This window comes from Providencia sp. UF-183, from assembly GCF_058246155.1.
In genome coordinates this window covers 173,015-225,089 of the sequence record NZ_JBSICD010000007.1, presented here as the reverse complement: position 1 = coordinate 225,089, position 52,075 = coordinate 173,015, and the positions used below count along the sequence as shown (strand labels likewise).

The 52,075-nt window shown below is 43.3% G+C and carries 48 protein-coding genes and 2 pseudogenes (1 of these 50 only partly in view); 35 read left to right on the top strand and 15 right to left on the bottom strand.

Annotated elements, in window-relative coordinates; genetic code table 11:
• Positions 1-102 precede the first annotated feature (102 nt).
• The 27 genes from AC4IFT_RS09260 (at position 103) to AC4IFT_RS09130 (ending at position 24,276) form a co-directional block, all read left to right on the top strand.
• Positions 103-597, top strand: coding sequence for a TIGR02594 family protein (locus tag AC4IFT_RS09260; protein ID WP_490751171.1), 495 nt, complete (start codon positions 103-105; stop codon positions 595-597).
• Position 598: 1 nt separating this feature from the next.
• Positions 599-976, top strand: a complete 378-nt coding sequence (locus AC4IFT_RS09255) for a hypothetical protein (RefSeq protein WP_490751175.1) — start codon at positions 599-601, stop codon at positions 974-976.
• Positions 861-1,121, top strand: coding sequence for an Rz1-like lysis system protein LysC (gene lysC / locus AC4IFT_RS09250; protein ID WP_490751174.1), 261 nt, complete (start codon positions 861-863; stop codon positions 1,119-1,121). Before AC4IFT_RS09255 ends, lysC begins: the two co-directional genes overlap by 116 nt.
• A gap of 609 nt (positions 1,122-1,730) precedes the next feature.
• On the top strand, positions 1,731-1,901 hold the full coding sequence (locus AC4IFT_RS09245; protein ID WP_490751170.1) for a hypothetical protein: 171 nt from the start codon (positions 1,731-1,733) through the stop codon (positions 1,899-1,901).
• Positions 1,901-2,239: an HNH endonuclease signature motif containing protein gene (locus tag AC4IFT_RS09240; protein WP_490751169.1), complete on the top strand. Its 339-nt coding sequence runs from the start codon at positions 1,901-1,903 to the stop codon at positions 2,237-2,239. Before AC4IFT_RS09245 ends, AC4IFT_RS09240 begins: the two co-directional genes overlap by 1 nt.
• Before the next feature lies 1 nt (position 2,240).
• Complete coding sequence (locus AC4IFT_RS09235) at positions 2,241-2,441, top strand: hypothetical protein (protein ID WP_490751168.1); 201 nt, start codon at positions 2,241-2,243, stop codon at positions 2,439-2,441.
• A 126-nt stretch (positions 2,442-2,567) separates the two neighbouring features.
• Complete coding sequence (locus AC4IFT_RS09230; RefSeq protein ID WP_226693991.1) at positions 2,568-3,035, top strand: phage terminase small subunit P27 family; 468 nt, start codon at positions 2,568-2,570, stop codon at positions 3,033-3,035.
• The gene (locus AC4IFT_RS09225; RefSeq protein WP_490751167.1) at positions 2,989-4,725 is read left to right on the top strand and encodes a terminase large subunit; all 1,737 of its coding nucleotides are present in this window, start codon (positions 2,989-2,991) and stop codon (positions 4,723-4,725) included. Before AC4IFT_RS09230 ends, AC4IFT_RS09225 begins: the two co-directional genes overlap by 47 nt.
• Positions 4,725-5,993, top strand: a complete 1,269-nt coding sequence (locus AC4IFT_RS09220) for a phage portal protein (RefSeq protein WP_490751166.1) — start codon at positions 4,725-4,727, stop codon at positions 5,991-5,993. Before AC4IFT_RS09225 ends, AC4IFT_RS09220 begins: the two co-directional genes overlap by 1 nt.
• A 17-nt stretch (positions 5,994-6,010) precedes the next feature.
• Positions 6,011-6,679 (top strand): HK97 family phage prohead protease, encoded by a 669-nt coding sequence (locus tag AC4IFT_RS09215; protein WP_490751165.1) that lies wholly within the window; start codon positions 6,011-6,013, stop codon positions 6,677-6,679.
• Positions 6,680-6,682: 3 nt separating this feature from the next.
• Entirely contained in the window at positions 6,683-7,855 is a 1,173-nt protein-coding gene (locus AC4IFT_RS09210; RefSeq protein WP_490751164.1) for a phage major capsid protein, read from the top strand.
• 36 nt (positions 7,856-7,891) lie between these two features.
• Positions 7,892-8,194: a head-tail connector protein gene (locus tag AC4IFT_RS09205; protein WP_226693996.1), complete on the top strand. Its 303-nt coding sequence runs from the start codon at positions 7,892-7,894 to the stop codon at positions 8,192-8,194.
• Positions 8,191-8,517, top strand: coding sequence for a phage head closure protein (locus AC4IFT_RS09200; RefSeq protein WP_490751163.1), 327 nt, complete (start codon positions 8,191-8,193; stop codon positions 8,515-8,517). Before AC4IFT_RS09205 ends, AC4IFT_RS09200 begins: the two co-directional genes overlap by 4 nt.
• Positions 8,510-8,959, top strand: a complete 450-nt coding sequence (locus tag AC4IFT_RS09195; protein WP_490751162.1) for an HK97-gp10 family putative phage morphogenesis protein — start codon at positions 8,510-8,512, stop codon at positions 8,957-8,959. Before AC4IFT_RS09200 ends, AC4IFT_RS09195 begins: the two co-directional genes overlap by 8 nt.
• Positions 8,956-9,291, top strand: a complete 336-nt coding sequence (locus AC4IFT_RS09190) for a hypothetical protein (RefSeq protein ID WP_490751161.1) — start codon at positions 8,956-8,958, stop codon at positions 9,289-9,291. The genes AC4IFT_RS09195 and AC4IFT_RS09190 overlap by 4 nt, the downstream gene beginning before the upstream one ends.
• 60 nt (positions 9,292-9,351) lie before the next feature.
• Entirely contained in the window at positions 9,352-9,840 is a 489-nt protein-coding gene (locus AC4IFT_RS09185; protein ID WP_490751160.1) for a phage tail tube protein, read from the top strand.
• Positions 9,840-10,220 carry a phage tail assembly chaperone gene (locus AC4IFT_RS09180; RefSeq protein ID WP_490751159.1) on the top strand — a complete coding sequence of 127 codons (381 nt, stop codon included), beginning with the start codon at positions 9,840-9,842 and terminating at the stop codon, positions 10,218-10,220. The genes AC4IFT_RS09185 and AC4IFT_RS09180 overlap by 1 nt, the downstream gene beginning before the upstream one ends.
• A gap of 23 nt (positions 10,221-10,243) precedes the next feature.
• Positions 10,244-10,531 (top strand): phage tail assembly protein T, encoded by a 288-nt coding sequence (locus tag AC4IFT_RS09175; RefSeq protein ID WP_490751158.1) that lies wholly within the window; start codon positions 10,244-10,246, stop codon positions 10,529-10,531.
• Between the two features lie 40 nt (positions 10,532-10,571).
• Positions 10,572-11,165 (top strand): hypothetical protein, encoded by a 594-nt coding sequence (locus tag AC4IFT_RS09170; protein WP_490751157.1) that lies wholly within the window; start codon positions 10,572-10,574, stop codon positions 11,163-11,165.
• Positions 11,166-11,223: 58 nt separating this feature from the next.
• Positions 11,224-14,544: a phage tail tape measure protein gene (locus AC4IFT_RS09165; RefSeq protein ID WP_490751156.1), complete on the top strand. Its 3,321-nt coding sequence runs from the start codon at positions 11,224-11,226 to the stop codon at positions 14,542-14,544.
• The gene (locus AC4IFT_RS09160) at positions 14,541-14,876 is read left to right on the top strand and encodes a phage tail protein (protein WP_490751154.1); all 336 of its coding nucleotides are present in this window, start codon (positions 14,541-14,543) and stop codon (positions 14,874-14,876) included. Before AC4IFT_RS09165 ends, AC4IFT_RS09160 begins: the two co-directional genes overlap by 4 nt.
• Positions 14,873-15,616 (top strand): phage minor tail protein L, encoded by a 744-nt coding sequence (locus AC4IFT_RS09155; RefSeq protein ID WP_490751153.1) that lies wholly within the window; start codon positions 14,873-14,875, stop codon positions 15,614-15,616. Before AC4IFT_RS09160 ends, AC4IFT_RS09155 begins: the two co-directional genes overlap by 4 nt.
• The gene (locus tag AC4IFT_RS09150; protein WP_490751152.1) at positions 15,613-16,323 is read left to right on the top strand and encodes an NlpC/P60 family protein; all 711 of its coding nucleotides are present in this window, start codon (positions 15,613-15,615) and stop codon (positions 16,321-16,323) included. Before AC4IFT_RS09155 ends, AC4IFT_RS09150 begins: the two co-directional genes overlap by 4 nt.
• On the top strand, positions 16,320-16,928 hold the full coding sequence (locus tag AC4IFT_RS09145; RefSeq protein ID WP_490751151.1) for a tail assembly protein: 609 nt from the start codon (positions 16,320-16,322) through the stop codon (positions 16,926-16,928). Before AC4IFT_RS09150 ends, AC4IFT_RS09145 begins: the two co-directional genes overlap by 4 nt.
• 60 nt (positions 16,929-16,988) lie before the next feature.
• Entirely contained in the window at positions 16,989-21,725 is a 4,737-nt protein-coding gene (locus AC4IFT_RS09140; RefSeq protein ID WP_490751150.1) for a TipJ family phage tail tip protein, read from the top strand.
• The gene (locus tag AC4IFT_RS09135; protein ID WP_490751149.1) at positions 21,715-22,710 is read left to right on the top strand and encodes a DUF6453 family protein; all 996 of its coding nucleotides are present in this window, start codon (positions 21,715-21,717) and stop codon (positions 22,708-22,710) included. Before AC4IFT_RS09140 ends, AC4IFT_RS09135 begins: the two co-directional genes overlap by 11 nt.
• A 78-nt stretch (positions 22,711-22,788) precedes the next feature.
• Positions 22,789-24,276 (top strand): phage tail fiber protein, encoded by a 1,488-nt coding sequence (locus AC4IFT_RS09130; RefSeq protein ID WP_490751148.1) that lies wholly within the window; start codon positions 22,789-22,791, stop codon positions 24,274-24,276.
• An 18-nt stretch (positions 24,277-24,294) separates the two neighbouring features.
• On the opposite strand, the gene AC4IFT_RS09125 is transcribed toward AC4IFT_RS09130, so the two are convergent.
• On the bottom strand, positions 24,295-24,507 hold the full coding sequence (locus AC4IFT_RS09125; protein WP_490751147.1) for a helix-turn-helix domain-containing protein: 213 nt from the start codon (positions 24,505-24,507) through the stop codon (positions 24,295-24,297).
• Positions 24,497-24,769: a hypothetical protein gene (locus tag AC4IFT_RS09120; RefSeq protein ID WP_490751146.1), complete on the bottom strand. Its 273-nt coding sequence runs from the start codon at positions 24,767-24,769 to the stop codon at positions 24,497-24,499. The genes AC4IFT_RS09125 and AC4IFT_RS09120 overlap by 11 nt, the downstream gene beginning before the upstream one ends.
• 269 nt (positions 24,770-25,038) lie before the next feature.
• Here AC4IFT_RS09120 and AC4IFT_RS09115 point away from each other — a divergent pair.
• Both AC4IFT_RS09115 and yddG read left to right on the top strand, forming a co-directional pair.
• Positions 25,039-25,374, top strand: a pseudogene (locus AC4IFT_RS09115) (alanine:cation symporter family protein); the annotation flags it as partial.
• 164 nt (positions 25,375-25,538) lie between these two features.
• Positions 25,539-26,435 (top strand): aromatic amino acid DMT transporter YddG, encoded by an 897-nt coding sequence (yddG, locus tag AC4IFT_RS09110; RefSeq protein WP_490730991.1) that lies wholly within the window; start codon positions 25,539-25,541, stop codon positions 26,433-26,435.
• A 50-nt stretch (positions 26,436-26,485) separates the two neighbouring features.
• On the opposite strand, the gene yidA is transcribed toward yddG, so the two are convergent.
• Complete coding sequence (gene yidA / locus AC4IFT_RS09105) at positions 26,486-27,298, bottom strand: sugar-phosphatase (RefSeq protein ID WP_490751145.1); 813 nt, start codon at positions 27,296-27,298, stop codon at positions 26,486-26,488.
• A 227-nt stretch (positions 27,299-27,525) separates the two neighbouring features.
• Entirely contained in the window at positions 27,526-27,909 is a 384-nt protein-coding gene (locus tag AC4IFT_RS09100; RefSeq protein ID WP_490730987.1) for a helix-turn-helix domain-containing protein, read from the bottom strand.
• A 346-nt stretch (positions 27,910-28,255) separates the two neighbouring features.
• Here AC4IFT_RS09100 and mgrB point away from each other — a divergent pair, with 346 nt between their 5' ends.
• Positions 28,256-28,390, top strand: coding sequence for a PhoP/PhoQ regulatory lipoprotein MgrB (gene mgrB, locus AC4IFT_RS09095; RefSeq protein ID WP_490731485.1), 135 nt, complete (start codon positions 28,256-28,258; stop codon positions 28,388-28,390).
• A 231-nt stretch (positions 28,391-28,621) separates the two neighbouring features.
• Complete coding sequence (locus AC4IFT_RS09090; RefSeq protein ID WP_206086483.1) at positions 28,622-29,995, top strand: amino acid permease; 1,374 nt, start codon at positions 28,622-28,624, stop codon at positions 29,993-29,995.
• A gap of 62 nt (positions 29,996-30,057) precedes the next feature.
• Here AC4IFT_RS09090 and pagP read toward each other — a convergent pair whose 3' ends face one another.
• Positions 30,058-30,633 carry a lipid IV(A) palmitoyltransferase PagP gene (pagP, locus tag AC4IFT_RS09085; RefSeq protein WP_490730985.1) on the bottom strand — a complete coding sequence of 192 codons (576 nt, stop codon included), beginning with the start codon at positions 30,631-30,633 and terminating at the stop codon, positions 30,058-30,060.
• 584 nt (positions 30,634-31,217) lie between these two features.
• Between pagP and AC4IFT_RS09080 the strand changes: the two genes are divergently transcribed.
• From AC4IFT_RS09080 to thiD, 3 genes are all read left to right on the top strand, one after another.
• On the top strand, positions 31,218-32,774 hold the full coding sequence (locus tag AC4IFT_RS09080; RefSeq protein ID WP_490730983.1) for a YjjI family glycine radical enzyme: 1,557 nt from the start codon (positions 31,218-31,220) through the stop codon (positions 32,772-32,774).
• Entirely contained in the window at positions 32,746-33,612 is an 867-nt protein-coding gene (locus AC4IFT_RS09075; protein WP_490751144.1) for a YjjW family glycine radical enzyme activase, read from the top strand. The genes AC4IFT_RS09080 and AC4IFT_RS09075 overlap by 29 nt, the downstream gene beginning before the upstream one ends.
• A 183-nt stretch (positions 33,613-33,795) precedes the next feature.
• Positions 33,796-34,593: a bifunctional hydroxymethylpyrimidine kinase/phosphomethylpyrimidine kinase gene (gene thiD / locus AC4IFT_RS09070; protein ID WP_490730979.1), complete on the top strand. Its 798-nt coding sequence runs from the start codon at positions 33,796-33,798 to the stop codon at positions 34,591-34,593.
• Between the two features lie 418 nt (positions 34,594-35,011).
• Here the strand turns inward: thiD and trhP are convergent, their stop codons facing one another.
• From trhP to AC4IFT_RS09040, 6 genes are all read right to left on the bottom strand, one after another.
• Complete coding sequence (trhP, locus tag AC4IFT_RS09065; protein WP_490751143.1) at positions 35,012-36,397, bottom strand: prephenate-dependent tRNA uridine(34) hydroxylase TrhP; 1,386 nt, start codon at positions 36,395-36,397, stop codon at positions 35,012-35,014.
• Positions 36,398-36,523: 126 nt separating this feature from the next.
• Complete coding sequence (baeR, locus tag AC4IFT_RS09060) at positions 36,524-37,219, bottom strand: envelope stress response regulator BaeR (protein ID WP_490730975.1); 696 nt, start codon at positions 37,217-37,219, stop codon at positions 36,524-36,526.
• 2 nt (positions 37,220-37,221) lie between these two features.
• Positions 37,222-38,610, bottom strand: coding sequence for an envelope stress sensor histidine kinase BaeS (gene baeS / locus AC4IFT_RS09055; protein ID WP_490751142.1), 1,389 nt, complete (start codon positions 38,608-38,610; stop codon positions 37,222-37,224).
• Positions 38,600-41,701, bottom strand: a complete 3,102-nt coding sequence (gene mdtC, locus AC4IFT_RS09050; RefSeq protein ID WP_490751141.1) for a multidrug efflux RND transporter permease subunit MdtC — start codon at positions 41,699-41,701, stop codon at positions 38,600-38,602. Before mdtC ends, baeS begins: the two co-directional genes overlap by 11 nt.
• Positions 41,701-44,823, bottom strand: a complete 3,123-nt coding sequence (locus AC4IFT_RS09045; RefSeq protein WP_490751140.1) for an MdtB/MuxB family multidrug efflux RND transporter permease subunit — start codon at positions 44,821-44,823, stop codon at positions 41,701-41,703. Before AC4IFT_RS09045 ends, mdtC begins: the two co-directional genes overlap by 1 nt.
• Positions 44,823-46,070, bottom strand: coding sequence for an MdtA/MuxA family multidrug efflux RND transporter periplasmic adaptor subunit (locus AC4IFT_RS09040; RefSeq protein WP_490751139.1), 1,248 nt, complete (start codon positions 46,068-46,070; stop codon positions 44,823-44,825). The genes AC4IFT_RS09045 and AC4IFT_RS09040 overlap by 1 nt, the downstream gene beginning before the upstream one ends.
• Before the next feature lie 400 nt (positions 46,071-46,470).
• Here AC4IFT_RS09040 and AC4IFT_RS09035 point away from each other — a divergent pair, with 400 nt between their 5' ends.
• Positions 46,471-46,761: a hypothetical protein gene (locus tag AC4IFT_RS09035; protein ID WP_490751138.1), complete on the top strand. Its 291-nt coding sequence runs from the start codon at positions 46,471-46,473 to the stop codon at positions 46,759-46,761.
• A 73-nt stretch (positions 46,762-46,834) separates the two neighbouring features.
• Here AC4IFT_RS09035 and AC4IFT_RS09030 read toward each other — a convergent pair whose 3' ends face one another.
• The 4 genes and pseudogenes from AC4IFT_RS09030 to ppk1 all read right to left on the bottom strand — a co-directional run.
• Complete coding sequence (locus tag AC4IFT_RS09030; protein WP_490751137.1) at positions 46,835-48,190, bottom strand: MFS transporter; 1,356 nt, start codon at positions 48,188-48,190, stop codon at positions 46,835-46,837.
• Between the two features lie 590 nt (positions 48,191-48,780).
• Positions 48,781-50,061: pseudogene (gene mgtE / locus AC4IFT_RS09025) on the bottom strand (magnesium transporter); the annotation flags it as partial.
• A 365-nt stretch (positions 50,062-50,426) separates the two neighbouring features.
• A complete protein-coding gene (locus tag AC4IFT_RS09020) occupies positions 50,427-51,956 on the bottom strand; it encodes an exopolyphosphatase (protein WP_490751136.1) in 1,530 nt (509 codons plus the stop codon).
• 4 nt (positions 51,957-51,960) lie between these two features.
• Positions 51,961-52,075, bottom strand: the 3' portion of a protein-coding gene (gene ppk1 / locus AC4IFT_RS09015) for a polyphosphate kinase 1 (protein ID WP_490730961.1). It continues 1,955 nt past the right edge of the window; only the last 115 of its 2,070 coding nucleotides appear in the window; its start codon lies beyond the right edge, outside the window — the gene reads right to left on this strand; the stop codon is at positions 51,961-51,963.

Here is a 52,075-nt window from a genome sequence, read left to right as displayed (position 1 = left end):
TGGTGGCAACATCATGTCAATTGTTGTCATTAGTAAGTTAATGTCCCGAATCAAATCAATCTGGCTGCTAATTAAGCAGCCTTTTACTTTTATGGTGAAGAAATGACAGAACCTAAGTGGCTAATTGAAGCCAGAAAAGAAATTGGAGTTGCTAGATTCCCCAGCCCGAACAGCAATCCTAAAATTGTTCAATATTGGAAAGATATGAAATGGTCGGGTATCAAGGAGGACAAAACCTCTTGGTGCGCGGGCTATGTTGGCGCGATGCTTGAACGGGCTGGAATTATCGGTAGTCGCTCGGTCAGCAAGGTTCCTGAAGCGGCAAAATCATATTTAGATTGGGGTACTGCATTAAAAGAGCCTCACTATGGTTGCGTGGTAATTTTTGATAGATCTGGCGGTGGGCACGTTGGTTTTTGTGTTGGGAAAACAGCGGACGGTAAGTTGCTTATTTTAGGCGGCAATCAATCGGATGCGGTTAATATCAAATCATTCCCGCTGACCAGAGTTGTTGGCTATAGATGGCCTAAAGGCGTGGAAGTTGATAACCGACCTCTGCCAATCGGTGACGCCGCATTGTCAGTGAAAGAGTCGTGATATGGGTTCGCTAACTAAAGTATTAATGGCCGCTTGTGCCATTTTGCTATTTTGGCTCTGGTGGGTTGCTGATGACTATGACAAATTGAGTGATAAGTTTGATAAAAAATCAAATGAGCTAGCCGCCAATCAATTCATATTATCCACCGTTTTAGAACTTTCGGTAACGTTTAATGAAATCTCACGAAATAATCTTAGGGAGCGTGATGCGGCGGCAGTGGCTTCTGAAACGGTTAAAACCATTATCAAAACCGTTATTGCGGATGACAAGTGCGCTGCTATTGATGCTCCTCGTGATGCTACTATCGAGTTGCACAACCACGCGAATAGAATACGTTCAAACGCCATCAGTGCCCATCCCAGCCCATCTGCTCAATGACTGCTTGCCTGAGTACATCCCTGAGACATTTCCTTGGGGTGACTCGTTATTAATTAATGAGTCTCTATTAACAGTTATTGAACAATGTAATTTAGATAAGAAAGCCATTCGAGAGATTGAAGCGGTTAGAAATAACCCAAGATAACATTAGAGCGGAGTGTTTGTGTTAATACCAATCAGTAAATGCTCTTGCCAAAAAAATTAAACTTATGAAAGTAAGGGTACTTAATAAGTAGATGGCGAACTTTAAAAAAAGCGCCGTGATATCTGGCTGTTCTTTATCTTTACTAATAATGAATAGGATGCAGATAAGGATAGAGATAGATATGAGTAAGAGCGCAACGGGGTAAGTATACATATATTGACAGCTCTCTTTGAGGTGGGATTCTTATCGAACAGTAAAATATATTCTCAACAAGAAAGCAATACTGAAAATTGAACAGCAACGACAGGTGATGGAATAAAAAAAGCCTACACAGCGGTAGGCTAAAGATGTTGCTTTATACAAATGAATATCAGCGTTAAGCCTAGCAGGTTATTTCAAATGCGCAATTATATTGGTGATTATCAAATGACATAAAAAAAGCCCCTCTATAGAAGGGCATATCTAATGGAAATGTAGCTTTATAGTTATTGTAGTAAGGCCAGTCATCCTTGACCAGCGGCAAGATATTATCACTACTTATTACTTAATCCAAATCGGAGTACAGCCATCAGTTAGCCGCTGGTGGCTTTTTTATTTGAGGAACAAGTTATGACTGATTTAATTAAAAGTGTTCCTGTTATCGTTAAGGTTGGAACTATCAAAACAGAAACCGAGGAGCAAAAGCGAATCAAAGAACTGGAATTGAAAGTCTCAAACATGCAAGCACAGATAGTTCGGTTATCACAAGACGTGCAATCGGCTAAATCGGGATGGCTGTAATGAAACGGCCTAATGTCTATGGGGGCCGATGGGCTAAGGTCAGGCTAAGCTTTCTCAATGAGAATCCTCTATGTGTCATGTGCAAAGAGCAAGGGCGGATTACCGCAGCGACAGTCGTTGACCATATCACCCCGCACAGGCTAAGGGATGCACTAGCATCTGGTGACACTGAATGGATAGCTAAAGCCCAAAAGCTCTTCTGGGATAAAAAGAACTTCCAAAGCTTATGCGATCCCCACCATAACTCAACCAAGCAACGCATGGAGAAGAGTGGTGTTGTTGTCGGCTGCAGTGAAGATGGTATACCGCTAGATCCTAATTCACATTGGAATAAATAACATGGCAGAAACTAAGCAAGTAAAAATTTCTAATTTGTTCAAACATGGTAAACAGATTGGCTACTGCCTCACCGTTGATGGTCAGATGTTGTCTAATCAAAAACAAGTAAGCATCAACACATACCCGCTAGATGCTTCAGTTGATGTTGAATTCGGGTGGCATGAATCAATGGTCACAGATGCACCTGATATTCATTTATAATAATTTCGTTATGAAATCATAACGGTGGGGGAGGGTAAAAAGTTCAAAAACTTTCCCTTTAATTACCGACCGTAGTCATTCGTGTGCACAACCGCGAAATGAAAAGTTTTTTTCTGGGAGGTTCCGATGGCAGGAAGACGCCCGAAACCGACCCACTTGAAAGTGGTAACTGGTAATCCGGGGAAACGAAAACTCAACGACAAAGAACCCAAACCTCGGCGTGAAATTCCAAGCCCACCCGAACACTTAACGGATTGGGGCAAAATCGCATGGGCAAAATTAACATTGCTGCTTGATGGCATGGGCGTTTTAACCATTGCTGATTCTTTGGCTTTGGAAAGGCTTTGCGATATCTACGCTGATATTCTTCAGCTACGCGACACGATAGCGATTGAAGGTCGCACTTATACAACGAAAACCCAATTAGGCGATTTCCTGATTAAAGCACATCCAGCAGTAGCAATGCTGGCTGATGCGGATCGTCGTTTTAAAAGTTATTTAGTCGAGTTTGGTTTGACTCCAGCAGCTCGCTCAAAGGTGAAAATCGATGGTGGAGAAGAAGAGGAAGACCCGCTCAACGCGTTCTTCGGTTGACCCTGCAACACAATATGCCCAAGACGTTCATGACGGTAAAACTCTTGCTGGCCCCGACATTCGAAATGCTTGCGCTAGACATCTTAAAGACCTAAAAGAAGCTAAACAACGTGGTTTAGTTTGGGATGTTGAGGCTGTTCAACGCGCCATAGATTTTTTTGCCAAGGTGCTAAAACTCAATGGTGGTGAGCATGAGGGTAAGCCATTTATTTTATTGCCGTGGCAATGTTTTGTTATTGGTTCAATTTTCGGCTGGAAAATGGAAGATGGCACTCGCCGTTTTCGTATGGTGTATGTTGAGTCGGGAAAGGGGTCTGGCAAGTCGCCTTTATCAGCAGGCGTAGGCCTCTATTGCTTAGTTGCAGATGGTGAGCCTCGCGCTGAAGTTTATGCAGCGGCCACCAAAAAAGATCAGGCAATGATTTTATTTCGTGATGCGGTTGCAATGGTTGACCAATCACCGGCACTTAGCCAGCGGGTCATAAAGTCAGGCGGCGCGGGAAAAGAGTGGAACCTTGCTTTTTTAAAGGCTGGTTCGTTTTTTAGACCAATTAGTGCTGACGATGGACAGTCTGGACCTCGTCCTCACTGTGCGCTCATTGACGAGATTCATGAGCATAAAAACAACAATGTCGTTGAAATGATGCGAGCCGGTACTAAAGGGCGACGACAAGCATTGATATTCATGATCACCAACAGTGGCCATGATAAAACCAGCGTGTGTTATGACTACCATGAATATGGTCGAAAAGTCGCTGAAGGCTCAGTTGAAGATGACAGTTTCTTTTCTTATATCTGTTCACTTGATGAGGGGGACGACCCCTTTAAAGATGAATCGTGCTGGGGAAAAGCCAATCCCTCTTTAGGTTATACCTTCACTGACCGTTATTTACGGGAGCAAGTGACTCAAGCTCAAGGCATGCCAGCTAAAGAAAGCATCGTCCGTCGTCTTAATTTCTGCCAGTGGGTTGATGCCGATAACCCATGGATAAATGGTGATACATGGATGAGTTGTGAGAAGGCGTTCACATTAGAGGATTTACAAGGCGAGGAATGTTATGGCGGCCTAGATTTATCAGGAACACGAGATTTAACCGCATTAGCGCTTTATTTTCCACGAATTAAACATCTTTATGTCGAGTTCTGGACACCGAAAGATACCTTGCTAGATAGGGCTAAAACTGACCGCGTTCCTTATGATGCGTGGGCTAGGAGTGGTTTTATCCACACACCACCCGGTAATGCCGTTAAATATGAGTTTGTTGCTGAGCGTATTGCTGAAATAACCACATACGTAAATTTGCTCACCATTGCATTCGACCAATACAGAATCAAATACTTAGAGCCTAAATTAGATGAGGCTGCAGTCACCGTTCCTTTAGTTCCTCACGGGCAAGGTTATTACAAGGCAAAAGATTCTGGTTTGTGGATGCCTCACTCAATTGAATTATTTGAAGGGTTAATTGATGACAAAGCCATCATTATTCATGCAAACCCCTGTTTACGCTGGAATGCGGCATCAGCCGTGACGGAAGCAGACCAAAAAGAAAACCGTATATTTGCAAAAAGGAAGAGCACAGGGCGTATCGATGGTGTTGTGGCTTCCGCAATGGCAATCGGTGCATCCGAAGGTGAGGTTGATGATAATGGCAACCTTGATGATTTTTTCTCTAATCCACTGAGTATGTGATGACAGATAAACAATATTCAATCGATTTGCGCACTAACAATGGTTGGTTTGCGCGTCTGGCTTCCTTCTTTGTTGGAGGGAGACTAGTCACTCCCGAGCAAGGTTCACAAACGGGGCCTGTTTCCGCGCAAGGAACGCTAGGTGATTCCTCAGTAACCGATGAGCGAATACTTCAAATATCGACGGTTTGGCGTTGTGTAAGTTTGATATCAACATTAACGGCTTGCTTGCCCCTTGATGTTTTTGAAACAGATAAGTCTGGTAATAGAACTAAGGTAGACCTAAGTAACCCATTGGCGCGTTTACTTCGTTATTCACCAAACCAATACATGACAGCTCAAGAATTCAGAGAAGCAATGACTATGCAACTTTGCTTCTATGGTAATGCGTATGCACTGATTGAGCGAAATAAAAGTGGTGATGTAATCAGCTTGCTTCCGCTCCTTTCTGCAAATATGGATGTCAGAATGGAAGGTAAAAACCTTATCTATAAATATCAACGGGATAAAGAATTTGCCAAGTTTAAGCATTCTGAAATATTTCATTTAAAGGGATTCGGTTTCAATGGATTAGTGGGGTTATCTCCGATAGCGCATGCTTGTAAAACCGCGGGCACAGCAGTGGCAATGGAAGACCAGCAGCGTGAGTTTTATGCTAATGGAGCAAAGTCTCCCAAAATATTGACGACAGGTGACAAAGTTTTAAGTAAAGAGCAGCGTGGACAGGTTGAAGAAAACTTTAAAGAAATAGCGGGTGGGCCAGTTAAAAAACGGTTGTGGATACTGGAGGGTGGTTTTAAAGCGGAAGATATTGGCGTGAGCCCTCAGGATGCTGAAACCATGGCATCTCGAAAATTTCAGGTCAGCGAGTTAGCACGATTTTTTGGTGTCCCGCCTCACTTGGTTGGCGATGTCGAAAAATCAACCAGCTGGGGGACGGGGATTGAACAGCAAAATTTAGGTTTTCTCCAATACACCCTGCAGCCCTTTATTTCTCGATGGGAAAACTGCGTGTCTCGATGGCTTTTAAAGCCCGGCGATGTTGGTAAATATCATGCCGAACATAATTTAGATGGATTGCTACGAGGTGACTCCGCTTCCCGCGCTGCATTTATGAAAGCCATGGGTGAATCAGGGTTACGCACTATCAATGAAATGCGACGGCTTGATAACTACCCACCTCTTGAAGGGGGGGATGTTGCTTACCGACAAGCGCAATATGTACCCATCAACCAACTCAGCAAAGAGCCTCACGAAAGTGGGGCTTAATTATTTATGGGGGCTCAATGTCCGATATCAGAAAAACGCTCGCCTTTGATGAAGCAGAGATTAAATTCACTGGCGATGGTACCCAAGGCATTTTCGAAGGGTACGCCTCAGTATTTAGTAACACCGATTCCGATGGCGATATTATTTTACCCGGTGCTTTCAAAAGTGTTTTAACAAACCAAAAGCGCAAAGTTGCCATGTTTTATAACCACCGTGCGTGGGAGTTACCCGTCGGTAAATGGGATCACATGGAGGAAGACTCAAAAGGCCTCCTTGTCCGTGGACAACTTACTCCTGGTCATAGTGGTGCCCAAGATCTAAAAGCAGCAATGAAACACGGTACCGTGGAAGGGATGTCAGTGGGCTTTGGTTGCGTTCGTGAGGATTTCGATGTGACGTCCTCGGGGCGTATTTTTAAAAATATCTCTATGCTGCGAGAAATTAGCATTTGTACTTTTCCCGCTAATGAACAGGCACAAGTCTCGTCACTAAAAAGCGTCGATGGCCTGTCCACTATTCGTGATGTTGAAGATTGGCTGAGAGAGTCAGTGGGTCTATCAAAATCAGAGGCGCTTGGTTTTATCTCTCGCTTCAAATCGGCTATTCGGAGCGAGTCCGATGGCACTCAAAAATCTCATGTAGATTCCATTGTTACACAAATTAATTCATTTAATCTGAAAGGATAAATTATGTCTGATTTAAACCAAATTCAAAAAGCCATCGAAGATTCTCAGAAACGAATTCAGGACCTATTCGATGCGCAGAAAGCAGAAATTGAAGCAACAGGCTCTGTGTCTAAGCAATTGCAAACTGATTTGGCAACCGTTCAAGAAGAACTGAAAAAAGCGGGTGAGCGCCTGTTCGACTTAGAGCAAAAAGGTGCAACAGGTGCGGATGATCCAAATGCGAAAAAGGACTTTTCTGAGCGTGCATCAGAAGAGCTCATTAAATCGTGGAATGGTAGTGCAGGTGCCTATGAAGTTAAAACATTCAATAAGTCACTGGGCAGCGATGCAGGTTCAGCAGGTGCATTGATTCAGCCAATGCAAGTACCGGGGATCATTATGCCGGGTATGCGCCGTTTGGTCGTTCGCGATTTGTTAGCACAAGGCCGCATTTCCAGTAACTCACTCGAATATGTGCGTGAAAAGTTGTTTACCAATAGCGCTGCACCTGTGAAAGAAAAGGCTCAAAAACCTGAGTCTGACCTGACTTTTGAAAAACAAACCACTAACGTGATCACTATCGCGCACTGGATTCAGGCATCACGCCAAGTTATGGACGATGCGGCACAGCTGCAGTCTTACTTGAATACCCGTTTGTTATACGGCTTAGCGTTAGTTGAAGAAAATCAGCTACTTAATGGTGATGGCTCAGCCGATAACTTGACAGGTGTTAACCAAGTCGCAACAGCGTACGATACTACGCTAAATGTAGCAGGTGATACACAAGCTGACCTGATCGCACACGCTATTTATCAGGTAACAGAGTCTGAATTTAGTGCATCGGGGATTATTTTAAACCCGCGCGACTGGCACACCATTGCATTAATGAAAGACAAAGAAGGCCGTTATATTTTCGGTGGACCTCAAGCATTTACGTCTAATGTAATGTGGGGACTGCCTGTTGTGCCAACAAAAGCACAAGCACAAGGTGAATTTACTGTTGGTGCGTTCGATTTAGCTTCGCAAGTATGGGATCGCATGGATGCCACAATTGAAGTTAGCCGTGAAGACCGTGATAACTTTGTTAAAAACATGCTGACCATTCTGTGCGAAGAGCGTTTAGCATTGGCCCACTATCGCCCACAGGCATTAATCAAAGGTTCTTTTGCTACAGCGGAAGGTAAGTCAACTAAATAATAAGGTCGGGGTAGGTAACTACCCCGTATTATTCCGATGGATATCTTAAATGTTATTCCGCTTTCATTGCTAAAGCAGCACATTGAATATGACGATGACGACCGGGATGAGCAGATTACGTTTTATGCTCAGAGTGCTTTGGATTATTGCTTAAAATGGTGTGATGAACCCGCATGGAAAGTACCTGAAGATATCCCTCATCCAGTTAAATTAGCAGCGTTATTGGTTCTTGGCGATATGTTTGAGCATCGGACTAGCCAAAGCGAAATTCAATTGTATGAAAACAAAGCGGCAGAGCGTTTATTGTTTCATCATCGAAATTGGCGAGGTGGTGAATGAATCCGGGTCGACTGCGTCACAAAGTGACTTTCCAGCGTAGTGAATTAGTTAAATTGCCCTCAGGTGCCCGTGAAAATCAGTGGGTTGATATTGCTACGACACGCGCAGAAGTTAAAGCTATCTCAGGTCGTGAGCTTCTTGCGTCAGGTGCCGAAATGTCAGAAATCACTGTTCGCGTTTGGATGCGTTATCGACCTGATATTAACTCAACCTGCCGCATGGTTTTTAACGGGCTCAACTACGATATTCAATCCGCTATTCCTGATGTGAAAAATACCCGACTTGAATTGCTGTGTAAACAGGGGGTCAAGGCTGATGGATGATTTTAATATTGATTTCAGCGGCTTTCTTGACGTGAGCAAAGAGCTTGAGGAACTCAGTAAAGCAGAAAACACAAAAGTATTACGGCAAGGGATTTACGCGGGTGCGGTAGTTCTGCGGGATGAAGTAAGAGCCAAGGCTAAAAGGCGCACTGGAAAACTAGTCAGAAACATTATAGCCAGCAGTCAGCGTAGTCGCAAAGATGGTGAAGTTTCAGCGGGTGTTTATGTTCGCGGTAGCAATAAAGAGGGAACTAACAGCGATAATTCCATGAAAGCTAAAGACCCAAGGAATGCTTACTACTGGCGATTTTTGGAAGAAGGCACCTCTAAAATGCCCCCAGTACCTTTTATTCGACCTGCTTTCGATAGCAAAGCAGATGAAGCCGCTAGTGCAGCTATAGAAAGAATGAATCGGGCTATTGATGAGGTACTTAACAAATGACGGATGCAGACTTATTCAAACTCTTAGATCCTGTGCTACCTGATAAAGTGTTTCCACTTGTTGTCCCACAAGATGCACCAGCCATCAGCGCACCCTGGTTAATATTCTCATCCTATGACATCGATGGGGATGTGTTCTCTGGCCAAGCCGAAACGATGACTAATGTTCAAATTGATGTTTATGCAAAAAGCCCCGATAAAGCCAGTGAGTTACTGGATAAAGCATTTATGGCCATAAAAGTATTATCACCGACAAATGTCTCCCGTAAATCTGATTATGAGTCCGATACGGCTCTGCATCGTAAAACGTTAGAATTCCAAGTCTGGAATTAAACCTCAATTCACACCATCAGCCACCTACGGGTGGTTTTTTTATGTCTATAGGAAACTGATATGACGAGTAAACATGAAAAAACGCAAGGTACCAAAATCAGCGTTTCTAAATTGGCGGCAACGGATATTACTGCAGTCGAAACAGATTCGTTGCAAATTGATTGCACAACGAAAGAAATTAGCTTCACGGGTGGTCAAAAAGCGGATATTGACGTCACAACATTCTGCTCAAATGAACAGGAAAATATAAACGGTCTCGCAGCTCCCGCGGAGGTTACTATTGGCGGTAACTTTGCAATTGATGAGGGGCAAGATGTATTGCGGCAGGCTTATGATAGTGATGCAGTCCATGCCTTTAAAGTTGTATTTCCTTCTGGTGCAGGTTTTGCGTTCCTTGCTGAGGTTCGCCAAAACAGCTGGTCAGCAGCAACAAACGGTGTTGTAAGCGCGTCATTCACCCTTCGTCTGAAAGGTAAGCCTACGCCATTAGTGAAAGGGAAAGTAGCCGCTCCAGCAACACAATCACAAACAACAGGGGGTGGTAAGTAATGGTTAAAGCTAAAAAGTCTAATTTACGTAACTTAGCCCTCAGTGCCTCACAATCATTTCGGACTAAAAAAGTGACCGTGCCCGAATGGGGTAACTTAGAAGCGACCATTCGCGAACCATCACTTCAGGCGCGTATTAAGTGTAGTGAATTGGTTGAAGTGAAAGATGGCGAAGAATTAACATCCACCCAAAAATCCTTACGCAACATTGAAGGCGATGTTGCTTTATTTATTAACATTCTTCTTGAAGAGGATGGAACACCCGTCTTCACTGAAGAAGATATCCCTGCTTTATTGGAAACGTACGGTCCAGTTCATGCGCGTTTATTATCAGAAGCATTTGCGCTAACTATTTCAGTATTAGAAGCTGAAAAAAAGTAAAAGAACCGGAAACATTCTTTTTAATGACACTGGCGCTCAGGCTGGGAAAAACGCTTAAAGCGTTAATTCATGATCTGGACGCCAGCGAGTTAAGAATGTGGATGGCATACGACAAAATCAGTCCTATTGGGGATGGTCGTGGCGATATTCAAACAGCAATGATCACCTCAGCAGTAATGAATGCGGCAGGTGCAAAAGTCTCTCTACGGGACATGATTCCAGTTTGGGATCAGGATGCAGCTAACGAACCTACTAGTGATAGTAATAATCAATCGCCGCTTGAAGCATGGTTGAGCAGCATGTCTGAATAGTTATATAGTAGGCCCATTATTTATAAATATGGTGGGTTTAATGAAAATAGCATCTGGGATTATAGTAATAATTGCTGTAATGGTTATTTTATGGAGTATTTATATTGGTTCACGAGAAGTGATCTCACTATTGATGATAATTCCATTGAATTTAGTCGTTGCGGTTTTCTTTTTAAAAATACAGGAAAAGCTTTCAAACAATAGTGAAATAGAAGAGAGTAAATTTAATAGGTTGTCATTCATAAACTCTATTGCTTATTCGCTTACAGCAATAGCATTATGTTGGGCTATTTTATCATATATAGATAGCGGGACGGCTCTTTTTGGCGATGCTTATAAACAAAGAGTTGAGTTAGAAAACATAAAGAAAAAGTCATGGCAAAACGCAGCATCTGAGATGAATTATGTATCATTTGCAGAAAACAGGTTAAAAGAAAACCTTAAAGATCCTTCCTCTGCTGATTTTAAGGGTAGTAGAACAGGACACAATGGCTCTGTATGTGGAATGGTAAACTCAAAAAATAGTTTTGGGGCTTATACAGGGTACAAAAATTTTATCCAAATAGGGTCATTTACAATGATTGATGATGATACCAGTCAGTTCAGTAAGCAATGGGAAACCTATTGTAATTAAACTTTAATAAACCAAGTAAGCCTCGCGAAAGCGGGGTTTTTTCATTTTAGGAGGTTACGTGGCCACTTTACGCGAATTAATATTAAAAATATCTGCTAATTCAAGCAGCTTTCAGGCTGAAGTTGGCAAGGCTTCTCGCATTAGCAATGATTTTTATAAAAATTCAGCGAATGGAAGTCGCCAATTAAGACATGAGCTAATTCAGCAAAAAAAAGCCTTAACAGAAATCAATGTTCAATTATCTAGTGTTGCCATGACTGCAAAAGCGAGCGCAGGTGCATTAATTGGTTTTTTTTCAGCGTCCGCCGCAATATCAACAGTTGATGAATGGGGGCAGATGTCAGCCCGTATAATTATGGCTCTTAAGTCAGTCGAGGGATCAGCGCAAAGGTACGATGAAATACAACAACGGTTTTTAACTATCAGTAACCGCAATGGTAAGGCCATAGAGACAACACAAGATCTGTATATTGGGACGGCTTCAGCAATGAAAGAGCTCAATTATAATACTACTCAAACGGTTGATTATATTGAATCAATGTCATCAGCATTTACTGCTAATGCAACTAGCGCCCAAAAAACAGAGTCAGCCCTTAATGCCTTAAATAAAGCCACAATTGAAGGTAAAGTCGCAGGTGAAAACTGGAAAGCGATCATGAATGCCACACCTTCGGTGCTGGTGGATATCGCTAATGAGTTAGAGCGTACCAATGGTGGGATGAAAGTCACTCAAGGCCAAGTTAAAAAACTGGCAGCGGAAGGTAAAATCTCCTTTAAGTTATTTGCAGATGCCATGATAAATGCCAAAAACGCAAATAATGAACTTGCTGATTCTATGGATAACACAGTTGCTGATGGCTTTATGCGAGTAGCAAATTCAGCAAAAAGCTATTTTGGCGAGTTAAATCGAGGGGCTGGGGCAACAAAATCCATATCTTATATTTTAGCAACATTAAGTGATAATTTTGACAAGGTCGCACTTGCTGGTAGTTTAATTATTGGTGTTGGATTATCTAGATACCTAGGGAACTTAACCTTAAACACTAAAAATCTAGCCAAAGAAACAATCAATGGTTATTTGTCGCAAGTTAATCATACAAATGAACAAATCCGTAGCCTTCAAGTTACCCAAATGCGTATCAAGGATGAGCGCCAACTATTAATTGACTCAAGGCAATCACTGATAGCTAAAAAAATGGTAGCTGCGACGGATAAAGAGCGGATTATTCTTGATGCTCAATTAGCGAAAAACACTAAAGCATTAATAGCCCTCAGCAATCAAGAAGTTGCCGCTAACACTAAGCTGGCTGCATCACGCCGAGCGCTGAATAGCATGACATCAGTTGCATCTACAATAGGTCGTGGACTTTCTGGTGTGTTGTCATTGGTCGGAGGGCTACCCGGTGCGGTAATGCTAACTGCTGGTGCATGGTATTACGTCAATGAAAGGCAAAAAGAGGCCCATAAAACATCTCTTGAATATGCTAAATCTCTCGATGGTATTGCAGAGCGAACAAAAAACATGTCGCTTTCTGAGTCATCTGATGAGTCAAAAAAAGTTAAGGAAACGCTTGAGGCTCAGACAAAGGAAATTGAGAGGCAACTTGAGTTAGTTCAAAGAACACATTCCAGCATTAATGCGATGAGAGAAATAGCTGAAAAAAACTTCCCTGATTTGCCGGAAATAGCGAAAGAGGGGGCGTTAATTAATTACCAATCTGCATTGGAATCTCTTTCTGTTGAAGAGGATCGCCTTAAAGCATTAGAGCAAGAGCGTGAAAAAACATTAAGTGTTCTTAATGGGCTAACTGAGCAAGCAAACCGACAAATAGAAGTTGGTAATACTGCGAAAAATCAGAAGCGAGCAGCGATGGCAAAAGAGATCGCTCAAGAATCTGAGTTTAATCGTATTTTGTCTATTGGTAACTCAATTCTTTCAGCGCGCCAATTATTAACCCAAGCGCCAATGTTAACGGGTAATCGACCAGTATTAAATGACACCCAAAGGCAGATGCTATGGAGTGCTGAGCAGGAGCGTATTCTTGCTGGTATGAAGCAGCGCGATCAGGTTGAGCAGCGAGCCCTTTGGGAGGCAGAAAGTACATTTACTAATGATGATCACAAGAAACAATATGTTAACGACAAATTAAAAGCCTATGATGACCGCGAAAAAATGAATAAGTCGCTGAAATCAGGCATTGCGCTAACAAAAGAGGCTGACCGAATTACTGAACGCTATAAAGATAAAATGGCTGACCTCAGTGTAGCAACAGAGGTTCAAAAAGTTAGGGCATTACAGGGAGAAAAAGCTGCAGCGCTCTATGCAGCCGGTCATGAAACGGGCGCTAAATGGACGGATGAACAGCGAAAAGCAATACAAGCATCATCCGTTCAGCTGGCGGAATGGACACAAAAAGCGGATGAAGCCGTCCGCAAACAGCGTGAAATGACCGATGCTTTAAAAGACCTTAAAGAGGCATCTAAGAAATATAATGACGATGCAGCTCTGGCACGAAGCACTGTCGGCATGGGGGATCGCCGTCGAGGTCTTGAAGAAGAGAAACAGCAGGTTGAGCGCGTATTCCGTAAAACAGATGGTGGTACAGAAGCCTTAAAAGCGCGGCAAGATGCACTCGATGCATTGAACAAGAAGTATAAAGAGGCCGTGTTAGCAGAAGCAGATTGGCGAGCAGGGGTAACAGCAGGTCTTGAAAATTGGGTGGATGATGCATCCAATTATGCAGGTCAGGCGGCAAGTGCAACTCAATCCGCTATGGGCGGCATGGTTGATAATATTTCTAATATGCTAATTGGTAACAAAGCTGACTGGAAAAGTTGGTCAGTAGATGTACTGAAAAGCGTACAGAAAGTACTCACTAACATGGCCCTTGTTCAAACAATGAAAGCGGCTGGTGGTTATTTTGGTGGTGGTTTCGGCAGCTTCATGAGTTCGATTATACCGAATGCCAAAGGTGGTGTTTATGATTCACCTAGCTTAAGTTCTTACAGCGGGAAAATTGTTAACTCGCCTACCTTATTTGCCTTTGCCAAAGGTGCTGGCTTGATGGGGGAGGCAGGGCCTGAAGCTGTCATGCCATTGGCTCGAGGTTCTGATGGTTCATTAGGCGTGCGGGTACTTGGCTTAGAAAATGTTCAAAATGGAACTACGTCTATTACTTCCAATAACGCTATCAATATTGATGTTGGTGATATCAACTTGATTAGCGATGGCACTAAAGAGCAGCAACAGCCAGTGGGTGACGTAAGCGGAGCTAGGCAGCAACTCAAAAACGAAATTGTGACTACTGTCAATGAACAAGCATCAAGAGAAGGCACGCCTCTTTGGCTACTCATTAATCGTAGAAGGGGATTCTCATGATAGAAATATTCACATGGTGCCCTCGTGTTAACGCCCAAAGTGATACTACATTCAGAACAAAAAAAGCACAGTTCGGCGATGGGTATACACAAACGGCAGGCGATGGGATTAACCCACGTTCTGATAACTTACAATTAGAGTTTGTAGGTAAAGAGGCAATGATCAAACAGATCGTTGCCTTTTTTGATCGCCATGAGGGATATAAGGCGTTTATCTTTACTCCACCATTGCGCGAAAAAGGGCTGTTCCGTTGTGAGGCATATAAGACATCGGCATTGGGTGCTGGTGTCTATTCTGTATCAGCAACATTTGTTGAGACTTTTAGTTCATGAATATTACATCTGACGTTCAAAAGCTAGAAGCGGGTAATAAAATTCGACTCATTGAAGTTGATGCCAGCGAGTTTGACGGGCCCATACTGCGCTTTCATGGATATAACCTACGGCATACCCCGACTGAAATTGAATCGGCTGGGAATGAATTAAAACCTAAGGCGATTTGGTGGCAGGGCAATGAATATGGGGCGTGGCCCTATAAAATTGAAGGCATGGCCAAAAGTGGCGATGGGGCTCAGGCTCGGCCTAAATTGCAGGTCTCAAATGTGGATAGTGTAATTTCATCATTGTGCTTACAGTTTGATGATATGGCAAAAGCGAAAGTCACTATTTATGAGACGTTCAGCCACTATCTTGATGCAAAAAATTTTGCTGACGGCAACCCAACCGCTAATCCTAGCGAGTTTTTTTCTCAAGTTTATTACATTGACCAAAAGACAAATGAGGTAGCGGGTGAAGGTGTAGAGTTTGAGCTTTCTAGTCCATTTGATTTGCAGGGAATTATGATACCCGTTCGCCAGATACATAACCTGTGTTATTGGTGTATGAAAGGGGATTACCGTAGTGGTAATGGTTGTTCCTATACTGGCAATAAGTACTTCAATGAACGGGGTGAGCCTGTCGATGACCCATCGTTAGATAAATGCGGTGGGCTTATTAATGATTGCAAAAAACGCTTTGGTGAGAATGAGCCCTTGGATTTTGGAGGGTTCCCTGCAGCAGGATTAATACGATGATCACAAAGAAACTAACTGAGGCGATATTTCAGCATGTACAAGCGGAATATCCCAAAGAGGCCTGTGGTGTTATTTGCCAAAAAAGCCGAGTCAAAAAATACTTCCCCTGCAGTAACCTTTCCGATAACCCCAATGAACATTTTGAACTTTCTCCAGAAGACTATGCGGTTGCCGAAGATTGGGGGGATCCTATTGCGATTGTGCATAGTCACTGTGGTGATGGTGTGACGACTCAACCCTCTGAAATTGATAAGTTACAGTGTGATGCCACGGGGTTGCCGTGGATTATCGCATCATGGCCAGAAGGTGATATTCGACTCATTCAGCCTCGAGCAGAGCGAGAATTAGAAGGGCGTCCATTTGTGCTTGGTCATGCAGATTGCTGGTCTTTAATTATGGACTACTACCGACAAAAACACGGTATTGATCTGCACAACTACAGCGTCGATAGGCACTGGTGGGAAGAGGGCGAAAATTTGTACATGGACAATTACCTGAAGGCGGGTTTTGTTGATGTGACAGGCGAGCCTAAAGAAGGTGACATGGTGATTATGCAAGTGCAAGCCGATGTTCCCAACCATGCGGGGGTAATAGCCGACGGCATGTTGCTTCATCACCTATATGGCCAACTGAGTCGACTTGTTCCTTACAGCGATTATTGGCGGGATCGGACGGTTAAAGTGGTTCGGAGGAAAGAGCTAGCATGACTGAACTTAAAACGATACGCCTTTATGGCCAACTCGGAACCCAGTTTGGGCGAGTGCATAAACTAGCGATTGATTCCCCTCGTGAAGCCATAAAAGCATTATCAGTACTTTATGATGGATTTGAGCAATTTCTTGCGAACGCACATCTTAAAGGACTGGAATTTGCCGTATTTAAAGGTAAGCGCAATATTGCTGAGGATGAGCTGCATCTTGATACCTGCGAAGATATTCGCATCGCACCGGTGATTAAAGGTAGCAAGCGAGGTGGATTTTTTCAGACCATGTTAGGTGTGGCAATGATAGGTGCAGCTATGCTTATTGGTCCTTCAGGCTGGGCTGCATTCGGCACATGGGGCACGTGGGGTGGAGGTTTAGCGCTGGGTGGTGCCGCAGTCGCTTTGGGTGGCGTTATTCAAATGCTGTCACCTCAACCTCCTGGTCTTTCGATGCGGCAAGATGCAGATAATAAACCTTCTTATGCATTCGGTGGGGCAGTGAATACCACAGCACAAGGTAACCCTGTGCCGTTATTTTATGGACTAGACCGACGCGAAATCGGTGGCGCCATTATTTCAGCAGGAATATACACCGAAGATCAGCAATAAACTTACATCAACTATCTATTTTCTATAGCGGCTTAATTGCCGCTTTTTTATGGGTGAAATATGAGAATTCAAGGCGCTAAAGGTGGTAGTTCCAAACCTCGGACACCCGTAGAGCAAAAAGACAGTTTATTATCAGAATCTACTGCAAAAATATTGTTGGCGTTATCAGAGGGTGAAATCGCAGGTGGGCTTGATGATACACGTATTTTTCTTGATGATACGCCGATAGCGAATGCGGACGGCTCTAAAAATTTCGAAGGCGTAACATGGGAGTTTCGTGCCGGCACTGAACACCAAGAATATATTCAAGGTATCCCTTCTGTTGATAATGAGTTTAATGTCGGAATGGAACTTAAAGATGACCAACCGTACGTTAGAACTATCAATAACTTACAGTTATCAGCGCTACGTATTCGCTTGGCTGTTCCACAATTTATGCGGCAGCATGATAACGGAGACACAACCGGGTACCGTGTTGATTATGTGACAGAGCTTTCTACCGATGGTGCAGGTTATAAAGAAGCGGTTAAATCTGCATTTGATGGCAAAACAACCAGTGAATATCAACGCACTCATCGCATTGATTTACCCAAAGCAAATACCGGGTGGCAAGTTCGCGTTCGTCGCTTAACGAAAAATCAAAACAATGCACGAGTAGCAGATAGAGTTAACATTGCTGCGGTTGCTGAAGTGATTGATGCAAAATTACGTTACCCTCATACAGCGCTGTTATTTATCACTTTTAATGCTCGCCAATTTAATAACCGTATCCCTAAAATCAGTGTCCGTCCAAAAGGCGGGATGCTGGTCAAGGTGCCAACGAATTACGACCCAATTAACCGAACCTATTCAGGGGTATGGGATGGCACCTTTAAATTAGCTGCAACGAATAACCCAGCATGGGTGTTTTATGACTTAGTTTTAAACAACCGTTACGGTTGCGGTGACCGCATTAAAGCTTCACAAGTTGAAAAGTGGGACTTATATAAAATCGCACAGTATTGTGATGAGCTAGTCCCTGATGGGCGTGGTGGTGACGACAAAGAGCCTCGTTTCTTGTGTGATGTGTATATTCAATCGCAAGAATCAGCTTATCAAGTATTACGCGATATCGCGGCCATTTTCCGCGGCATGACGTTCTGGGCGGACAATAAAGTGAATGCTATCGCTGATATGCCAGCGACTATTTTCCGTACATTCACCAATGCGAATATCGTCGGTGGTAAGCCGTCATATTCAGGCGGTAGTATTCAGAATCGCTATACTCAGGCCTTGGTTTCTTTTACTAATATTGATAACCACAGCAATGATGATGTAGAGCCTATTGCAGACTTAAAGCTTCAGCGGCGCTATGGTGTTCGCAAATTAGAGCTATCGGCTATTGGGTGTACCCGTCGAAGTGAAGCTAATCGTCGTGGGCGCTGGGCATTATTAACCAATGCCAATGACCGTATGATTTCCTTTGCGACAGGCTTAGAGGGGGCAATACCTTCTCCTGGTCATATTATTGCTGTTGCTGATTTATCACTTGCGGGTCGAAATACGGGGGGCCGTATTTCATCAGTCGAAGGCCGTAAAATTACCCTCGACAGAACGACCTCAATTAAAGCGGGTGATCGCTTAATTGTGAATTTACCAAGCGGGGGCTCTGAGGGGCGAACGGTCACGACGGTGAATAAAAAAGCGGTGACGGTTTCTGTTGAATATTCACAAGTACCACAAAAAGAAGCCGTGTGGGTCGTGGACTCTGACGACTTAGCTGTCCAGTTATATCGGGTCATTAACATCAGCGACAATGGTGATAATACCTACACTATTAACGGTACCATTCATAACCCTGACAATTATGACCACATTGATTCAGGGGCGCGTATTGATGAACGGCCAATTACGGTTATCCCACCCAATGTGCAGCCAGCACCTAAAAACGTGCGTATTTCTTCCTATTCTCAAGTAGACCAAGGCATTGCATTTACAACGCTAAGGGTCGACTGGGAAGCCGCTGAGAGTGCGATTGCGTATGAAGCTGAATGGCGCCGTGATAATGGTAACTGGATAAATGCTCCACGTACGTCGACACTGGGTTTTGAGGTCAATGGTATTTATGTGGGCCGTTATCAAGTTCGCGTACGGGCGATTAATGCGTCTGAAATTTCCAGCGTGTGGGCCAGTGCGGAAGAAACTCAGCTCAACGGTAAAGAAGGCAATCCACCGAAGCCGCTTAACCTACGTGCGACCTCAGAGGTTTGGGGTATTACGTTGGATTGGGGCTTTGATGTAAATACCAGCGATTCTCTTAAAACAGAGCTACAGTATTCCACCGAAAACACCGCTGATTCTATGCAGCTGCTGGCAGATGTACCTTATCCCCTGAAATCTTATCGCATGTCTGGTCTTAAAGCGGGCGTACGGTTCTATTTTCGTGCAAGGCTGGTGGATAAAAGTGGTAACCAGTCAGAATGGACAGGGCTGGCGTTAGGTGAGTCTTCGGCAGATGTTGAAGGGATACTGACTGTTGCGGGTGAAAACTTCCTCAGCAATGAAGCTGGCCAGCGAATGGAATCTCGAATTGAGGATATTGAAGAAGAGCAAGTCAATATCAAACATGACATCGTTGATGTTGATAGCAAGACAATTGAACTTGATAACAAAGTTTTTCAACTCAATACGAACGTTGAAATTGTGGGTGAAGCTGTCCTGCAGAATGTGCAGTATACAACACGCGTAAACTTTAAGTTGAATGAGGAAGTTAAAGATCGTAAAGCGGAAATCTTTGAAATCAAGCAAGTGCAAGTTGCTGATAGAGAAGCCGCGGCACTTTGGCAGACTCAAACGAGCGCAACAATAGCCTCTAATACATCATCAATTTTAGAAGTTAAACAAGCGCAAGCCACGTATGAGAAAGCTTCAGCGGAAAAAATAGACCAAGTAACAGCAGAAGTTGATGCAGCCAAAGGGCGTATCACAACTGTTGAGAAAACTACTGCGACACTGGAGAAAGCACAGGCCGAGTTCAAGCAAACAACAATTGCAGAATTTGGCGATATTTACGGTGCGATCACCCGCATGGAAATTGCAAATACCAACAAGGAAATCGCACAAGCCGAAACCGCAATGCAGACTATTGCTAGCTTTAGCAAAATGACTGACCGTTTACGGACCTCTGAAGCCAGCGTTTTACGGAATGAAAAAGCGATTGCGACAGCTGACAAAGCGATAGCGGAAACGGGTGTTCAGCTTAAAGCGCATATTGATGATACTGCAGCAAATATCACTGAAATAAAAAAGGTTCAGGTTGAACAAGACAAGGCACTCGCCCAAACCCGAGAGCAGCTTACCGCTGATATTAAAGCGGGTGATGAACAACTGAAGGGGGATATTGATAAACAGGGGCGCGAGCTGTCGGATGTGAGTAGTGTTGTTGATTCTCAAAAAACGGCTATTGCTGATTTAGAAAAAACGGCAACAGAAACGCAAGAAAATCAACAGAGTATCTATGATGAAATGCAAGCTAACTTTGCACAAGTGCGCAAAACGCAAGCGGATCAGGAATCGTCACAGGCTGAGGCAATTTCTCAAACTACTGCTGAAGTCAGCAAGGCACGTAATGACAATCGTAAAATCAAAGCGCAGGTTCAGCGTAATGAAAAAACGATTGCAGATAACGAAAAGGCTCAGGCGGTATTAGAAGAAAAAGTCTCTGCGCAATATGACGAAACGGAAGCGGCATTTGTTCGCGTTACAGAGTCAATCGCTGAAAAAGACAAGGCTCAAACCCAGCACACAGAGCAAACCCGTGCGGAGTTACAGAAAAACATTGATGAGAAAGGCCAACAAATCGATGAACAAGGAAAGGTCATTGATAAGCAAGGTAAAGACCTTTCTGACGTCAGTTCAGCGGTGACTAAAAACACCAATGCGATAGCTGATACCAATAAAACCGTTGCAGAAAACGAGGAGAAAACAAGCAGTCGCTTTGAGGGTAACGAAGCTGATATTGCTCATATGCAGAAAACAGAAGCAGACAAAGAGTCTTCCCAAGCGGAAACGCTCTTACAGCTTGCTGTGCAAAATATGAAGCAAGGCAATGATGCAAGGGTAATTAAGGCTAGCATCATTGAGACCAATAAGTTGATTGCGACCAATGAAAAAGCCCATGCTGAAAAGTTCTTACAGCTAAATGCGCAGTATGAACAAAGCAATGCTCGCTTTACTCGTATTGAAAAAGCGATTTCAGATAATGAAAAAGCTCAGGCCAGCACTAACGAGACAATTCAATCTGAAATCAAGGATACCAAGGCGGCAATTGAACGACGCGCCGAGACCTCCGTTGACCATAAGGGAAATGCATCATCGGTATTTAGCATCAAATCAGCGGTTATGCTCAATGGTCAGTACTATGAAGCACAAATGATGATCGGTGCTACAGTCAAAAACGGCAAGGTGGTCACTCAAATTGGTTTCAGTGCGGATACGTTTGGTATTTTCAATCCAGCAAGTGGCAAGTTAGAGCCTGTTTTCTTTGTCGAAAACGGACAGGTGTTTATCAATGAAGCGTTTATCAACAAGGCCATAATTGAAAAAATTATTGTTGGGAGTGATTTACGCTCTAAAAACTATGATCCAGTTAAGCGGGTCGGCTCAAGGATAGATATGGTGAATGGGATAGTCGAAATTTACGGGTCTGATAATGCAGGTTCGATGATCCAAAAAAATAATGAAATCTCGATGTATGACAAAGATGGAAATTTGCAATTGTTCATTGGTAACTGGAAAGGGGGGAATTTTGGCGTATGACGTTTGTATGTTTAATAAGATTGGTTTGAAAAATCCCTATGGGCTTTCCGGTACACGGAGTTTTAATTATTTAAGGACTATCGATGTACCAAGATCCCCACTAGGAACATGGACTTATTCCCATGAAGTGACAATCACTGAAAAATCCCCCAATACCAATTTGATAGCGGTTCCGTTTCAAGCGACAAACGTATGGCGTGATGATAGGGATTGGTTTAACCATATCGTCATCGAAAACATAACGGTGTCAGGTAACAAAATAAATATAGGGTTGAGGACATCTTATTTTTATAAGAATGATTATCAGGGTTATACAGATCCAGCGGCTAGATTACATGTATTTGAAACGCATAATGAGGGGGCTCATTCAGGCTGGGGAGTTTATATTAGGGGGGCAACTGATTTTACTGCAATAACTAGCAATACCCAGCTCGGGTTTATTGTCTGGTCATTTAGCGGGGTGGTAACTAACGCGCTAACATTGCCCAGTAACCTACCTAACCGTAATTCTCAATTAGTTCTTGCATATTGGGATCATTCCAGCGCAGTCGTTGAGTATGACCATGTTACAAATCGAGTGACAACAAATGGCAATGTAGTCCAAATGGACATTATCATCATTCAGAGTGGGTTTACTCCACCTTTGAAAAGTGGTGATAAAGGTTTGTTTTTATTTAATAAACTCGGACAGCCAGTTATCACGAACCATTACCCACCAATCAAAGCTCCTGGTACTATTCATATAGGAAGAAATGAATCTAAAGTGTACGAAAGGCCACTAGTGCCGCTTGCGCGTTATGGTGTATTTTTCACAGGGTCAACGGGTAATGCTCGATGTTGGCATGGTGGGCTAAAAATGCAAGGTGGTCGAGTGAGCATTGCTAGAGGATCTTACTTTTTGAGTGGTACGCACAAAACAGGGTCTGGCAATGAGTTTTATTCTGAGTGCGACACCATAGTTTTAAATCGAGATGATTACTTTTAATTTCTAAAAAGTTATTAAATTACAACTAGGCCGCTTAATTGCGGTTTTTTTACGTCCAAATTTCGGAGAATCAATCCTATGTATAATATCGGTACCGTCAGCACCGCAGCCAATAGTCCAAAAATAACAGGGACAAGCACACGCTGGAAAGATAACAGCACACTAGTATCAGTCGGACAAATTGTGTTGATTGAAAATGGGGCAACTCTAATCATCAACTGCATTGATTCAATTGAAAGTAACACGGCTTTAACGCTGGGCTTTCCCGTGTCAGAAAAACTGACGAATGTTAAATATAGAATTCTAACAACAATGATTGACTCTATTTCTGACGGAGTTAATAAAGCGACAGCACAAGTCATTGCTAGCGAGATATTCACTGATATTTTCTCTGAGTTGATGACAGGTACAGGCACCCTTGAGTTTGAGCTGCCAAATGGCCAGAAAGTTAAATTACGCACTGAAAATGAAAAGGATAAGTTGCTAGATGGGAAGCTTGATAAAGCGGGTGGGGTATTGTCAGGGACATTGAATATACAGAGATTAGAATCAAATCGATTGAGCGGTGCAAATAAACAAGTTATGAGTTCAGGCGCAAGCGCAGTTTATGTTGGCAATCTCGATGATGTGAATGAGCTGAGGCTTCAGGTAGGCAAAGGGGGCAGGGTAGTTATTGATACCGGCGATACTTCAGCTATCGCTTTAAGAGCGGGTGATTTTGGCATTGGTAGTAAAGCTATTAACATTGATAGCGGTCTTGCTAATGATGTGCAGTTCACACCAAATTTATTAGATAGTAAAGCAAATGGCTTCTACGCATGGGGCGGCACGAAGTCTGCTCCAATTCCAAATCGGTACAACTTCATGACACTACAAAAATGGTCCACGACGGAAGGGGCGGGGATTGTGGGTGTAAGCTCGGCAGGTGATTTATTCACATACGGGATGATGAATTCGAACTGGACTCAGATAATAACAGCATACACAACAAAAAATACAACCAAAGACTCAAACGGAAACTTAAAAGCAGCATCCCCGATTGTGAAACTATTCTCTGATGACTTTGAGTTAAACGACGAATCTGAAGGTGTTGAAATGGAACACCTTGGTGTTGGCCATTACCGCATTAAAGGTGTTGTGGGCTTTAATGCGGATGGTGCATGGGGTATCAATAACGGCTTTGTTATTCCGCAAGACCATAATGGTAAAAACATGGTTCTCATTGATTACGAGGTGAGACCAGATGGCGATATTGAAATTTTTGTTTTCCACCAACAGAACGCAGATATGCCAGAACGTTTCCAGAACAAGCGCATTAAGCACTTTGATGAAGAAGGTGTGCCTGTTTACTTCGAAAACTACGAACCTTGTGACGTACCTGAATCGCGCTGGATAGACATGCGTGTCGAAATGCCACCTAACTCCATCTACAATAAAAAGCAAGCTGAAGCAGAGAGACTCGCTAAGATAGAAGCAGAACGATTAGCGCAAGAAGAAGCTAAACGTATTGCTGAAGAAGCGGAAAGGGCAGAGCAGGAAGCTGCGGAACAGGTAGAAAAACAATAAGCCGCAATTATGCGGCAATTAAGAACGATGCAAAGATAGCAAGCTACTCACTTCTACGTCGAGTAGTTTTGCTATTGACAGTAAATCGTCTACATACAGAGAGTTAATACCGTTTTCACATTGAATATATTCATCTTCGGAAATAGTCAGTGATCCAGCCATTTCATCTGTTGAAATATTTCTAGCTAACCGCACCGCTTTAATGAACTCGCCTACCGTTTTATTTGACATCACGCTTCCTTCCTGCTGATTTAATAGCTGCATTATTGATGTGCACTTTAAGAAAATCGAATATAGGCTCTCTTTTTTGTATTTTTACTTCTGATTTATCAACTACTTGTGTTAGCGAAAGTATAAATGTATTTACAGAAATATCCACGCTTTCAGTCTCTGTTTTATAGAAAACATAAATGCGTGATTGCTCAGTGTGGGATGGCTCTCTGTTTTCGTTGATGCAATTGAGTGCTAGTAAAATAAGCTGAGTTTTGTTCATAAATCCCCCGATTAAGTGTGGGGCGAATTTTAAACAGTTAGGCTAGAGCTGGATATCAATATTGGTCGGGTTTATATTGAAAATGAAACATCAAGGAGTTAATACCCTAAGAAGCGCGGTTATCTTCCTCAGGTTACACAGTCACAAACAATCATACGCCATCACACTATGTCAATCTAAATGTGTACATAGTGGTGTACATTATGACAATAAATTAAGTTTAATTTTTATTTATGATGTTGATATAAATTAATAAAATCTATTTTGAAATGATTCTTTTAGAAAATAACCATACGGCGGGCTTGTTTATCTTCCGTTTAGCGGCACTTGGCATGGTAATGTTTGGCGCCTTGGCTGAAATGCCATTTATATGGAAGCTAGCTGACTTGTCTATGGGATTAATGGCTGTGACGAACCTTATTGCAATACTTTTATTATCGGGGATCGCATTCAAATTAGCCAAAGATTACAACCAACAATTAGCGGCAGGAAAAGTTCCCACATTTGATATTAACCAACACCCTGAATTGAAAAAACAATTTGAAGAAGGGATTTGGGAAAAAGAGCAAGTTGAGAAATGGGTTGAAAAAGAAAGCTCCCGGTAATCAAAAAAATATTTAATCATAAAATTCTTAGGTTAATACCTAGGAATTTTTTTATGTTGAAAGAAAAGTACTTGCATTCCAATGTATTGAGCTATAAGGTTTTTTAAAAGAATAATAGTATTGCTTATTAGGTGTATTTTTGAAATTAACTGGCAGAGAAAATAATGAAACTAGGTCAATACGCTGCGACACTGTATGGGGTGATTTCTATCCTATTGTGGAGCACTATGGTTGGGCTGATCCGTAGTGTTAGTGAGAATTTCGGTCCTGTAGGCGGTGCTGCATTAGTGTATACCATTGGTTCAATTGTTTTAGTTTTAGCAATGGGCCTTCCAAAGATAAAACAATACCCTAAACGCTATTTGTTATGGGGAACACTGCTGTTCGTCAGTTATGAAATCTGTTTTGTACTTGCACTCGGTTTGGCCAATAATCGTCAGCAAGCGATTGAGCTTGGAATGGTGAATTATTTATGGCCAAGTTTTACTATCGCTTTAGCCGTATTTTTTAATCGTCAGCGTTTTACCGTATTACTTGCTATAGGGTTAATTCTTGCATTTATGGGGCTTGTCTGGGTTATTTCAGGCGACCAGCCACTTTCTACTGACTCTATTTTAGCCAATATTCAAAGTAACCCACTTTGTTATTTTCTCGCCTTTATCGGCGCAATTTTTTGGTCATTTTATAGCAATGTAACGAAACGAATCTCTGGTGGGCACAATGGAATGGTGCTCTTTTTTATTATGACGGCAATAGGGTTGTGGATTCTCTATTTATTTAGTGCGCCTAGTGAATTTAACATTACGCCAAATAGCCTGACGTTATTACTTATTGCGGCTATTGCGACGGGAGGGGCGAATGCCTTGTGGACGTTTGCGGTCATCAAAGGCAATGTTGCTTTTTTGGGCACGCTATCCTATTTCACCCCTGTTATTTCAACGGCATTCGCTTCCGTTTTATTAAGCACAGCATTAACGTTGGGCTTCTGGCAAGGCGTCTTGATGGTTACTGTCGGTTCAATTATTTGTTTTCTTGCAACCAGACAAAAACAGGTTAGATAGTGTGTGAAAACAGCTCACGTACATGGGCTGTTTTCTGGTTGACTGACGAATTACACATTAACAAACTTATTAATGGCGATAGCGACACCATCTTCTTCATTTGTACGGGTGACAAATTTCGCCATCTTACGTATAGGCTCTACCGCATTTCCCATCGCGACAGAAACACTGGCATATTGCAGCATTTGGATATCATTATTTTGGTCGCCAATGCTCATGACTTTATCAGGAGTCAGACCTAATTTTTCACAGATAATCTGAAGTGCCGCACCTTTATTGGCTGCCTTATTGGATACTTCAAGAAAATAAGGGCTGGTTCTGGTTAAGGCATAGTTGTCGAAAACATTTTCAGGAATATAACTGATACCCGTTTCCAATGTTTCAGGGTGGTCAATCATCATAAATTTTGTGAATGCGAGAGAATTGTCCATTTCATTGACAGGGCAGTATACCAGCGGCGTATTGGTGAGATAAGCATCCATTACGGTGTAGTGGCTAATATGACGATTAGCGGTAAACATCGTGTTATCTGCAAGGGCATGCATGTGAATTCCCACATTCCGAGCTAATTCTTCAAAATACTGAAAATCATCAAAATCTAACGGCACTTCTACTAAATGACTGCCATCGCTTGCTTGGTGGATAACACTGCCATTGTTACTAATACAATAATTATTAGCAGTATCGAGACCTAACTCTTTTAGGTAAGGAGCAATCCCTGAAAAAGGGCGCCCTGATGCGAGTACGACATAAACCCCTTTTTGACTGGCTTGTATGACGGCATCTTTAACAGCTGGGGATATTTGATGTTGGGGATTGAGTAATGTGCCATCTAAATCAATAGCAACCAGTTTGATAGACATCCACTGCCTCCTGAAATTAATACATTACCACAGTACCTTACTCTAATTATTCGGAATGTAAATTATCTAAGTGAGTATAAATAAAGAGGTGAAGGATAAAAAATGGCCTTGAACAGCGCGTAATTTCAGCGACTGTTCAAAAATATTAAGGATGATGATGGGTTGAAATGACAATGTGTTAGAACATTAATTAAAAAATTCAAGGTATTAATGTGATTAACACATCTTCACTCATACTCTCGGGTTAAATGTAGCGGCTCTTTGACATCAAGCTGAATTTGGTCATTTTGCCTAAAATCGAATGGCGTAATGCCATACTCCTTACGGAACATATAGGTAAAGTGAGATTGAGAACCAAAACCAAAATCGAGGGCAATGTCGAAGATAGTTTGGTTACTATTGCGTAATAAATTAACGGCGCCAGCTAAACGGCGCTGGCGAATGTATTTTCCCAAGGAAATCCCAGTGACTTCTTTGAATATTTTTTGCATATGCCAAAGTGAGTAGCCTGAGTAGGCTGCGAGCTCTTCCAGATGTATGACTCGACCCAGATGTTCTTCTATCCATTTACTCAACGCATAGACAAGTGCTAAGTGGTTATCTTGTGGCATCTCAAATTATTTCTTGTTTTACGGTAGCTGAAGTATACACAACTTCATTTCCCCATGACAAAGGCTGGTTGTGCGATATTCACTGTTTTTTGAATAAAAAAAGCACAAACAGAATAAGTTAACGAAGGATAGCGCTTAAAATAAGCTCAATTATTGTAAAGGTGAGCCAATTGCTTATTTTCCTCAAATTTCACGTAAATGATTGGCGTACTATTCACTATTCGAAAATTTACCTGTAATGCAATTAAAATGCACGGTCATAAAATGACAGGGCATAAGTATTGTAATCATTTGAAAAATAAAAATCATCTTTGTTATTTTGAAGGAATGCCAGGTGTTAGGTCGTATCATTGTTATCACAATTAGCGTTTTACTTGTTTGCCTGTTTCTGTACTTGCTTGCTATGGATAGTGTTTGCGATCAGGGAGGTGATAATTTTATTTTTGGAATTTGCCGTGTAACCGACTTGTTACCATTTTGAATTTGCTTTTTAATGCACAATACTTGATATTGAAGCGCGATAATAATTATTCAGTATCAATGCGTAATGTACGAATAAATAAAAGCAACAAATAAAAAATGCCCTTGGGCATTTAAAATGCAAAAACAGCATCATAAGAATGTGGTTTTAATAAGAAAATTCAAATAAACTTGTCCGATTATTATAATTTTGGACGATAAAAAGCAAGTAATAGGACGAAAGGGTAAAGTTATGGCGCAAGAGCAGCAAATGCTAAAGCGGGGATTGAAAAATAGGCATATCCAGTTGATTGCATTGGGGGGCGCTGTTGGTACAGGTTTGTTCCTCGGGATTGCAACAACGATACAAATGGCAGGGCCATCTGTTCTGTTAGGTTATGCATTGTGTGGCGTTATCGCCTTTCTGATTATGCGTCAATTGGGCGAGATGATTGTACAAGAGCCTGTTGCGGGTTCTTTTAGTCATTTTGCTTTTAAATACTGGGGTGGTTTTGCAGGCTTTTTATCGGGCTGGAACTACTGGTTTATGTTTATCCTTGTCGGCATGACAGAATTAACTGCCGCTGGGAAATACATGCAGCATTGGTGGCCAGAGCTACCAATTTGGGTATCCGCAGTCATATTTTTTATCGCTGTGAATGCAGTAAACTTGATTAATGTTCGTTCTTACGGTGAAACTGAATTCTGGTTTGCATTAATTAAAGTGATTGCCGTTGTCGGTATGATCATCTTTGGTTGTTACCTCCTGCTAAGTGGTCATGGTGGGCCACAGGCTAAAGTCAGTAACTTGTGGGAATATGGTGGCTTTTTTGCGAAGGACTTCCATGGCCTTCTGATGGCGCTGGCCATTATCATGTTCTCGTTTGGTGGTTTAGAGCTGGTGGGGATCACGGCGGCTGAAGCGGAAGATCCTGAAAAAAGCATTCCAAAAGCCATCAACCAAGTCGTTTACCGTATTCTCATTTTCTATATCGGTTCACTTGCTGTCTTGTTGGCGCTTTACCCGTGGGTTGATCTCGACGGCAAAACAAGCCCATTTGTCTTGATTTTCCATGAATTAGGCGATTTGCTGGTTGCGAACACCTTAAACTTTGTGATTTTGGTTGCGGCACTTTCTGTCTATAACAGTGGCGCTTACGCAACAAGCCGCATGTTATTTGGCTTGGCACAACAAAATAACGCACCAAAGTTTTTATCCAAAGTGAATAAAGGTGGCGTGCCAATCATGGCATTGCTGGTTTCAGGTATTGCAACATCAGGCGGGATACTGATTAGCTTTGTGATGGAAGGAAAGGCATTTGAATTATTAATGTCTTTAGTCGTCACCACATTAGTATTGAACTGGATTATGATTTGCGTTTCAAACTTGAAATTCAGAGCGGCAATGAATAAACAAGGTGTAGCAACCAAGTTTAAGAGTATCTGGTATCCATTTGGTAACTACCTGTGCTTAGCTTTCTTATTGTTAATTCTGGGGATTATTTTAACGATGGACGGGTTACGCGTTTCTGTTCTGATGATCCCGGTATGGATTGGTGTGCTGTGGATTGGCTATCAATTCTCTGGTGCGAAGAAGCAAGATGTCGCGAAACGCCAACAAAGCTAGAATTAAACGTTAAAAAAAGGCCAGTAGATAAAATCTCTGGCCTTTTTTGTATCACAGGGTTTTTACCACTGCCAACGTAACCAGGCAAACAGCACGTTTCCGTTATTGTAGGTTCCAGGGATATATGTTGCTTGAAGTGAAAGCCTATCATATTCGACCGAAACTAAAGGAAGTGGCGCAGGGATTGGAATGTAGTACATGTCTTTACGTGCAGTGACACTCAATGTGAAACCCGCTCCCATTCGAAAACCATCAAGGTCCCCGGGGATCCACATTTTTTGGTAGGCATAACCGCCAATTGGCTCCCAATCGTTATGTGAATCTTTGAATGCCATCGCATAAATTGCGTGCCAGTCATTATCTTCATCATAACGGTATTTGCCAAAGCCAATCCCCCAAGGGCGCTCATTGTACTCATCCGTTTTCTTTTTGTCGTACATTGCACGGTTGTGCCATGTGACAGCTGGAACATACAACTCGTACTGATCGGAATCCCAAGTGGAACTCACATTTCCTTTGAAGGTGTCCCAAAGATTGGTTGATTGGTCTTGTGCAAGTGCAGGTGTTGACATGCTAAGGGAAGCGCCCAGTAATATTGAGGCACCGATGACCCATTGTCTCTTTTTATAAACTCTCATTGAAGATCCAGTTCTTTATCGCTGATATAAATGATAATTAGCTCGCTAATGATTATCAGATTAGCATTTTTATAATAATTATGAGCTGAATTATTTTAATTAAGATACGCCAAAGATGACAGTATTTATTCGATAGTTAAGAGGAATAATTAAATAAGACTGTCATAACAGATTTTATACAGGTAAAAAATGTTCAAATTACAATTATTGATAGAGGCTATTTTAGCCTAGTTTCACGTCATTTTGGCGTATAACTTTCCTAAAAAATTTAATGGGGTGATTTAACGCTATTTTTTGTGCCGCACAGAGCAGTTTTTATGCGTGAATTACATCAGTAATTCATAAGGGAAAATGATTTTTAACACATTTTTTGTGTTGCTAATGAATTGTAATTTCAAGATTTTACGTAATTATTAGTAATAATATTGACTAGGTAGACATTTATGAGAAAAACCCTGCAAACAATACAGAAAAGTATGACGGGCATCAAATAACGAAGACGCACAATGGGATGAAATGAGCTTATAGACGGCGTATTGACCGCCAAAGGTGTGCTACAGCACCCAGAAAATAAGGAATCTCCTATGATGAAGCGCCAAGAACCTTTAACCGATTATCAAGCCAAATGTTTGGCCATCGCCACGGATAAATTATTATCTCCCAGACAAAAAGCAAATTTTTTAGCCATCGAGGCAGAAAGCCACATCCCTTATCTATCAATGAGTGAACCTTTAGCTGAAGCGCTAGATGAGCGCGTTATTTGCGACATGTATGAAGGGAATGCGCCATATAAGCCACGCTATGTATTACCTGATTACGCGAAGTTTCTTAAACAGGGGTCAACTTACTTAGAATTGGCGCCTGCGGAAGATTTTGACGATGCACTGAATCATTTGATGATTATTTACAATCATGTCCCTTCCGTCACAGGTTTCCCCGTTTTCCTTGGGTATCTCGATAAAATCTTAATGCCTTATGTGGGCGAATTTACGGAGGAACAGCTTTATCCGAAGTTAAAACGTTTCTGGGTGATGTTAGACCGTACTTTACCTGATGCGTTTATGCACGCCAACATTGGGCCTGATGATAATATCATTTGCCGCCTGATCTTGCGTATTGATGCAGAATTGAAGCAGGTTGCTCCAAACCTAACATTTGTTTATCACCCACAAAGAACGCCTGAGTCGCTTTTCTTACAAGCTATCGAAAATATATGCGAATGCAGTAAGCCGCATATCGCCAATGACCTTGTGCACAGTGCTGCATTTGATGAGCAGGGGTATGGTATTGTGAGTTGCTATAATTCCTTGCCTGTGGCGGGTGGTGGTAGCACATTGGTGCGGATCAATTTACGTGAAGTGGCTTTACGCAGCCAAAACTCAGATGACTTCCTGCAAAATCAACTGAAAAAGTATTGTGATTTACAAATGGAGCTTATTGAAACGCGCAGCGCGTTTTTATTTGAAGAGTCTAACTTCTTTCAAACCAGCTTCCTTGTACATGAAGGGTTGATTGAGCCACAGCGTTTTGCGCCAATGTTTGGTATTTTTGGTTTAGCAGAAGCTGTCAATCTGTTAATGGAAAAAGATGGGGTGAAAGGCCACTATGAACCGAACTCCCCAGCCTTGCCGTTATCTTATCAAATCAGTGAACAACTGGCGGATTATGTTGAAGCAACCCCTGTTAAATATGGTTATAAACAGCGGGCGATGTTACATGCCCAGTCAGGGATCAGTTCAGATATTGGCACTACACCAGGGGCTCGTCTGCCTTATGGGGAAGAGCCAGACCCCGTTTCACATATTCAAGCTGTCGCACCGCATCATAAACACTACTTATCTGGGATCAGCGACATCTTAACCATCGATGAAACCATTAAGCAAAACCCGCAAGCGCTTTTGCAACTGTGTAAAGGGGCATTTAGCTGTGGGATGCGTGAATTTACCGCAAATGTGGCCAGCAACGATTTAGTGCGTGTCACGGGGTACATGGTGCGTTTATCCGATATTGAAAAATTCAAGGCGGAAGGGTCGAGAAGTAATACCACGTGGTTAGGGGAAGAAGCGACAAAAAATTGCAAAATTACCGCACGGCAACAACGAGTGATTAGCCATGAGCAATCGATGCGCTACGCTGAATAAAATTATTCCGTTCTCTTGCGTTGATGGGCCGGGGAACCGGCACGTGATTTTCTTGCAAGGCTGCAATTTGCGTTGCTTGAATTGCCATAACCCATACACCATGGCGTTGTGCGATGACTGTGGGGACTGTGTGGTTACCTGTCCTCACGGGGGGCTATCTATGGTGGATGGCAAAGTCATTTGGGACACTGTGGCTTGCCAGCTTTGTGATACGTGCCTGCAAACCTGTACAAAAAACTCAAGCCCTATGACAACGTCGCTGAGTGTGAGCGAGGCCATCAGTAGCTTGAATAAAAACGTGATGTTTTTAAATGGCGTGACGATAAGCGGTGGGGAAGCGACAACTCAGCTTCCCTTTATTGTTGATTTGTTTAAAGCCATTAAAGCATCATCCACACTGAATCATTTAACGTGTTTTATTGATAGTAACGGTCACCTTGCAAAAGCGGGGTGGGCGCGGGTGATAGATTACACTGATGGCGTAATGATTGATTTAAAGGCCTGGAGCGATGAATGCGCATTACGGTTAACGGGGAAAGATAACCAGCGTGTTTTTGAAACAATTCAATTATTAGCAAATGCAGGGAAATTATACGAATTGCGCTTATTGTATATTCCACAGCAAACTGACTATCACGATCATATTGATGCGCTGGCAGAATTCCTCACTTCATTGCCATCGGCAACACGAATAAAAATTAACGCATTTCAGCAGCATGGCGTTAAAAATGACGCGGCAAATTGGCCAGCCGCCACTCAAACTGACGTAGAGGCATTTGCGGCTCAGTTGCGTGAGCGTGGTGTTGATAATATTCATTTACCCAATGTGTATTTATAAGACAAGTTAACCCTTTCAATAGAAAATGACGGTTTTAATTCACTAAGTCATTAAAATTCATTCAGTAACCGCTGGTATTTGTTAAATGTTATGAGACAATCGAAGCGGTTTTATTGTTTGGTTTAAAGTCTATTTTAAACGGATGATATTGACGTATTTTCTAATCAAAAAGGGGTGCCACTCATGCGGATCAACGCGTTAACCATTGCCGGAACAGACCCATCAGGTGGGGCGGGTGTCCAAGCGGACTTAAAAACTTTTTCGGCGCTTGGGGCTTATGGAACCAGCGTGATGACAGCATTGGTGGCGCAAAATACCCGTGGCGTGCAATCTGTTCAGGATTTACCTGCACAGTTCGTGGCAGCGCAGCTGGACTCGGTTCTCAGTGATGTGCGCATTGATAGCGCGAAAATAGGCATGTTATTTAACCAAGCCAATGTCGAGGTTGTGGCGAACGCATTGAAACAGTACCCGATCCCGTTTGTTGTATTAGATACAGTGATGGTTGCAAAAAGTGGCGATCCTTTATTGTTACCTGATGCGGTTGATGCATTGCGTCAGCAATTATTACCGCTAGTTTCATTAATCACCCCAAATTTACCGGAAGCGGCGGCATTGTTAGATGAGAACATGGCGCAAACAGAAGGTGAAATGTTAGCTCAAGGCTATAAACTCCTAGAAAAGGGCTGCCAAGCGGTTCTGATGAAAGGGGGGCACTTAACGGATGCACAAAGCCCTGACTGGCTCATAACACCACAAGGGGAATGGCGCTTTACCTCTGTGCGCATTAACACGAAAAATACACACGGTACGGGGTGCACGTTGTCTGCGGCATTAGCGGCATTACGCCCTCGCCATCTTGACTGGCAATCGACTGTGAGTGAGGCAAAAGCCTATTTACAAGCGGCATTAGAACAAGCGGACAGTTTGGAAGTGGGACAAGGTATTGGGCCTGTTCATCACTTTCATGCATGGTGGTAACGAATTTATAGGCGTAGCATTATTGAAAATCATCAATAATGTTACGTTAGCTGTCTTAATTCATTGAAAGTAAAGTAGATAGAGGGAATTTAGATAAAAGAAATGGCTAGCTCAAGGGAGATTGAGCCAGCCAAGGAGGTGGTTCCTAGTCTTATTTTATGACTTTCTAGTTCTTCGTTTTCGATAGTGACTATACGATATTGAATAACCAATTGATGTGATCTGTTGCATAAAATTGGATATTAAGTGCACTTTTCAAAGAAAATGTCAATAACGAGAATGATTCTCAAATGCGAAATGGCATTTAAAGTGAAACTGGCTTATCGATTACCCATAAAAAAGCCAAAAATTCAAATGATTAGATTACGAATTTTTGGCTAGATAATTGTGTGTTTTTATCGAAAATTATCGCTGAATGTTAGCTTGCAATGTGGTTTTCTGACTGAGATTGGTGCGGATCGCGCGTTGTTGCCCCTGCAAGGTTACGGATCAATAAACCAAAGTTGACATCAACATCGTCAGGAATAGGCAGGTACACTATATACCCATTACCCGGTGCGACATCGATAGCTTCACCTTTGCGGTTCGTTAAGGCATCGAGGGTAAACACGATATTGCCCGCAGGTGTCATCATTTCTAAGCTATCGCCCACGCTAAATTTATTTTTTACATCCACTTCCGCAAGGCCATTGACGCGTTTACCTGTAAATTCGCCAACAAACTGTTGGGTATCTGACACAGAATAACCGTATTCGTAGGTTTGATAGGCATCGTGAGTATGGCGGCGTAAGAAACCTTCGGTATAACCACGGTGAGCTAACCCTTCTAGGGTAGACAGTAACGTTGGGTCGAACGGTTTACCTGCAACGGCGTCATCAATTGCACGGCGATAAACCTGTGCAGTACGCGCACAATAATAAAAAGATTTAGTACGGCCTTCGATCTTCAGTGAATGAACACCCATTTTGGTCAGGTTTTCAACATGTTCAATGGCACGAAGGTCTTTAGAGTTCATAATATAGGTGCCGTGTTCATCTTCAAACGCGGTCATATATTCGCCCGGGCGTTTGGCTTCCTCAATCATAAACACTTTATCCGTTGGCGCGCCAGCACCCAATGTTGGGGCAACGTTTTGTACAGGGATAGGTTCATGAACATGAACAATGTTGCCTACATCATCTTCTTTACCTTCTTCCACTTTGTATTCCCAACGGCAGGCGTTGGTGCAGGTACCTTGGTTCGGGTCACGCTTATTAATGTAGCCAGATAACAGGCAACGGCCTGAATACGCCATGCACAATGCACCGTGGACGAACACTTCCAATTCCATATCGGGCACTTGCTGGCGGATTTCCGCAATTTCTTCCAAAGACAATTCGCGGGATAAAATTACACGGGTCAGCCCCATTTGTTTCCAGAATTTTACCGATGCCCAGTTAACCGCATTTGCTTGAACGGATAAATGAATATCCATATCAGGGAAGGCTTCGCGCACCATCATAATCAGACCGGGGTCAGACATAATCAGTGCATCAGGGCCCATTTCGATAACGGGTGTTAAGTCACGAATAAAGGTTTTTAATTTGGCATTATGCGGTGCGATATTTACCACCACATAAAATTTCTTACCCAGCTCATGGGCTTCTTGAATGCCCTTGGCGAGATTTTCGTGGTTAAACTCGTTATTACGAACGCGTAGGCTGTAACGGGGTTGCCCTGCATAGACGGCATCGGCGCCATAGGCAAAGGCATAGCGCATATTTTTTAATGAACCGGCAGGGGATAAAAGCTCTGGTGTAAACATGGTTTGTCTCTATCTGATATCAAGTCAGCACCATTTCAGGGGAAATGGCGTATTAAGGGCGGTGATTTTAACGCTAATTGCGTCAAAAACCAAATATCCCTTAATAAAAGTACGTCTATTGAGTATTTAAACGTCATCCCAGCGATAACCTAACCCATAAATTGAGCGAATAAAGGTTTTTTCGTTATCTAATGACTCTAATTTGCGGCGTAAGTTTTTTACGTGGCTATCAATTGTACGGTCTGTGACGACCCGGTGGTCATCATAAAGAATGTCGAGAAGCTGATCGCGGGAGAACACTGTGCCTGAGTTATCGGAAAGAAACTTGAGCAACCGAAACTCAGCAGGGGTGAGCTCAAGCAATTTTGGCCCATAACGCACTTGGAACGCATTTTCGTCAATAATCAGTTGTGTTGAATTATTGGATTGAGAGGGCGCCATGGCAACTTGGCAACGGCGCAAAATGGTTTTAACTCGAGCAACCACTTCCCGTGGGCTAAAGGGTTTGCAAATATAGTCATCAGCACCAATTTCTAGCCCTAATAATCGGTCTATTTCCTCTGTTTTCGCCGTCACCATCACGATAGGCACATCACTGAATTTGCGTAATTCACGGCAAACCGATAACCCATCTAAGCCGGGTAGCATTAAATCCAATAATATCAGGTCAGTATGGTTATTTTGCACATAAGGAATAACCTCATCGCCACGACTTAATAAGGTGGGGAGGTAATTCGCCGCTTGCAGGTAATCAAATAACAGTTGGCCTAATTTAGGTTCATCTTCCACAATCAAAATATGGCCATTGTGACTTTCTGCCATGATCAAACCCCTTTTTCCTGAGATTGTATCGGTAATGTGATAGTGATTTTGACACCGCCAAGGGATGAAGGCGCAGCGGTGATAGTGCCATTATGCGCTTCAACGATATTATAGCAAATGGCTAACCCCAAGCCTGAGCCGCCACTAGCACGGTTACGGGAACCTTCCGCACGGTAAAAACGTTCGAAAATATGTTGGCATTGCAGTGCTGTCAGGCCCGGCGCGCTATCTTGCCAAACAATGGACAACTGATGGTGTTGCTCTGTGACATCAATGGTAATTTGCCCCTCAGGATCCGTATAACGCAGGCTGTTTTCCATCAAATTATAGAATAATTGATTAATGCGATCTGGGTCAGCAAACACGATGGCGTGTTCAATGAAGTGACGAAAAACTGTCAATTGTTGGTCTTCAATACGCCAACGGGATTGCCCGATGACCATATCCAGTAAAGGAATAATATCAATAGGTTGCTTACGATAAATCAAAGAGCCACGGTCAGAAAGCGACAACTGATGCAAATCATTTACCAGCTTAATCAGCGTATGGGTTTCATTGAGGAGAGAATTAATGGTTTCCGGTGTCGCTTGGCGTACACCATCTTGCACTGCTTCTAACTCCCCCCGTAAAACGGACAATGGGGTGCGTAGCTCATGGGAAATATCCGCCATATAATCTCGGCGCATTTGCTCATTTTTTTCGAGAGTAGAGGCGAGGTGATTGAAATCTTTCGCTAATTGACCTAATTCGTCTCGGCCTTCTTCGGGTACGCGAGTGGTAAAGTCACCGCGTGCTAACTGGTTAGTGCCTTCAAGTAAGCGTTTAATTGGCTTTAAAAAGCTGCGAGCGAGAAAAATAGTAGCGATCAGCGCCACAAACAGGGACAGCCCCGCAATCACCCAGCTGGTATACAGCTGTTTGCTGTCAAAGCGGCGGTCAAGAGCACTGCTGATACCGTCTTCATAGCTGGCAACCAGCCAACCCACGGTTTTCCCGTCATCGGTGATAATCGGTTCACGGATCACTTTGCTTGGCGGTGTGATTTCTTTACCAAAAATCAGTCTATCTTGCGAGTCATAGACCCAAAATATCGTCCGCCAGCGTTGGCGCATAGGGCCGCGGTGTTGCTGGTGCTCAACTGAGCGTAAAATGCGGAAAAAAGTGCGTTCATCGCCTAATAAAAAGCGCCAATTTCCCGTTTCTTGATATTGTTCCGCAAGGGCTGCTGATACCTGCTCAACCCGTTGTTGGTCATTTTCTTTAATATAATCAACGAAGCCATGTTGGAAACTCATGCGCACGCCTTGGTGCATGATCACCACGAGCAGCAAACAGGTAGCGAAGATAGCCAGAAACAGGCGGGTACTCACACTGTTAAATCTAAGCTTCATGGCGTTTCTCCGTTTTAAGGCGTGACGCTGTTTTTCTGCTTGCCCAACGCTGTCTTAAGCTATCAAAGCTTAAATACACCACGGGAGTGGTGAACAGCGTGAGCAGCTGGCTCATGATCAAACCGCCCACGATGGTGATCCCCAGCGGTTGGCGTAATTCTGCACCATCACCACTACCTAAAACTAAGGGTAAAGCACCAAAAATTGCAGCCAATGTGGTCATCAAAATGGGGCGGAAACGCAATAAACTGGCACGGAAAATGGCTTCACGAGCGGTTAAACCCGCAGTTCGTTGAGCTTGGATAGCAAAGTCCACCATGATGATGGCATTTTTCTTCACGATACCAATAAGCAACATGATGCCAATTAAGGCGATTAAACTAAATGGAGTATCAAATAATTCTAAGGCTAATAATGCACCGACCCCCGCAGACGGTAAAGTGGATAAAATCGTCAGTGGATGAATGTAGCTTTCATACAAAATACCGAGCACTAAATAGACGGTGACGATAGCCGCTAAAATCAAAAATAGCTGTGATTTCAAGGTTTCTTGGAAAACCTGCGCCGTACCCGCAAAGGTGCCGCGTACCGTTGAAGGCACGCCAAGGGCCGTCATGGTTTTTTCAATTTCCACCATCGCATCATTCAATGTGTAACCATCTGCCACGTTAAAACCGATGGTGGATGCAGCGGATAACCCTTGGTGATTCACGCTAAGTGGTGCATTAGCGGGTTGCCAACGCGCAAAGTAGGAGAGGGGGATCGCTTGCCCGGTTTTGTTAATCACAAACATTTTATCAAGGGCGCTGACATCTTGGGTATATTCGGGCGCGACTTCCATCACCACTTTATATTGGTTCATGGCTTCATAGATGGTGGAAACTTGGCGCTGGCCAAAGGCGTTATTCAGTAAACTGTTGGCTTCACGTACGTCGATCCCTAATTGTGCCATCAGGTCTCTGTCATACGTGATGGCCATTTCGGCGCCTTTATCTTCTTTATCGGAGTTCACGTCGGTTAACTGTGGAAGTTCGCCTAACGCTTTACGGATAGCTGGCTCCCAATCTCGCAGTGCATTGAGTTCATCGGCAAGCAAGGTAAATTGGTAGCTGGCATTTGCTTGGCGACCGCCGACACGGATATCTTGCACTGGCATCATAAATAAGTTTGCCCCTGGCTCATTGGCAAGCTTGGTGCGTAAACGGTTGATAACCGTCGCTGAATTTTCAGTACGCTCCCCAAGAGGTTTCAGGGAGATATACATAAAACCACTGTTAACGCGGCTGCCACCCGTAAACCCAGTCACATTATCGATAGCCGGGTCTTCTTTAACCTGCTCCATAAAGCGGGTCATTTTTTCTTTCATCGATTGGAACGAAATACTTTGGTCAGCACGGACAAAGCCCAATACTCGGCCTGTATCTTGTTCAGGGAAAAAGGCTTTAGGAACCGTGATATACAAATAAACATTGAGCCCAATAGTAGCAAACAAAATGGCTAATACGCTGCGGCGGTGGTTTAACACCCAATTCAGTGCAACACCATAGCGTTCTTGAACCCACAGTAAAACACGGCCAAAGCCACGGTGCTTGGCTTTGACATTTTTTCCGCGTTTTTTGAGCAAATAGGCGCACATCATCGGGGTCAGGGTGAGGGAAACAACCAATGAAATTCCAATGGCGGTCGCAAGGGTGATGGCAAACTCACGGAAAAGCCGACCAACCAGCCCATCCATCAAGAGGAGCGGGATAAATACTGCCACTAAGGAGATACTCATGGAAACCACGGTAAAACCGACTTCGTGTACCCCTTTGACGGCAGCCATAAAGGGTTTCATGCCATTTTCAATGTGACGGGAGATATTCTCCAGCACCACTATGGCGTCATCGACCACAAAGCCCGTGGCAACGGTCAACGCCATTAAAGATAAGTTATTAAGACTAAAGCCGCACAAATACATGGCAGTAAAAGTCCCAATTAACGAAACGGGTACGGCAATAGCAGGAATTAAGGTGGCACGCCCAGAGCGCAGGAACAGCAGAACCACTAAAATAACCAGTGCGACGGCGATTAATAGGGCACGTTCAACTTCCGCAAGGGAAGCTCGAATGGTCGGTGTTCTATCCTGCGCAACTTTGAGGTCAATGGCGGCGGGGATCATATCTCTAAATTCTGGGATTTCAGCCCGAATGCGATTGACCGTTTCAATAATATTGGCACCCGCTTCACGGCGAATAACAATCAAGATGGCGGGCTTGCCATCTGCCATACCCGCGGCACGGACGTTTTCAATGGAATCTTTTACATTGGCAACATCACTGAGCTTAACTGCATTACCTGCCTTATAGTGGACAATAATAGGGCGGTAATCGGCGGCTTTTTTCAGCTCATCGTTGGTTTGTACCTGATAGCGTTTTTCGTTGTCGTTAATGTAGCCTTGGGGTTGACGTACGTTAGCGCTGCTAATCGCTGAGCGTACGGCATCAAGGGAGACACCTTGGTTGAATAATGCGGTTGGGTTTAACTCGACACGCACTGCGGGAAGTGAACCGCCGCCCACAGACACTTCACTGACGCCTTCAATTTGTGCAATGCGTTGGGCAAGGCGTGTCGAGGCGATATCATAAATTTCCCCTGTCCCCATGGTTTGCGATGTCATGGTTAAAATCATGATAGGGGCATCGGATGGGTTCGACTTGTAGTACCGCGGGCGGCTCGGCATGCCGCTAGGTAACAGGGTTTGGGCGGCATTAATGGCAGCTTGGACTTCACGGGCCGCGTTATTGATATCTTTATCGAGGTTAAATTCAAGGGTAATGGTGGTGCGACCCAGCGCGCTGCTTGAGGTCATCTCGCTGATCCCTGCGATGCTACCTAATGAGCGTTCTAGCGGGGTTGCAACGGACGATGCCATAGTTTCAGGTGATGCACCAGGAAGTGACGCTGTCACGTTAATCACGGGGTAGTCCACTTGGGGAAGTGGCGCGACAGGTAAAAAGAGAAAGCTTAATGCGCCGCACAAGGTGATCGCCACACTAATCAGCGTGGTAGCAACGGGGCGGCTAATAAACAGGGCAAAAAAGCGTTTCATTACGACACCTGCGCCTTATTCATTTGACGACGTGCTTTTAGGTAATGTGACAAACGGTCAAATAACAAATAAATCACTGGGGTGGTGAACAGCGTTAATATCTGGCTCATAATCAAACCACCCACCATGCAAATCCCCAGAGGTTGGCGCAATTCAGCACCCACACCCGTACTGAGCATTAATGGCAATGCACCTAGCAGAGCAGCCATTGTTGTCATCAATATTGGGCGGAAACGTAATAAACAAGCTTGATAGATGGCATCGTAAGGTGACATGCCTTGCTCTCGCTCTGCGGCGAGTGCAAAGTCAATCATCATGATGGCGTTCTTTTTCACGATACCAATCAATAAGATAATCCCTATTACTGCGATCACATCGAGGTCTTTTCCTGCCATCATCAAGGCGAGAAGTGCTCCCACACCCGCCGTCGGTAAGGTGGAAAGGATGGTAATTGGGTGAATAAAACTTTCATATAAGATACCCAGCACGATATACATCGCCACAATCGCCGCTGCGATTAGCCAAATGGTGCTGCTTAAGGCGGCTTCAAAGGCTAAAGTGGCACCTTGGAATTGCGTGGTAATGGATTTTGGCATCGAAATTTGTGATTCCGCGTGCTTGACGGCATTAACTGCGGATTCTAGAGACGCACCCTCGGCCACATTAAATGAGAAGGTGACGGCTGGGAATTGGTCAAGGTGATTAATCGCCAATGGGCCATAACCCTCTTGAATATTCACTAAGGTGCTCAGTGGTACAATAGCGCCATCAGTGCCTTTTAAGCGGATATCATTCAGGGCATCCATCCCATCACGAGTTTGCGTATCATGTTCTAAAATAACGCGATATTGATTCGATTGGGTGTAAATGGTCGAGATCATGCGCTGGCCGAAGGCATTGTACAGCGCGTTATCGATGGATGACATGGTAATGCCAAAACGGCTTGCCGTGTCACGGTTAACATTCACGTAAGCGACTAACCCTTTATTTTGCCAATCGCTACTCACGTCGGTCAATTCAGGTTGCTGCTCTAACTCACTCATCAACTTAGGTACCCACGTCGACAATTCATCGAGGGTGCCCGCTTGCAGGGTGAATTGATATTGAGTACGAGCAACTTGCGTATCAATGGTTAAATCTTGCATTGGTTGCAGGTATAAATTCACCCCAGCAATGTTATCAACGGATTGTTGCAGGCGAGCAATAATCGCCACCACGCGATCTTCACGGTCATCAAGGGGCTTCAAGGTAATTTGAATGCGTGCGTTATTCAGTGTTGCGTTTGTACCATCAACACCAACGTAGGTTGTGACGTTGTCAACGGCAGGGTCGGCGAGGAGTTTGTCCGCGACTTCTTGCTGTTTTTGCGCCATCGCAGAAAACGAAATGGACTGCCGACTTTCAATGGAGCCTTGGATAATGCCGCTGTCTTGTAATGGGAAGAAGCCTTTTGGGATCCACATATACAGCAAGACGGTAAGCACCATGGTGCCGAGTGCAACGGACAGTGTGAGCCATTGGTGGTTTAAAATTCGCTTCAGCCAAACGGCATAACCTGCCACCATACGGTCAAAGAATCGCTCACACGCTAACTCAAAACGGTTATGTTTATGCTGTGATTCTGGCTTTAATAGCCGTGCGCACATCATTGGGGTTAAGGTGAGGGACACCACCGCTGAAATTAAAATAGCGACAGCAAGGGTAATGGCAAATTCACGGAATAAGCGGCCAACAATATCCCCCATAAACAGTAGCGGGATTAACACTGCGACAAGGGAGAAGGTCAGAGATATAATGGTAAAACCGATTTCACCTGCACCTTTTAATGCGGCAACCAGCGGTTTATCCCCTTGTTCTAAATAGCGAGAGATATTTTCGATCACCACTATCGCATCGTCCACCACAAAGCCGGTGGCGATGGTCAGCGCCATTAATGTCAGGTTATTCACGGAAAATCCGCAAAAATACATCACCGCAAAGGTGCCCACTAATGAAAGGGGAACCGCAATGCCGGGGATCAACGTGGCAATACCATTACGTAAAAAGAGATAAATAACCATAACAACCAGCGCGATAGCTAACATCAACTCAAATTGTACGTCGTTGACTGATGCGCGAATGGTGCTGGTTCTATCCGTTAAAATATCCACATTAACGGATTTAGGGAGGCTTTCAATCAGTTCGGGCAATAATGTGCGAATAGTATCCGTGGTTTCTATGACGTTTGCACCGGGTTGGCGCTGAACGTTAATCACGATAGCTTGTTCGTTGTTTGCCCATGCCCCCAAGTAGGCATTTTCAGCGCCTTCTTTAATGGTCGCAATATCCCCAAGGCGCACCGGTGCGCCATTTTGGAATGCCACAATTAACTTGCGGTAATCCTCAAGGGATTTCATTTGGTCGTTGGCTGAAAGGGTCACTGCGCGTGTTGGACCATCAAAGCTCCCTTTGGCGGAATTGACGTTGGCATTATTAATAGCGACACGAATGGTTTCGCTGTCTAGCCCTTTGGCGGCCATCGCTTGTGGGTTCAGGTTCACACGGACGGCAGGGCGCTGACCACCCGCGAGCGTCACTAAACCAACGCCATTAACTTGGGAAATCTTCTGTGCAATACGCGTTTCGATAATATCTTGTACTTGAGTTAACGGCATCGCATCGGATGTTACTGCCAGCGTTAAAACAGGCGGATCCGCGGGGTTCACTTTGTTATAAATCGGGGGATAGGGTAAATCCGATGGAAGTAGGCTGCTAGCGGAATTAATGGCAGCTTGCACTTCTTGCTCGGCAACTTCTAATGGCAATGAAAGTTGGAACATCAAGGTGATGACGGACGCGCCACCTGAGCTTTGGGATGACATCTGTTTCAAACCTGACATCTGCCCAAACTGGGTTTCAAGGGGAGCGGTAACCGCGGAGGTCATCACATCAGGGCTTGCGCCGGGGTACAGGGTGACAACCTGAATTGTTGGGTAATCGACCTCAGGTAAGGCGGAAACAGGTAAGAAGCGATAGCCAATGATCCCTGCTAATAAAATCGCTACCATAAAAAGAGTGGTCGCAACAGGGCGTAAAATAAATAGGCGAGAAGGGCCGCCGCCTTTCAACGTTTCAGGCCGCATTACGCTTTCTCCGCGCTAGACGGTTTACCTTTGCGAGGTTCTTTGTCTTTTTTAGTTAGGCTTTCAGGGGTAACGACCTCAACAGTAGTACCATCAGTGAGTTTATCAACGCCGTCTGTAATGACTTTTGTATTAGCAGCTAAACCACTTTCAATCACCACTTGTTGGCTATCTTGCATACCTACCGTTACGGTATGCTTGCTGACTTTGTTATCCTCACTGAGGATCCACACATAATGGCCTTCATTACCCATTTGTAATGCGGCGGTAGGGATAACCACAGCATCTTGTAAGGTTTCAACCTGCATCTTCACATTAACAAATTGATTTGGGAACAATTTTTGTTCTTCATTGGTGAAGCGCGCTTTAATTTTTAATGTGCCTGTAGCTGCATCAATTTGGTTATCAGTACTGAGCAATTCGCCACGGGCAATCAGTGCAATATTATTGCGGTCCCAAGCTTCAATCAGCACATTTTTACTGGTTGCTTGGGCTTGTTGGATTGCTGGGATGTCCCCTTCAGGTAACGCAAAAAGCACATCCGCAGGTTGAGTTTGGGTGATCACCACAATCGGTGTCGAAGTCCCAGAGGAGACAAAATTCCCCACATCCACCTGTTTTAACCCTACGCGGCCTGAGATAGGGGCGGTGATTTTGCTGTAAGTTAATTGCAATTTGGCGCTGTCGACCGCGGCTTGGTCAACTTTAATACTGCCTTGGGCTTGCAATACTAACGCACGCTGGTTATCCAGTTCTTGTTGTGAAATAACTTTTGTGCCCGCTAATTTCTGGTAGCGCGCTAAATCCAATTGGGCATTGGCAAGCGTTGCTTTATCTTTTGCCAGTTGGCCTTCTGCTTGGGCTAATTGTACTTCAAACGGGCGAGGGTCAATTTGTGCCAGTAAATCCCCGGCATTGACATATTGCCCTTCGGTGAAATAGAGCTTCATCAATTGCCCTTCAACGCGGCTAGTGACGGTCACGACATTGGCCGCTTGAACGGTTCCTAAGCCAGATAAAAACCGTGGTACTACTTTTTGTTCTGCAACAGCAAATTGTACAGGCGCTAACACGCGAGGTGGACGCCCCATCGCGCTGCGTGAATTGGGTTTGGCAACAGCACTTGAGTTAGGCGTGTCTGTTGCTTTTTCTTGATTGTAAAAATACCAAGTGGCTCCGGCTGCCACAATGATGGCAACAAAAATAGCAGAGCGAGTAAAAGATTTGCGGCGATTTTGCTTATTCATTTTTGGACATTCGCTTAACTCAAAAGAGTGGATAAAATTAGTCTGGCTTTGAGGCAAAAAACTAACTGAAAAGAGTCAGTTACACATACTAATAGTTTAGCCTGATAGGTACAAAGAAAAATGGAGGAATTATGAATAAGTGTCAATTTATGTGGAGGAAAACACAGGGATTTGTCATGTAAAACGAACAAATTTTTTTTAGGACAATCTCTAAAATTTCAAATGAGAAGTATTATCATTTGAATTCAAAGGATTATGTCTTCCATATATAATTTGGATATGAATTATATCGGTTTATATAAATAAAAAATTAGTTAAAAAAGAACAAAAATAATATTGTGTTTACGTGCAAAGCACAAAAAAAATTTACTTAACTCAATATAATAAAAGGATTTTATTTATGGCGTTACTCGATATGATGAACTTCGCTGAAATGGCGCATGAAATTGCAAATACTGCAAAAAGTAAAACTGAAAAGGGCGCAGTTACCGCCGGTTTAGACGCTGAAATTGCAGAATTTGGCCGTGATTTGCACAGTTTCTTTGGTCAAACTGTAAAAGACATTCAGCAGTTGGAGACATTGGTTTCCTCCTCTGCACATTTTAAACAAGATGATAGCGTCGCAAATCAAGCGCCTGTAGAAGTTAATTATTTAGAAATGGCTTTTACATTACCAATCGTAACTTTGTAATCAGCCTATAAATAAAAATGGCCTCTGTTTGAAATTAAACAAGAGGCCATTTCACTGGTGTATAACAGATTAACTACTGAGTAGCACTGGTATTTAATACAGGTGCACGATCATCCGTTTGGTTTTCTTTTGCAGTCCAACCTTTCCAAGACAGTGGTAAGAATGCAACGGCAACCGCTAACAATGACACGCCCGCGACATAATATGCTGGTGCCATGTGAGATTGCTGTAACCATGCCCCTGTTAAGATTGGGGTTAAGCCACCAAAGATGGCGTAGGCAACGTTATAAGCGAACGACAGGCCTGAATAACGAATTTCAGGTGGGAACGCACGGGTGCTGATAATGGGGGTTGTTGCAATTGCACCGACAAAGAAGCCCATCAAGCCATAGTTAAAGATTAAAGTACTGGCCGCAATATCCGTTGATAACGACGAATAGAAATAAATCGCGGTGACAGCCAATCCACCCCATGACAAGGTCATTGACGTACGTGTCCCCGTTTTATCCCCTAACCAACCCCAGAAAATACAGCCTAAGGTTAAGGTTAATGTCGCAGCACAGTTTGCTTGCAACGCAATATTACGGTCAATATTGTAGATACCTTTTAAAACTACGTCTGGCGTCATCAAAATCGTTACAACAATCGCAGTGGATAATGACCATGTCAGTGCAGCGGTGATCATACAGGCTTGTTTATGGGATTTAATAACAGTTTTTACTGGTAATTCTTGGGATAACGCTTTTTTCGCCGCTAACTCTTTAAAAATAGGTGTTTCTTGTAAAAAACGACGTAAATACACAGAGATAAAGCCAAAAATACCACCTAAAATAAACGGAATACGCCATGCAAAATCATGCACTTCAGCAGTGGTATAGGTGCGTTCGATGATAATCGCCACGATTGAGCCTAGTAAGATACCACCAGTGATCCCAGACGTTAACGTACCAACACCTAAGCCGTAGCGTTGTTTTGGCGTATGTTCAGCAATAAATACCCATGCGCCCGGCATTTCACCCCCGATAGCAGCACCTTGCATAATACGCATTAATAATAATAACAGTGGCGCTGCGGCACCAATGGTTTCGAATGTCGGCAAGAAACCGATAACAAACGTTGGAAACGCCATCAAGAAAATACTTAAGGTAAACATTTTTTTACGGCCAATTTTGTCTCCAAAGTGAGCCATAATAATGCCGCCAAGTGGGCGAGCAAGGTAACCTGCAGCAAACAAGCCGAGTGTCGCCATTAGCGCGAGAAATTCATTATCCCCAGGGAAAAAGAGCTGAGAAATAATTTTCGCGTAAAAGACGAAAATAACGAAATCATAAAATTCTAGTGTGCCGCCCAAAGAGGACAAGCCTAACGTTTTATAATCTTCTTTGCCCAACGGTCGCGCCGAGGGCTGGCTAGCTGTTTGCGATGTCATAGTACTATCCTTCTAAAATACCTGAAAATACCACGATGATATAAATTCAGGGTAACAAGCATTTACTCAAAATAATGAGCCAATCATATTTATTGGGTGCAGATAAGAGGTCGAAAACGTTGGATGGGTATAACGTAGTTCAATACACAGTATCTTTTTGCATACCCATATTTATAGCAGGAAATTCTATATTCTGTAAACCACAACACTGAAAACAAGCATAACATTCCCATTAGTTTTCTTTGTTAGGCCTTAACATCTAATATGGATATAAATAACCTTATATGATGTTATGAATACGTAATTTGCAGAATATCGTATATTTAAAATGGCAATATATTTAGCTAATTATGATTAATTTAATAATTCCTTACTATTTAATATAATGAATTACGCACTAAATATAATTAATTGAATATTATTTTTAATGAATATAATAGATGAACACGCTAATAAAATAATAAATACATCGTAAAGTAATTTGTTTGATGATTCGGATTTGGAATGTTTATGCGGTTTTTATGGGAAATGACAGAGTTTTATAAATCGTGCATGCTCTGAAACTACCACTGAGCATGCACGAACAAATATTATACTAAGAATAGGGTCGCGAGACCGAGGAAAATAAAGAAACCGCCAGTATCGGTGATTGCAGTGATCATGACACTAGAGCCAATGGCAGGGTCTTTGCCCATTTTGATCATAATCAGTGGGATAAGCACCCCCATAATTGCCGCCATCAATAGGTTTAGCACCATCGCAAGCGTCATGACGGCACCCATTGCGAGGTCGCCATAGAGGAAATAGGTAACAACCCCCATGATGCCGCCCCAGACAATGCCGTTGATAAAGGCGACGCCCAGCTCCCTTAGCATCAAGAAAGAGAAACTACCACTTTGAATTTGGTGGAGCGCGATTGCCCGCACAATCATGGTGATGGTTTGGTTACCTGTATTCCCCCCAATCCCTGCCACAATAGGCATCAAGGTAGCGAGAGCAACCAACTGGGAAATGGTGTCTTCAAACACACCAATTACGCGGGATGCGACGAAAGCCGTACATAGGTTAATAGCCAGCCATGTCCAACGGGTTTTTACTGCTTGGCCAACAGGGGCAAAGACGTCTTCTTCGGGGCTTAACCCCCCCATACGACGAATACTGTTATCATTTTCTTCGCTGATATTATCAACGATATCTTCAACAGTTAGACGACCCATCAGTAAGCCATTGCTGTCGACAACGGCGGCAGAAATTAAGTCATACCGTTCGAACGCACTTGCTGCATCTTCCCCTTTTTCATCAGGCAAGAAGGTGACTGTATCCGTTTTCATCACATCCGCGACAATTTTATCGGGAGATTGTGTCAAAATGGTGGTTAAGGGTAATTCCCCTTGCAGATAATTGTTGCTATCGACTACGAAAATTTTATCGGTGGCTTCTGGAATTTTACCCCGTTGACGCAGATAGCGTTGAACCGTTTTTAACGCCACGTTTGGGCGTACGGTAACGAATTCGAAATCCATCATTTGGCCAACGCTGTCTTTTGCGTATTGTAAAACTTCACGAATACGGCTGCGTAGGCTTGGTTCTAAATAGGTCAGTAGGCGGCGCATGGTATCGCGCGGCAGGTGTTCGGCGATGTAAGCTTGTTCATCCACATGTAGGCTAGCGACTGCACGCAGCAGTTCTCTATCCGACATGTCTTTAATCAGGCTATCCCATACAGAAACGGAGGCTTCAACAAGCACTTCACCGCGTTCGTTGTTATCGACCAAACGCCATAAGGCGAGACGCTCATCGTAAGGGAGCATTTCTAAAATATCGGCGATATCCGCGGTGTGTAAATCAAGGAGTAATTCTTTAACAGTACTGATCTTTTCACTAATTGCTTTGTCATCAATACTGACGTGTTGATCATTTTCAACAAGCGCGTGGACGAATTCTTCGTCATCTAAAAAAAGCGTCAGGATCTGCTGGCGAATGTGTGCCAGCTTTTGTGAGTGCGGGTTAACCATTGGCCCCACATCGTTTGAGAAAGCAGATTGTGACATTTTAATCCTTAAAACAATAGCCGCGCCGAAGCGCGTTTTATTAATTCGTCTGCGAGCGGACGAAATTTATTATCATTATTGTCGCCCATTTGAATAATATATCAAATAGTCGCGCTAAACAGGCAGTGATTTCCGCGCTTAGCGTGAAAAAAATAAGAAGAAATCACCACAATAATGGCTGAAAGTTATTCATTCTCTGCACATATACTTAATGACCACCCAGGAACCTCTTCCCAGTAACCACTTTCTTTTTCTAAATCCAGTAACATCAAGGCATTCTGCTCAAGATATTCAGCAGGCAAATAAAGTGTCCAATACCCATCATCAGTTTCAATGCGCAGTGATGAAGGGGTGGTGGTGGACTGTCGTTGATTATTTAATAAGATAGCGAGCCGTAAAATCTGAATTAACGGCATAAATTGTTTGCGTTTAAATAAGTTAAACTTAGGGATATCATCGTACTTGATGGCACGTCGATGGTTTCTAACCAGTGTGGCTAACAAAAGCTGTTGTTCTTGGTTAAAACCGGGCAAATTGGTATTTTGTAGGATATATGCCGAGTGCCGGTGCATACCGCTGTGGTTAATGCTTAAACCCACTTCATGGAGCATCACCGCCCAAATTAGAATAGATTCTAACTGTGGGTTGAGCTGCTTAGGGTTTAGCTGTCCCCATTGGTAATAAAGCTCTTCCATCGTTTTCAGGACACGTTTTGCTTGCTCTCTATCAATATTATAGTGCTCAGCAAGGCTTAGAGCAGTGCGCTGGCGGATATCTTGGTGACGAAAACGGCCTTCCATTTCATATAAAACCCCTTCACGCAGGGCGCCATCGGACAAACGTAATTCTTTAATATCTAAGGAATCAAACACGGCGAGCAAAATGGCTAAGCCGGGAACAAAAACCTGCTTGCGTTCATTGGAAAGGCCTGGAATATCTAGCGAAGAAAAAGATTTATATTTCAACGCCATGCCTTTAATTTCAATCAGTCGTTCACGGGTAATAATGCCATCTTTGTAGCCAAGCTCCACTAAAACCCCGTGTGCAGCTTTAATCGTACCTGATGCGCCCATTGCCACATCCCACGTGTATTTTTTAAATAGGATGGCGGTGCTTTCTAATTTTAAACAAGCCGCGAGGTAGGCGCGGTTAAAAAACTCAGGCGTGATGGTTTCATTGGGAAAATAGCTTTTTGCAAAGCTAACACAGCCCATACGACGGCTTTCTATTAATAATGGCTCGAATTTTTCACCGATAACAATTTCGGTGGAGCCACCACCAATATCTAAAACCAGCTTACGGCCTTTTTCTGGCTGGGTGTGTTCAACACCCATAAAAATTAAACGTGCTTCTTCTTGCCCAGAAATGATTTCAATGGGATAGGGCATTATCTCTTTTGCGCGTTGCAAAAAGTCTTTTACATTGGTTGCGACACGTAAAGAGTGGGTGCCGACAATGCAGACGTTATCAGGCGAAAAGCCTTGTAAACGTTCAGCAAATAGCGCTAAACAGGAAAGCCCGCGCTCCATCGCTTCTTCGCTTAATTCATTGGTATCACTGAGCCCATCAGCAAGATGAACACGTTTTTTCAGGCGAGTTAGCACTTGGAGCGCACCATTGACGACGCGCGCAATCACCATATGAAAGCTATTTGAACCTAGGTCAATGGCCGCAATCTCTTGGGGTCTCGGTGCTGATGTTGTTGTTATTGGCATAGTATCAAGCTCGGGTATCTGGCGTTTCAAGTGACTTCAAATGTTCATAAATGGCAAGCTGAGAACGAATTTTTCGCTTGTTGCCGCGGGGAACATAATGATTACTTAAATCTTTGTCA

Excerpts from the sequence above, each read along its gene's own strand:
- AC4IFT_RS09100 (WP_490730987.1), bottom strand. The coding sequence starts at position 27,909 with ATGCCACAAGATAACCACTTAGCACTTGTCTATGCGTTGAGTAAATGG.
- AC4IFT_RS09225 (WP_490751167.1), top strand. The coding sequence starts at position 2,989 with ATGGTGGAGAAGAAGAGGAAGACCCGCTCAACGCGTTCTTCGGTTGAC.
- AC4IFT_RS09260 (WP_490751171.1), top strand. The coding sequence starts at position 103 with ATGACAGAACCTAAGTGGCTAATTGAAGCCAGAAAAGAAATTGGAGTT.
- yddG (WP_490730991.1), top strand. The coding sequence starts at position 25,539 with ATGAAACTAGGTCAATACGCTGCGACACTGTATGGGGTGATTTCTATC.
- AC4IFT_RS09215 (WP_490751165.1), top strand. The coding sequence starts at position 6,011 with ATGTCCGATATCAGAAAAACGCTCGCCTTTGATGAAGCAGAGATTAAA.
- AC4IFT_RS09190 (WP_490751161.1), top strand. The coding sequence starts at position 8,956 with ATGACGGATGCAGACTTATTCAAACTCTTAGATCCTGTGCTACCTGAT.
- AC4IFT_RS09160 (WP_490751154.1), top strand. The coding sequence starts at position 14,541 with ATGATAGAAATATTCACATGGTGCCCTCGTGTTAACGCCCAAAGTGAT.
- AC4IFT_RS09120 (WP_490751146.1), bottom strand. The coding sequence starts at position 24,769 with ATGAACAAAACTCAGCTTATTTTACTAGCACTCAATTGCATCAACGAA.
- AC4IFT_RS09175 (WP_490751158.1), top strand. The coding sequence starts at position 10,244 with ATGACACTGGCGCTCAGGCTGGGAAAAACGCTTAAAGCGTTAATTCAT.
- baeS (WP_490751142.1), bottom strand. The coding sequence starts at position 38,610 with ATGAAGCTTAGATTTAACAGTGTGAGTACCCGCCTGTTTCTGGCTATC.
- AC4IFT_RS09145 (WP_490751151.1), top strand. The coding sequence starts at position 16,320 with ATGACTGAACTTAAAACGATACGCCTTTATGGCCAACTCGGAACCCAG.
- trhP (WP_490751143.1), bottom strand. The coding sequence starts at position 36,397 with ATGTTTACACCAGAGCTTTTATCCCCTGCCGGTTCATTAAAAAATATG.
- AC4IFT_RS09130 (WP_490751148.1), top strand. The coding sequence starts at position 22,789 with ATGTATAATATCGGTACCGTCAGCACCGCAGCCAATAGTCCAAAAATA.
- AC4IFT_RS09220 (WP_490751166.1), top strand. The coding sequence starts at position 4,725 with ATGACAGATAAACAATATTCAATCGATTTGCGCACTAACAATGGTTGG.
- yidA (WP_490751145.1), bottom strand. The coding sequence starts at position 27,298 with ATGTCTATCAAACTGGTTGCTATTGATTTAGATGGCACATTACTCAAT.
- AC4IFT_RS09200 (WP_490751163.1), top strand. The coding sequence starts at position 8,191 with ATGAATCCGGGTCGACTGCGTCACAAAGTGACTTTCCAGCGTAGTGAA.
- AC4IFT_RS09040 (WP_490751139.1), bottom strand. The coding sequence starts at position 46,070 with ATGAATAAGCAAAATCGCCGCAAATCTTTTACTCGCTCTGCTATTTTT.
- AC4IFT_RS09230 (WP_226693991.1), top strand. The coding sequence starts at position 2,568 with ATGGCAGGAAGACGCCCGAAACCGACCCACTTGAAAGTGGTAACTGGT.
- mdtC (WP_490751141.1), bottom strand. The coding sequence starts at position 41,701 with ATGAAACGCTTTTTTGCCCTGTTTATTAGCCGCCCCGTTGCTACCACG.
- AC4IFT_RS09210 (WP_490751164.1), top strand. The coding sequence starts at position 6,683 with ATGTCTGATTTAAACCAAATTCAAAAAGCCATCGAAGATTCTCAGAAA.
- AC4IFT_RS09195 (WP_490751162.1), top strand. The coding sequence starts at position 8,510 with ATGGATGATTTTAATATTGATTTCAGCGGCTTTCTTGACGTGAGCAAA.
- AC4IFT_RS09185 (WP_490751160.1), top strand. The coding sequence starts at position 9,352 with ATGACGAGTAAACATGAAAAAACGCAAGGTACCAAAATCAGCGTTTCT.
- AC4IFT_RS09075 (WP_490751144.1), top strand. The coding sequence starts at position 32,746 with ATGAGCAATCGATGCGCTACGCTGAATAAAATTATTCCGTTCTCTTGC.
- AC4IFT_RS09030 (WP_490751137.1), bottom strand. The coding sequence starts at position 48,190 with ATGACATCGCAAACAGCTAGCCAGCCCTCGGCGCGACCGTTGGGCAAA.
- AC4IFT_RS09170 (WP_490751157.1), top strand. The coding sequence starts at position 10,572 with ATGAAAATAGCATCTGGGATTATAGTAATAATTGCTGTAATGGTTATT.
- pagP (WP_490730985.1), bottom strand. The coding sequence starts at position 30,633 with ATGAGAGTTTATAAAAAGAGACAATGGGTCATCGGTGCCTCAATATTA.
- AC4IFT_RS09240 (WP_490751169.1), top strand. The coding sequence starts at position 1,901 with ATGAAACGGCCTAATGTCTATGGGGGCCGATGGGCTAAGGTCAGGCTA.
- baeR (WP_490730975.1), bottom strand. The coding sequence starts at position 37,219 with ATGGCAGAAAGTCACAATGGCCATATTTTGATTGTGGAAGATGAACCT.
- lysC (WP_490751174.1), top strand. The coding sequence starts at position 861 with ATGACAAGTGCGCTGCTATTGATGCTCCTCGTGATGCTACTATCGAGT.
- AC4IFT_RS09045 (WP_490751140.1), bottom strand. The coding sequence starts at position 44,823 with ATGCGGCCTGAAACGTTGAAAGGCGGCGGCCCTTCTCGCCTATTTATT.
- AC4IFT_RS09090 (WP_206086483.1), top strand. The coding sequence starts at position 28,622 with ATGGCGCAAGAGCAGCAAATGCTAAAGCGGGGATTGAAAAATAGGCAT.
- thiD (WP_490730979.1), top strand. The coding sequence starts at position 33,796 with ATGCGGATCAACGCGTTAACCATTGCCGGAACAGACCCATCAGGTGGG.
- AC4IFT_RS09205 (WP_226693996.1), top strand. The coding sequence starts at position 7,892 with ATGGATATCTTAAATGTTATTCCGCTTTCATTGCTAAAGCAGCACATT.
- AC4IFT_RS09140 (WP_490751150.1), top strand. The coding sequence starts at position 16,989 with ATGAGAATTCAAGGCGCTAAAGGTGGTAGTTCCAAACCTCGGACACCC.
- AC4IFT_RS09155 (WP_490751153.1), top strand. The coding sequence starts at position 14,873 with ATGAATATTACATCTGACGTTCAAAAGCTAGAAGCGGGTAATAAAATT.
- AC4IFT_RS09245 (WP_490751170.1), top strand. The coding sequence starts at position 1,731 with ATGACTGATTTAATTAAAAGTGTTCCTGTTATCGTTAAGGTTGGAACT.
- AC4IFT_RS09080 (WP_490730983.1), top strand. The coding sequence starts at position 31,218 with ATGATGAAGCGCCAAGAACCTTTAACCGATTATCAAGCCAAATGTTTG.
- AC4IFT_RS09235 (WP_490751168.1), top strand. The coding sequence starts at position 2,241 with ATGGCAGAAACTAAGCAAGTAAAAATTTCTAATTTGTTCAAACATGGT.
- AC4IFT_RS09255 (WP_490751175.1), top strand. The coding sequence starts at position 599 with ATGGGTTCGCTAACTAAAGTATTAATGGCCGCTTGTGCCATTTTGCTA.
- AC4IFT_RS09150 (WP_490751152.1), top strand. The coding sequence starts at position 15,613 with ATGATCACAAAGAAACTAACTGAGGCGATATTTCAGCATGTACAAGCG.
- AC4IFT_RS09035 (WP_490751138.1), top strand. The coding sequence starts at position 46,471 with ATGGCGTTACTCGATATGATGAACTTCGCTGAAATGGCGCATGAAATT.
- AC4IFT_RS09020 (WP_490751136.1), bottom strand. The coding sequence starts at position 51,956 with ATGCCAATAACAACAACATCAGCACCGAGACCCCAAGAGATTGCGGCC.
- AC4IFT_RS09125 (WP_490751147.1), bottom strand. The coding sequence starts at position 24,507 with ATGTCAAATAAAACGGTAGGCGAGTTCATTAAAGCGGTGCGGTTAGCT.
- AC4IFT_RS09180 (WP_490751159.1), top strand. The coding sequence starts at position 9,840 with ATGGTTAAAGCTAAAAAGTCTAATTTACGTAACTTAGCCCTCAGTGCC.